General features: G+C 66.0%; 54 protein-coding genes, 1 tRNA gene, 1 pseudogene and 1 riboswitch (2 of these 57 only partly in view). Of the genes and pseudogenes, 26 read left to right on the forward strand and 30 right to left on the reverse strand.

All coding sequences use genetic code 11. The annotated features are described in order from the left end of the window. The 10 genes from ACQY78_RS00995 to ACQY78_RS01040 all read right to left on the reverse strand — a co-directional run. Positions 1–41: the 5' end (the start) of a transglutaminase-like domain-containing protein gene (locus ACQY78_RS00995; RefSeq protein WP_428681908.1), read on the reverse strand. Its footprint begins 766 nt before the window's first position; only the first 41 of its 807 coding nucleotides appear in the window; it begins with the start codon at positions 39–41; its stop codon lies beyond the left edge, outside the window. 37 nt (positions 42–78) lie between these two features. Beyond that, positions 79–960 (reverse strand): transglutaminase family protein, encoded by an 882-nt coding sequence (locus ACQY78_RS01000; protein WP_428681910.1) that lies wholly within the window; start codon positions 958–960, stop codon positions 79–81. Between the two features lie 105 nt (positions 961–1,065). Further along, on the reverse strand, positions 1,066–2,565 hold the full coding sequence (locus ACQY78_RS01005) for an aldehyde dehydrogenase (protein ID WP_428681912.1): 1,500 nt from the start codon (positions 2,563–2,565) through the stop codon (positions 1,066–1,068). Positions 2,566–2,663: 98 nt separating this feature from the next. Continuing rightward, positions 2,664–2,831 (reverse strand): 50S ribosomal protein L33, encoded by a 168-nt coding sequence (rpmG, locus tag ACQY78_RS01010; protein WP_020696277.1) that lies wholly within the window; start codon positions 2,829–2,831, stop codon positions 2,664–2,666. A gap of 94 nt (positions 2,832–2,925) precedes the next feature. Continuing rightward, a complete protein-coding gene (locus ACQY78_RS01015) occupies positions 2,926–4,515 on the reverse strand; it encodes a S41 family peptidase (RefSeq protein ID WP_428681914.1) in 1,590 nt (529 codons plus the stop codon). A gap of 55 nt (positions 4,516–4,570) precedes the next feature. Then, the gene (locus ACQY78_RS01020) at positions 4,571–4,978 is read right to left on the reverse strand and encodes a DUF983 domain-containing protein (RefSeq protein ID WP_428681916.1); all 408 of its coding nucleotides are present in this window, start codon (positions 4,976–4,978) and stop codon (positions 4,571–4,573) included. A 22-nt stretch (positions 4,979–5,000) separates the two neighbouring features. Beyond that, complete coding sequence (gene rnr, locus ACQY78_RS01025; RefSeq protein WP_428681918.1) at positions 5,001–7,277, reverse strand: ribonuclease R; 2,277 nt, start codon at positions 7,275–7,277, stop codon at positions 5,001–5,003. Beyond that, positions 7,270–9,975: a type I DNA topoisomerase gene (topA, locus tag ACQY78_RS01030; RefSeq protein ID WP_428681920.1), complete on the reverse strand. Its 2,706-nt coding sequence runs from the start codon at positions 9,973–9,975 to the stop codon at positions 7,270–7,272. Before topA ends, rnr begins: the two co-directional genes overlap by 8 nt. A gap of 53 nt (positions 9,976–10,028) precedes the next feature. Then, complete coding sequence (gene dprA, locus ACQY78_RS01035) at positions 10,029–11,084, reverse strand: DNA-processing protein DprA (RefSeq protein WP_428681922.1); 1,056 nt, start codon at positions 11,082–11,084, stop codon at positions 10,029–10,031. A gap of 61 nt (positions 11,085–11,145) precedes the next feature. Then, on the reverse strand, positions 11,146–12,321 hold the full coding sequence (locus ACQY78_RS01040; protein WP_428681924.1) for an MFS transporter: 1,176 nt from the start codon (positions 12,319–12,321) through the stop codon (positions 11,146–11,148). A gap of 109 nt (positions 12,322–12,430) precedes the next feature. Between ACQY78_RS01040 and ACQY78_RS01045 the strand changes: the two genes are divergently transcribed. Then, on the forward strand, positions 12,431–13,444 hold the full coding sequence (locus ACQY78_RS01045; RefSeq protein ID WP_428681926.1) for a putative 2-aminoethylphosphonate ABC transporter substrate-binding protein: 1,014 nt from the start codon (positions 12,431–12,433) through the stop codon (positions 13,442–13,444). On the opposite strand, the gene plsY is transcribed toward ACQY78_RS01045, so the two are convergent. From plsY to ACQY78_RS01070, 5 genes are all read right to left on the reverse strand, one after another. Then, the gene (gene plsY / locus ACQY78_RS01050) at positions 13,445–14,053 is read right to left on the reverse strand and encodes a glycerol-3-phosphate 1-O-acyltransferase PlsY (protein ID WP_425065416.1); all 609 of its coding nucleotides are present in this window, start codon (positions 14,051–14,053) and stop codon (positions 13,445–13,447) included. 10 nt (positions 14,054–14,063) lie between these two features. Next, complete coding sequence (locus ACQY78_RS01055) at positions 14,064–14,867, reverse strand: hypothetical protein (RefSeq protein ID WP_428681929.1); 804 nt, start codon at positions 14,865–14,867, stop codon at positions 14,064–14,066. Positions 14,868–14,928: 61 nt separating this feature from the next. Then, complete coding sequence (pyrC, locus tag ACQY78_RS01060; RefSeq protein ID WP_428681931.1) at positions 14,929–16,278, reverse strand: dihydroorotase; 1,350 nt, start codon at positions 16,276–16,278, stop codon at positions 14,929–14,931. Next, positions 16,275–17,240, reverse strand: a complete 966-nt coding sequence (locus tag ACQY78_RS01065) for an aspartate carbamoyltransferase catalytic subunit (RefSeq protein ID WP_428681933.1) — start codon at positions 17,238–17,240, stop codon at positions 16,275–16,277. The genes pyrC and ACQY78_RS01065 overlap by 4 nt, the downstream gene beginning before the upstream one ends. Positions 17,241–17,314: 74 nt before the next feature. Continuing rightward, the gene (locus ACQY78_RS01070) at positions 17,315–18,520 is read right to left on the reverse strand and encodes a citrate/2-methylcitrate synthase (protein ID WP_428681935.1); all 1,206 of its coding nucleotides are present in this window, start codon (positions 18,518–18,520) and stop codon (positions 17,315–17,317) included. An 84-nt stretch (positions 18,521–18,604) separates the two neighbouring features. Between ACQY78_RS01070 and ACQY78_RS01075 the strand changes: the two genes are divergently transcribed. Continuing rightward, positions 18,605–19,690, forward strand: coding sequence for a citrate synthase/methylcitrate synthase (locus ACQY78_RS01075; RefSeq protein WP_428681937.1), 1,086 nt, complete (start codon positions 18,605–18,607; stop codon positions 19,688–19,690). A gap of 4 nt (positions 19,691–19,694) precedes the next feature. On the opposite strand, the gene ACQY78_RS01080 is transcribed toward ACQY78_RS01075, so the two are convergent. Together ACQY78_RS01080 and ACQY78_RS01085 are read right to left on the reverse strand one after the other, a co-directional pair. Beyond that, positions 19,695–20,249 carry a hypothetical protein gene (locus tag ACQY78_RS01080; RefSeq protein WP_428681939.1) on the reverse strand — a complete coding sequence of 185 codons (555 nt, stop codon included), beginning with the start codon at positions 20,247–20,249 and terminating at the stop codon, positions 19,695–19,697. A 12-nt stretch (positions 20,250–20,261) separates the two neighbouring features. After that, positions 20,262–21,152, reverse strand: a complete 891-nt coding sequence (locus tag ACQY78_RS01085) for a phytanoyl-CoA dioxygenase family protein (protein ID WP_428681941.1) — start codon at positions 21,150–21,152, stop codon at positions 20,262–20,264. A 45-nt stretch (positions 21,153–21,197) separates the two neighbouring features. Here ACQY78_RS01085 and ACQY78_RS01090 point away from each other — a divergent pair, with 45 nt between their 5' ends. The 4 genes from ACQY78_RS01090 to ACQY78_RS01105 are packed head-to-tail and all read left to right on the forward strand — an operon-like array spanning position 21,198 to position 24,229. Then, positions 21,198–21,830, forward strand: a complete 633-nt coding sequence (locus tag ACQY78_RS01090; protein WP_428681943.1) for a TIGR02466 family protein — start codon at positions 21,198–21,200, stop codon at positions 21,828–21,830. Between the two features lie 10 nt (positions 21,831–21,840). Then, positions 21,841–22,659: an amidohydrolase family protein gene (locus tag ACQY78_RS01095; RefSeq protein ID WP_428681945.1), complete on the forward strand. Its 819-nt coding sequence runs from the start codon at positions 21,841–21,843 to the stop codon at positions 22,657–22,659. Then, positions 22,656–23,057: a hypothetical protein gene (locus ACQY78_RS01100; protein ID WP_428681947.1), complete on the forward strand. Its 402-nt coding sequence runs from the start codon at positions 22,656–22,658 to the stop codon at positions 23,055–23,057. The genes ACQY78_RS01095 and ACQY78_RS01100 overlap by 4 nt, the downstream gene beginning before the upstream one ends. A 5-nt stretch (positions 23,058–23,062) precedes the next feature. Continuing rightward, complete coding sequence (locus ACQY78_RS01105; RefSeq protein WP_428681949.1) at positions 23,063–24,229, forward strand: cytochrome-c peroxidase; 1,167 nt, start codon at positions 23,063–23,065, stop codon at positions 24,227–24,229. Between the two features lie 9 nt (positions 24,230–24,238). Here the strand turns inward: ACQY78_RS01105 and ACQY78_RS01110 are convergent, their stop codons facing one another. From ACQY78_RS01110 to ACQY78_RS01120, 3 genes are all read right to left on the reverse strand, one after another. After that, positions 24,239–24,553, reverse strand: coding sequence for an H-NS family nucleoid-associated regulatory protein (locus ACQY78_RS01110; protein WP_428681951.1), 315 nt, complete (start codon positions 24,551–24,553; stop codon positions 24,239–24,241). A gap of 151 nt (positions 24,554–24,704) precedes the next feature. Beyond that, the gene (gene ruvX / locus ACQY78_RS01115; RefSeq protein ID WP_428681953.1) at positions 24,705–25,181 is read right to left on the reverse strand and encodes a Holliday junction resolvase RuvX; all 477 of its coding nucleotides are present in this window, start codon (positions 25,179–25,181) and stop codon (positions 24,705–24,707) included. Position 25,182: 1 nt separating this feature from the next. Beyond that, positions 25,183–25,950: an alpha/beta hydrolase gene (locus ACQY78_RS01120; protein WP_428686545.1), complete on the reverse strand. Its 768-nt coding sequence runs from the start codon at positions 25,948–25,950 to the stop codon at positions 25,183–25,185. Between the two features lie 65 nt (positions 25,951–26,015). Between ACQY78_RS01120 and ACQY78_RS01125 the strand changes: the two genes are divergently transcribed. The 5 genes from ACQY78_RS01125 (at position 26,016) to ACQY78_RS01145 (ending at position 33,352) form a co-directional block, all read left to right on the forward strand. Beyond that, on the forward strand, positions 26,016–28,532 hold the full coding sequence (locus tag ACQY78_RS01125; protein WP_428681955.1) for a cation:proton antiporter: 2,517 nt from the start codon (positions 26,016–26,018) through the stop codon (positions 28,530–28,532). Between the two features lie 76 nt (positions 28,533–28,608). Next, positions 28,609–28,926, forward strand: a complete 318-nt coding sequence (gene gatC / locus ACQY78_RS01130) for an Asp-tRNA(Asn)/Glu-tRNA(Gln) amidotransferase subunit GatC (RefSeq protein ID WP_428681957.1) — start codon at positions 28,609–28,611, stop codon at positions 28,924–28,926. A gap of 3 nt (positions 28,927–28,929) precedes the next feature. Then, positions 28,930–30,402, forward strand: coding sequence for an Asp-tRNA(Asn)/Glu-tRNA(Gln) amidotransferase subunit GatA (gatA, locus tag ACQY78_RS01135; RefSeq protein ID WP_428681959.1), 1,473 nt, complete (start codon positions 28,930–28,932; stop codon positions 30,400–30,402). A 96-nt stretch (positions 30,403–30,498) separates the two neighbouring features. Then, a complete protein-coding gene (locus ACQY78_RS01140) occupies positions 30,499–31,482 on the forward strand; it encodes a Bug family tripartite tricarboxylate transporter substrate binding protein (protein ID WP_428681961.1) in 984 nt (327 codons plus the stop codon). 151 nt (positions 31,483–31,633) lie between these two features. Then, positions 31,634–33,352 carry an N-acyl-D-amino-acid deacylase family protein gene (locus ACQY78_RS01145; RefSeq protein WP_428681963.1) on the forward strand — a complete coding sequence of 573 codons (1,719 nt, stop codon included), beginning with the start codon at positions 31,634–31,636 and terminating at the stop codon, positions 33,350–33,352. A 31-nt stretch (positions 33,353–33,383) separates the two neighbouring features. Here the strand turns inward: ACQY78_RS01145 and ACQY78_RS01150 are convergent, their stop codons facing one another. Then, positions 33,384–34,367, reverse strand: a complete 984-nt coding sequence (locus tag ACQY78_RS01150; protein WP_428681965.1) for a Bug family tripartite tricarboxylate transporter substrate binding protein — start codon at positions 34,365–34,367, stop codon at positions 33,384–33,386. Positions 34,368–34,565: 198 nt separating this feature from the next. Between ACQY78_RS01150 and gatB the strand changes: the two genes are divergently transcribed. Together gatB and ACQY78_RS01160 are read left to right on the forward strand one after the other, a co-directional pair. Continuing rightward, positions 34,566–36,014, forward strand: a complete 1,449-nt coding sequence (gene gatB / locus ACQY78_RS01155; protein WP_428681967.1) for an Asp-tRNA(Asn)/Glu-tRNA(Gln) amidotransferase subunit GatB — start codon at positions 34,566–34,568, stop codon at positions 36,012–36,014. A 59-nt stretch (positions 36,015–36,073) separates the two neighbouring features. Beyond that, positions 36,074–36,784 (forward strand): annotated as a pseudogene (locus ACQY78_RS01160) (N-acyl homoserine lactonase family protein). An 11-nt stretch (positions 36,785–36,795) separates the two neighbouring features. On the opposite strand, the gene ACQY78_RS01165 reads toward ACQY78_RS01160, so the two are convergent. Continuing rightward, positions 36,796–37,548, reverse strand: coding sequence for a VOC family protein (locus tag ACQY78_RS01165; RefSeq protein ID WP_428681969.1), 753 nt, complete (start codon positions 37,546–37,548; stop codon positions 36,796–36,798). 73 nt (positions 37,549–37,621) lie between these two features. On the opposite strand from ACQY78_RS01165, the gene ACQY78_RS01170 reads away from it, so the two are divergent. Continuing rightward, complete coding sequence (locus ACQY78_RS01170) at positions 37,622–38,248, forward strand: glutathione S-transferase family protein (RefSeq protein WP_428681971.1); 627 nt, start codon at positions 37,622–37,624, stop codon at positions 38,246–38,248. Between the two features lie 12 nt (positions 38,249–38,260). Here ACQY78_RS01170 and ACQY78_RS01175 read toward each other — a convergent pair whose 3' ends face one another. Then, positions 38,261–38,653, reverse strand: a complete 393-nt coding sequence (locus tag ACQY78_RS01175) for an SRPBCC family protein (protein ID WP_428681973.1) — start codon at positions 38,651–38,653, stop codon at positions 38,261–38,263. A 79-nt stretch (positions 38,654–38,732) separates the two neighbouring features. Continuing rightward, positions 38,733–39,773, reverse strand: a complete 1,041-nt coding sequence (locus ACQY78_RS01180) for a CobW family GTP-binding protein (RefSeq protein WP_428681975.1) — start codon at positions 39,771–39,773, stop codon at positions 38,733–38,735. A gap of 114 nt (positions 39,774–39,887) precedes the next feature. Between ACQY78_RS01180 and ACQY78_RS01185 the strand changes: the two genes are divergently transcribed. Continuing rightward, positions 39,888–40,970 carry a cyclase family protein gene (locus ACQY78_RS01185; protein ID WP_428681977.1) on the forward strand — a complete coding sequence of 361 codons (1,083 nt, stop codon included), beginning with the start codon at positions 39,888–39,890 and terminating at the stop codon, positions 40,968–40,970. A gap of 22 nt (positions 40,971–40,992) precedes the next feature. Here the strand turns inward: ACQY78_RS01185 and ACQY78_RS01190 are convergent, their stop codons facing one another. After that, a complete protein-coding gene (locus ACQY78_RS01190; RefSeq protein WP_428681979.1) occupies positions 40,993–42,783 on the reverse strand; it encodes a fatty acyl-AMP ligase in 1,791 nt (596 codons plus the stop codon). A gap of 79 nt (positions 42,784–42,862) precedes the next feature. After that, positions 42,863–43,066: riboswitch (cobalamin riboswitch) on the reverse strand. Positions 43,067–43,127: 61 nt separating this feature from the next. On the opposite strand from ACQY78_RS01190, the gene ACQY78_RS01195 reads away from it, so the two are divergent. The 5 genes from ACQY78_RS01195 (at position 43,128) to ACQY78_RS01215 (ending at position 46,825) form a co-directional block, all read left to right on the forward strand. Further along, positions 43,128–44,417: a serine hydrolase domain-containing protein gene (locus tag ACQY78_RS01195; protein ID WP_428681981.1), complete on the forward strand. Its 1,290-nt coding sequence runs from the start codon at positions 43,128–43,130 to the stop codon at positions 44,415–44,417. A 67-nt stretch (positions 44,418–44,484) separates the two neighbouring features. Then, positions 44,485–45,159, forward strand: a complete 675-nt coding sequence (locus ACQY78_RS01200) for a DUF2076 domain-containing protein (protein ID WP_428681983.1) — start codon at positions 44,485–44,487, stop codon at positions 45,157–45,159. 40 nt (positions 45,160–45,199) lie between these two features. Next, positions 45,200–45,826: a glutathione S-transferase family protein gene (locus tag ACQY78_RS01205; protein WP_428681985.1), complete on the forward strand. Its 627-nt coding sequence runs from the start codon at positions 45,200–45,202 to the stop codon at positions 45,824–45,826. A 40-nt stretch (positions 45,827–45,866) separates the two neighbouring features. Then, positions 45,867–46,250, forward strand: coding sequence for a DUF3574 domain-containing protein (locus tag ACQY78_RS01210; protein ID WP_428681987.1), 384 nt, complete (start codon positions 45,867–45,869; stop codon positions 46,248–46,250). Positions 46,251–46,306: 56 nt separating this feature from the next. After that, positions 46,307–46,825, forward strand: coding sequence for a Dps family protein (locus tag ACQY78_RS01215; protein WP_428681989.1), 519 nt, complete (start codon positions 46,307–46,309; stop codon positions 46,823–46,825). A 76-nt stretch (positions 46,826–46,901) separates the two neighbouring features. Here ACQY78_RS01215 and argE read toward each other — a convergent pair whose 3' ends face one another. Further along, positions 46,902–48,062: an acetylornithine deacetylase gene (gene argE / locus ACQY78_RS01220; protein ID WP_428681991.1), complete on the reverse strand. Its 1,161-nt coding sequence runs from the start codon at positions 48,060–48,062 to the stop codon at positions 46,902–46,904. A 148-nt stretch (positions 48,063–48,210) separates the two neighbouring features. On the opposite strand from argE, the gene ACQY78_RS01225 reads away from it, so the two are divergent. The 3 genes from ACQY78_RS01225 (at position 48,211) to ACQY78_RS01235 (ending at position 49,560) form a co-directional block, all read left to right on the forward strand. Next, positions 48,211–48,303, forward strand: a tRNA-Ser gene (locus ACQY78_RS01225). Positions 48,304–48,535: 232 nt separating this feature from the next. Beyond that, on the forward strand, positions 48,536–49,114 hold the full coding sequence (locus tag ACQY78_RS01230) for a hypothetical protein (RefSeq protein ID WP_428681993.1): 579 nt from the start codon (positions 48,536–48,538) through the stop codon (positions 49,112–49,114). A gap of 35 nt (positions 49,115–49,149) precedes the next feature. After that, the gene (locus tag ACQY78_RS01235; protein WP_428686307.1) at positions 49,150–49,560 is read left to right on the forward strand and encodes an FKBP-type peptidyl-prolyl cis-trans isomerase; all 411 of its coding nucleotides are present in this window, start codon (positions 49,150–49,152) and stop codon (positions 49,558–49,560) included. Positions 49,561–49,779: 219 nt separating this feature from the next. Here ACQY78_RS01235 and ACQY78_RS01240 read toward each other — a convergent pair whose 3' ends face one another. Next, entirely contained in the window at positions 49,780–49,983 is a 204-nt protein-coding gene (locus ACQY78_RS01240; RefSeq protein ID WP_422035755.1) for a hypothetical protein, read from the reverse strand. A gap of 118 nt (positions 49,984–50,101) precedes the next feature. Continuing rightward, positions 50,102–50,905, reverse strand: a complete 804-nt coding sequence (locus tag ACQY78_RS01245) for a cobalamin-binding protein (protein ID WP_428681995.1) — start codon at positions 50,903–50,905, stop codon at positions 50,102–50,104. A 171-nt stretch (positions 50,906–51,076) separates the two neighbouring features. Here ACQY78_RS01245 and ACQY78_RS01250 point away from each other — a divergent pair, with 171 nt between their 5' ends. Both ACQY78_RS01250 and ACQY78_RS01255 read left to right on the forward strand, forming a co-directional pair. After that, positions 51,077–52,354 (forward strand): acyl-CoA dehydrogenase family protein, encoded by a 1,278-nt coding sequence (locus ACQY78_RS01250; RefSeq protein ID WP_425065455.1) that lies wholly within the window; start codon positions 51,077–51,079, stop codon positions 52,352–52,354. Between the two features lie 81 nt (positions 52,355–52,435). Continuing rightward, the gene (locus ACQY78_RS01255; RefSeq protein ID WP_428681996.1) at positions 52,436–52,798 is read left to right on the forward strand and encodes a hypothetical protein; all 363 of its coding nucleotides are present in this window, start codon (positions 52,436–52,438) and stop codon (positions 52,796–52,798) included. 7 nt (positions 52,799–52,805) lie between these two features. On the opposite strand, the gene ACQY78_RS01260 is transcribed toward ACQY78_RS01255, so the two are convergent. Next, a complete protein-coding gene (locus ACQY78_RS01260) occupies positions 52,806–53,249 on the reverse strand; it encodes a hypothetical protein (protein ID WP_428681997.1) in 444 nt (147 codons plus the stop codon). A gap of 10 nt (positions 53,250–53,259) precedes the next feature. Continuing rightward, entirely contained in the window at positions 53,260–54,864 is a 1,605-nt protein-coding gene (locus tag ACQY78_RS01265; RefSeq protein ID WP_428681998.1) for a GMC family oxidoreductase, read from the reverse strand. Between the two features lie 288 nt (positions 54,865–55,152). Between ACQY78_RS01265 and ACQY78_RS01270 the strand changes: the two genes are divergently transcribed. Continuing rightward, positions 55,153–55,573, forward strand: partial view of a flavin-containing monooxygenase gene (locus ACQY78_RS01270; RefSeq protein WP_428681999.1) — the 5' portion only. It continues 1,079 nt past the right edge of the window; 421 of the gene's 1,500 nt are visible here — the first part of the coding sequence; the start codon lies at positions 55,153–55,155; the stop codon falls past the right edge of the window.

A 55,573-nucleotide genomic window follows, 5' to 3' on the forward strand; every position in this document is an offset into this window, starting at 1 on the left:
GGCAGGTCGTAGACGATCTCGTAACCAATGCGGATCTTCATCCGGACGCCCCTCGAATCGCAGTGCGGCGGAGATCGCTCAGGCCGTCTCGGCCGGATGGGGCGTGACGCTGACGTGAACCTCCATGCCAAGAGTGTCGGCCCGGGAGCCGACGAAGGTACCGTGCAGAGGTAACGCCTGCTCGGGATCGCGCACGACCGCAACCGTAACGAGACTGGCCTTGCCGACGTTGCCGCTGGTCGGATCGAAATCTACCCAGCCGGTGCCGGGCAGGTAAATCTGGGCCCACGCATGCGTCGCGCCGTGCGCCTCGGTCGGCGCGACGTTGGGCATCGTGGCGAGATAGCCGGAAGCGAAGCGGGCAGCCAGGCCCAGCGAGCGCGCGGCATCGATCATCAGGAGGGCGAAGTCGCGGCAGCTCCCGTGGCCGAGCTGGAGCGTTTCGGTCGGCGCCTGCACACCTTTGGCCTCGCGACGGCGATAGAGAAAGCCGTCGTGGATGCCCCGGGAAAGACTCTTGAGGAGTTCGAGGGCAGGGATCTGACCGTCCGCGGGCAGGAACCGCCGCGCCCATTGGGCGACCGCGTCGTCGGGCCCGATATCGCGGCGATGGATGCAATGGGCGAGATCGGCCATCTCGTCGGCGTAGTCGACCGGAAAGATGGCTGCGGCATCGTCCAGATCGGGTTGAGCGGCGTGGGCGGGCGAGTGTTCGAGGCTTACGACGCTCGCGAAGGTAAGCTCGGTGGCGACATCGGCGAACTCGGCAATGGCGACGTGGTTGCCGAAATCGTCCTTTTCGTAGCGCAGGCTGGAGGGGGCCGGATTGATATCGAGGCTGACCTCGATCACGCGCTGATCGTGCGAGTCGCGGGGCAGCAGCATCATGCGGTGTTCGCCGAAGGCGACCGGTTGCCGGTATCGGTAGGTCGTGACGTGCCGGATGGTCAGTGACGTCATGACGTCTCCCTCGGCCACATCAAGCACGTTTCGAGCCAAGCCGATACCGCAAACGAAACAAGGCGGCCCGCGGGCCGCCTTGTCGTGTGGTCAATTGGAGACAGTTCAGCCGAGCTGGATCCAGGTCGTCTTCATCTGCGTGAACTTGTCGAAAGCATGCAGGGACTTGTCCCGGCCGTTGCCCGACTGCTTGTAGCCGCCGAACGGCGTGGTGATGTCGCCGCCGTCGTAGGTGTTCACCCACACCGAGCCGGCACGCAGCGCCTTGGAGAACTTGAAGGCCTTGTTGATGTCGGAGGTGAAGATCGCCGACGCCAGACCGTACATCGTATCGTTGGCGACCGTGAGGGCCTGTTCGGCGTCCTTGACCGGGATGACCGAGAGGACCGGCCCGAAGATCTCCTCCTGGGCGATCTTCATCCGGTTGTCGACATTGTCGAACACGGTCGGCTCGATGAAGGAGCCGGCATTGTCGATGTGCACCTGCTTGCCGCCCATGGCGAGCTTGGCGCCTTCCTTCTGGCCGGCGTCGATGAAGCCCATGACCCGCTTGGTCTGGGTCTCGTCGACCATGGCGCCCATCTGCGTCTTGGGGTCGAGCGGGTCGCCCGGCATCATCTTCTGGCCGATCGCCATGACCTTGGCGAGGAACTCGTCCTTGATCTTGTCCTCGACGATCAGGCGCGAACCGGCGGTGCAGACCTCGCCCTGGTTGAACCAGATGCCGAAGGCGGTGCGGCGGGCGGCGATGTCGAGGTTGGGCGCGTCGGCCAGCACGATGTTCGGCGACTTGCCGCCGCACTCGAGCCAGACCTGCTTCATGTTGGATTCGCCGGAGTAGCGCAGGAAGTACTTGCCGACCTCGGTCGAGCCGGTGAAGGCCAGCACGTCGACGTCCATGTGACGGCCGAGCGCCTGGCCGGCGGTTTCGCCGAAGCCCGGCAGCACGTTGAACACGCCTTCGGGAATGCCGGCCTCGGCCGCGAGTTCGGCGAGACGCAGCGCGGTGAGGGGAGACTGCTCGGCCGGCTTCAGGATGACCGAGTTGCCGGCGGCCAGCGCGGGCGAGATCTTCCAGCAGGCCATCAGGAGCGGGAAGTTCCAGGGCACGACGCAGGCCACCACGCCGGCGGCTTCGCGGGTAATCATGGCGATGACGTTGCCCGGGGTCGGGGCGACCTCGTCATAGATCTTGTCGATCGCCTCGCCGAACCACTGCACCGTATTGGCCGAGCCCGGTACGTCGACCGTGGTCGAGAAGGCGATCGGCTTGCCCATGTCGAGCGTCTCGAGCAGGGCCAGTTCCTCGCGGTTCTTCATCATGAGGTCGGCAAGCTTCAGCATGATGCGCTTGCGCTGGGCCGGCGCCATGTTGGCCCATGTGCCCTTCTCGAAGGCGGCGCGCGCGGCCTTAACGGCGGCGTCGACATCGGCCTGCTCGCAGGCGGCGACCTTGGTCAGGACCTGGCCCGTGGCCGGGTTCACGCAATCGAAGGTCTTGCCGGTCAAAGACGGGACGAACTTGCCGCCGATGAAGGCCTGGTTCCGGTAGGTGAGACCGCCGATACGGCCTTTCCAGTCGTCGCGCGAAAGCTGGGCGCTCATGTTCTCTTTCCTCCTCTTTGGATTGCGCGGGAGACTATCCCACGAAAAAGCCGCCCGGAAGGGCGGCTTGGTCGTCGAGCCTGCAGAGCGACAGGCTGCTACTTGATCTTCGATTCCTTGAACACGACGTGCTTGCGCGCGACCGGATCGTACTTCTTGAGTTCGAGCTTCTCGGTCTTGGTGCGCGGGTTCTTCTTGGTCACGTAGAAGAAGCCGGTGTCGGCGCTGGAGATCATCTTGATCAGGATGGAAGTCGGCTTGGCCATGTCGATTGTCCTTAAGCCCTGGAGGGCGAATTCGCAGAGGCGGGCAAAGTAGTCAGCAGGGCTGGCGTGTCAAGCTCTGAGCCCAGGAAAAGGGCTAGGGGCGGGCGGCCGCCTGGAAGGTCGCAGATTGCACGGCATGGGCATAAAGAGGCCGGTCGCGCAGCAGGCGGACGGCGAGGTCGATATCTGCTTCCGGCGCGGATTCGCCCGGCGGGCAGATCTTGCGCAGATCGGACACTTCCTGCGGCGTCGGATTGCGCAGCGCGTGCCAGCGCATCAGCGAGGTGTGGTTCGAATCAACCGAAGCCACGCCCAGCTTACTCGCATCACCGACCTTGGAGGTGCAGATGTTGGGCAGCACGCCCAGCTCGTTCCAAGTGTAGCCGGACGGAGCCTGCAGGCGTGACCAGGTGAGGATCAATTCGCCCTCGTTGGCCAGCCGGACGACGGTCTGGACGGTGCCCTTGCCGTAGCTGGTGGTGCCGATCACCACGGCGCGACCGCGATCCTGCAGCGCCGCGGCCACGATTTCGGCGGCCGAGGCGGAGCCGCCGTTCATCAGCACGACGATGGGAAGCTGAGTGCCGTTGGCGCGGCCGTTGGAGCTGCGGTAGGTGCGTTTGCTGTCGGGATGGCGGCCGCTGGTCGAGAAGATCGTGCCATCGGCGATGAACACTTCCGAGACAGACTGCGCCTGGTCGAGCAGGCCACCGCGGTTGGAGCGCATGTCGATGATGAGGCCGGCCAGGTCCTTGCCGATCTCGGCCTTGGCCTTGTCGAGGGCGGTGCGGAGATTGTCCGTCGTCGCGGTGTTGAATCCCGTCAGGTGAATCAGCGCCACGTCGCCGCGGCGCTCATAGACGACCGTGGTCGGAACGATCCGGCTGCGCTTCATCGCCAGGGTGAGCTCGGCGCCCTGGGACGGGCGAAGAACGGTCATGTTCACCGGCGCGCCGACCGCGCCGCGCAGCTTCGCCACGACGTCGGACAAGGGCCGGTCTATCATCGAGTCGGAATCGATGGCCAGGATCTGGTCGCCGATCTGCACGCCCGCCTTCGCCGCCGGCGAACCCTCCTGGACGGCGCGGATCAGGATCTTCTTGTCGTCGGTCCGCTCGACGGTGATGCCGATGCCGCCGCCACCGTCGCGCTGGAAGCGGTTGTCCTTGGCTTCATCGGGGTCCGCATAGCGGCTGTTGCGGTCAAGTTGCTTCGTGGTGGCCGCCATCGCCTGGCGGATCAGAACCTGGCGGTCGACCTGTTGCAGAGCGGGGGAAGCCTCGATCGACCCGGCCATCAACTCTGTGAGCGTAGTGCCCCAGGAGCGGCCGTCGGTGATGTCGGCAGGAGCGGGGCGGCTCACGACCTCCTTGCCATTGCGCTTCACGGTTAGGCTGCTGTCGCTGGCCTCGAGGGCCAGAGTCGAATCGCTGCTGGCGAAGCCCCGATAGGCCTCGACCGACAGATTTCGGAAGTTGGGCTCGTAGAGATGGCGGTCGCCGATGGCCCGGTACGCCTGGAGAACGACCCGTTCGATGCCGGCATCGGCGGCGGCGGGCGCGCGACCGTCAGCCTGGGGGCTCGGCGTGTCGGGCGAGGTCGCGCAGGACACGACCAGACAGGCCGCCAGCAGCGATAGGATCGCGCGCGGCAGCATCAAGCGCAGAAAAGGGAATTGAGGCACATCCATATCCGACGGCAGGACAATAGCACAGGCCGTCGGCGGGCGGCCACGTCGATCAGGCTGAGCGATCGAGGCTTCCGGTCGCCGCAGCCTTGTGAGAACCCATCTTCTGGGCCCAAAGCAGCGCAATTACGGCGCCCTTGATGCGCGGCAGCAAAAAAAGCGCCAGGACGACGGAGAGGGGAAGCCACAGAAGGGCATGGACCCACAGGGGCGGCTCGGTCCCCCAGCGCTCGACCAGGAGGACCAGCGGAACGACGATGTGGCCCACGACGAAAATGGTGAAATAGGCCGGCGCGTCGTCGGCGCGATAGGGTTCGAGCGCCAGGTCGCAGACCTCGCAATGGCCCTTCATCTTAAGGTAGCTGCTGAACAGCCGGCCCCGGTTGCAGCGCGGGCAACGGCCGTGCCAGCCCCGCATCAGGGCGGTCCAGAAATCAACCGGAGCGTGCTCGTCATCCATCCGAACAAGATGGGCCTCGCATCTACTTGCGTCGGCGTGACCCTTTGTCCCGTGACGGTCCGCGATGCGCGACCGGACGCCGCGGCGGCCCGTTACCGTCTCGGCCCGGTGGCGAACGGAAGCTGCGGGGCGCGGCTTGTCGCTCCACGCGTTCGATCACGTCGACGATCTCGAACAGAAGGCCGCCAGTGGCGGTATCGGCCTCGACCAGCTTGATCTGCAAGCGGTCGCCCAGGCCGAAGGTCTCGCCGGTGCGTTCGCCGATCAGGACCTGCCGTCCTTCGTCGTGGCGGAAGAACTCCTGGCCCAGCGAGCGGATGGGGATCAGCCCGTCGGCACCGGTGCCCTCGAGCGTGGCGAACAGGCCGAAGCGGGTCACGCCATTCACGCGGCCGGGGAAGACGGCCCCGACATGGCCGGCCATGAACGCCGCGACGTAGCGGTCCATGGCGCCGCGTTCGGCGGCGACGGCGCGACGCTCGCACATCGACAGATGCTCGCCGAACTCGGTGAAGCGGCCCCTGTCCTCGGTCGAGAGGCCGCCATCGCCCAGCCCGTAGGCGGCGATGAGCGCACGATGCACGATCAGGTCGGGGAAGCGGCGGATCGGCGAGGTGAAGTGGGCGTAGCGCGCGAGGGCGAGGCCGAAATGGCCGAGATTGTCGGGGCTGTAGACGGCCTGGCTCTGGCTGCGCAGGACGGTCTGGCTGACGAGCTGGGACACCGGCTTGTCGGCGACCTCGTGCAGCACGCGGTTGAGGTCGGCCGGGCGGAGCCGCTGGCCGGTCGGGACCTTGATGCCGAGCGTGCCGAGGAATTCGCGCAGGGCTTCGAGCTTGGCGAGATCGGGCTGGTCGTGGACGCGATAGAGGCAGGGCGCCTGGCGCTGCTCCAGCGCCTGCGCCGCCGCCACGTTGGCCAGCACCATGAACTCCTCGATCAGCTTGTGGCTGTCGAGACGCTCGCGCACGCCGATCGTGGCGATATGGCCATCCTTGCCCAGCGTCACCTGGCGCTCCGGCAGGTCGAGGTCGAGTGCGCCGCGGGCTTCGCGCGCCGCCAGCAGGACGCGGTAGGCGCCGTAGAGTGGTCGCACGACGGCGTCCATCAGCGGCTCGATCTCGGCGTCCGGCGTGCCGTTCATGGCACGTTGCACGCGGTTGTAGGTGAGGCGGGCGGCCGAGCGCATCATGGCGCGGTGGAACTTGTGGCGCTTGAGATGGCCCTCGGCGTCGATCCACATCTCGGCCACCAGCACGGGGCGATCCTCGTGCGGCACCAACGAGCACCAGTGGTTGGAAAGCTGCTCCGGCAGCATCGGCACGACGCGATCCGGGAAGTAGACCGACGTGCCGCGGCGATAGGCGGCTCGGTCGAGTGGCCGGTCGTGGCGCACGTACCAGGCGACGTCGGCGATGGCGACGAAGAGGTGCCAGCCGCCAGGATGGTCGGGATCGGGCTCGGCGAAGACGGCGTCGTCGAAGTCGCGGGCGTCCTCGCCGTCGATCGTAACCAGTGGCACGGCGCGAAGGTCGAGGCGGTGGCCCATCGGCGCGGCCTTGGCCTTGTCGGCTTCCTCGATCGCGGCTTCGGGGAAATCGACGGGAATGTCGTTGGTGGCGATCGAGATCAGGCTGACGGTTCGCGGATCGCTCATCGGGCCGATGCGCTCGACGATGCGCGCGCGCCGCGCCAGCGCGCCGCCGGTCTCCTCGATCCAGACGATGTCGCCGGGCAGCGCACCGTTCCTGTCGGTGGGGCGCACGTCGAATTCGCGGCGCAGCTTGCGGTCGGTCGGCGTGACGAGGCCGAGCCCGTTGCGGCCGGGCGGTTCTTCGTAGAGGCCGAGGATCTTCTTCGGTCCGCTGCCCAGCCGGCGGACCACTTTCGCCTCGTAGGTATTCTTGCCGCGACGCTTCATGCTCGCCAGCACGCGGTCACCGACCGCCGGGGCAGGCACGGTGCGCGACGCCGGCGCGGAGACCTCGATGCGCGGCGGCGGACCGTCCTTGTCGTCGTCGTGACGGCGCGGCACGGCGAGAAGATGGCCGTCGCCGTCGACCGAGACGATCTCGAGCACGACCATGTCGCTCAGCGACTCGGGGTGACGGAAGGTCTTGGCGCGATCCGGCGTGATTTCGCCGGCATCGCGAAGGTCGCGCAGCAGTTCCTTGAGTTCGATGCGCTGGTCGCCCTTCAGCCCGTAGGCGCGGGCGATCTCGCGCTTTCCGACCGGCGTTTCGCTGTCGCGGATGAAGGCCAGCAGTTCGTCGCGGGTCGGAACCTTGCCCTTAGCCATCGGTACCGGTGCGGGGCGGGGCGTCGTCCTTTTCCTTCGCCTTGGCCGCCTTCTTTTTCTTTGCAGCAGGCTTCTTCTTGGCCGCCGCCTTCTTCGCCTTCGGCTTGTCGCCGGCGTCGTTGGCCGCCGCGGCTGGCGCCTTCTTGGGCCGAGCCGCCTTCGGCTTCTTGCCCCCGCCCTTGGCGGCGCGTTCGGCCAGAAGCGCGACCGCCTGGTCGAGCGTCAGCTCTTCCGGCTTGATGTCGCGTGGCACCGTGGCGTTGACGCTGCCGTGCTTCACATAGGGCCCGTAGCGGCCGTCGTAGAGTTCGACCGGCGCCTCGTCGGACGGATGGTTGCCGATGCTGCGGATCGGCTTGACTGCGGCTCGGCCGCGGGGAGTTTTCGCCTCCGCCAGCAGGGCCACGGCGCGGTTCATGCCGATGTCGAGCACGCTCTCGTCGGACGGGACGGATTTGTATTTCGGCCCGTGCTTCACGTAGGGGCCGAAGCGGCCGACGCCCGCCAGGATGACTTCGCCGTCCTCGGGATGCGGCCCCAGTTCGCGCGGCAGGGACAACAGCGCCAGCGCCTTCTCCAGGGACAGGTCGGCTGGCGTCATGTCGCGCAGCAGCGACTGGCGCTTGGGCTTCTCCTTGCCCTCCGGTTCGCCGAGCTGGACGTAGAGGCCGTAGGGGCCCTTGCGCAGAGTGACCTGCTTGCCGGTGACAGGATCGATTCCCAGGATCTTGGGGCCGTCAAGACTTTCGCCGCTTGCCGCGTCGGCGTCGGCATCGACGATGCCGAGCTTCCGCGTGAAACGGCATTCCGGATAGTTGGAGCAGCCGATGAAGGCGCCGAACTTGCCGAGCTTGAGGCCGAGGCGGCCATTAGCGCAGGACGGGCAATCGCGCGGGTTCTTGCCGCCATTGTCGTTGGCCGGGAAGAAGTGGGGCCCGAGTTCCTCGTCCAGCTTGTCGAGCACTTCCTTGACCCGAAGGTCCTTGGTCTCGCCGACGGCAGCGGAGAATGCCTTCCAGAATTCGCGCAGGACCTCGTGCCAGTCGATCTTGCCGCTGGAAATATCGTCGAGCTCTTCCTCGAGATGGGCGGTGAAGCCGTATTCGACGTAGCGCGGGAAATAGGTCTGGAGGAACGCCGTGACGATGCGGCCGCGATCCTCGGGAATGAAGCGCTTGCGGTCGATGCGCACGTAATTGCGGCGCTGCAGCACCTCGATGATGCTGGCGTAGGTCGAGGGGCGGCCGATGCCCAGTTCCTCGAGCTTCTTGACCAGGCTGGCTTCCGAATAGCGCGGCGGCGGCTCGGTGAAATGCTGCTCCGGCACGACCTCGCGCCGGTCCATCGCCTCGTTCTCGATTACGTCGGGCAGGATGGCGCCGGTCTCTTCGTCGTCGCTCTTGTCGTCCTGGCCTTCGTCGTAGAGCGTGAGGAAGCCGTTGAACTTCACGACCGAGCCGGTGGCGCGAAGCTGGACGGTCTTGTCGCCGCTGGCGATGTCGACCGTCACCTGGTCCAGCACGGCGCTTTCCATCTGGCTGGCGACGGTGCGCTTCCAGATCAGCTCGTAGAGGCCGAGCTGGTCCTTGTCCAAATAGGCGGCGACGTCCTGCGGTGTCCGGAACAGGTCGGTCGGGCGGACCGCTTCGTGCGCTTCCTGGGCGTTCTTGGCCTTGGACGTATAGACACGCGGGCTCGCCGGCACGTAGTCGGCGCCGTACTTGGTCTCGATCAGGCGGCGGGTCTGGCCGATCGCCTCGGGCGCGAGCTGCACGCCATCGGTACGCATGTAGGTGATGAGGCCGACCGTTTCGCCGCCGATGTCGACGCCTTCATACAGACGCTGGGCGATGCGCATCGCGGTGGCGGCGCCGAGGCCCAGCTTGCGCGATGCTTCCTGCTGCAGGGTCGAGGTGATGAACGGCGGCGGCGGGTTGCGCCGGACCTGACGGCGGTCGACCGAGGCGACGGCGAAGGCGCGGCGCTCGATCTCGAGCTTGGCCTGCTCGGCGCGCTCCTGGGTGTTGAGGTCGAACTTCTCGAGCTTGCGGCCGTCTAGATGGGTGAGGCGGGCCTTCAGCACCTGCTTCTTGGCCGTGCCGAAATAGGTATCGACCGTCCAGTACTCGCGGGTCTTGAAGACCTCGATCTCCGATTCGCGCTCGCAGATCAGGCGGAGCGCCACTGACTGTACGCGGCCGGCCGAACGGCTTCCCGGCAGCTTGCGCCACAGCACGGGAGAGAGCGTGAAGCCGACGAGGTAGTCGAGCGCGCGGCGCGCAAGATAGGCGTCGATCAGCGGCTGGTCGAGGTCGCGCGGATTGGCTACCGCGTCGAGCACCGACTTCTTGGTGATGGCGTTGAAGGTGACGCGCTTCACGTCGACGCCGGCCAGCGCCTTCTTGTGCTGCAGGATGTCGAGCACATGCCAGGAAATGGCTTCGCCTTCGCGATCCGGGTCGGTGGCGAGGTAAAGCTTGCCACCCTTGCTGACCGCCTGGGCGATCGCGTCGATGCGCTTCTGCGACTGGGCGTCGACTTCCCAGTCCATGGCGAAGTCCTCGTCGGGCCGCACCGAGCCATCCTTTGGGGGAAGGTCGCGGACATGACCGTAGGAGGCCAGCACGGTGAAACCGGGGCCAAGGTATTTCCCAATGGTCTTAGCCTTGGCCGGGGACTCGACGACCAGTACGTCCATCGCCGGAAAATGCTCCAGGTTCGACAACAAAGACCGGGAGCTAAACCTCTGATTTATATCAGAGATACACGGTTTCCCCGGTGCCTCTCCAAGCGGCCCTCCAGCTCGAGAGCCATGAGAACCTCCGCTACGAAGGCGGCGGACACTTGGCACCGGCGTACCAGTTCGTCAACCGCAGTCGGGACGGCGCCCAGCGCCTGCACGACTCGTGCAGTGTCTGTGTCATTCGAGATTCGGGTTGTTTTTTCAACGGGTTGCCGGTCCGTCGCCGGTCGACCCAGGACGCTCAGAATATCGTTGGCGTCGCGGACCAGAATGGCCCCATCTCTTATGAGGCTGTTCGATCCGGCGTAGCGGGGATCCATGGGCGAGCCCGGGACCACGAACACTTCACGGCCCTGTTCGGCGGCGCGCTGGGCGGTGATCAGCGAGCCCGAACGCGCCGCCGCCTCGATGACCACGATACCGGCCGAGAGGCCGCTCACGATCCGGTTGCGCCGAGGGAAGGCGCGGGCGACAGGCGGTGCGCCCAGCGCCACCTCGCTCAGGATCAGGCCGCGCGCACCGATGGCTTCCTGGAGGCCGGCGTTTTGCGGCGGGTAGACCTGATCCACGCCGCAGGCCAGGACGGCTACCGTGCCGGTGTCGAGCGCCGCCTCGTGGGCGGCCGCATCTATGCCCCGGGCGAGACCGGACGCGATGACGAAGCCGGCCGCGCCCAAAGTGGAAGAGAGGTCGGCGGCGAAGTGGCGTCCTGCGAGTGACGCTTCGCGGGCGCCCACGATGGCCAGTGTCGGGCGACCGAGCAGGCCCGGATCACCGAGCATCGACAGGACCGGCGGGGCGTCGGGCAGGGCGGCCAGTGCGGCCGGATAGGGGGCGTCGCCAATCACCAGGAAGCGCCCTCCCAGCGCCGCGAGCCCCTGTTCTTCCCGTTCGATCGCGGCATCCGAGACCGTCGCCAGGGTGGCGCAGGCCGCGCGCGCCGATCCGAAATGCGCCAGCGCCTCGTGGAAAGTGATGGGGCCCACCCGCGCGCTGCGCGCCAGCCTGAGCCGGGCCCGGCGCTCCGCCGGAGCGATGTCGATAGGGGCAGAACCGTCGAACATGCGGTCGATCTTATGCGAGTGATACCCTAGAGTAAAACAACCGATAGTAGAAATCGACCTGTCAGGACCGGCTGCGGCGGCTGAGCAGGGCGCCCGCCGCGCCAAGCAGCGCCAGCAGGGCAATGAGCGGGCCGAAGCCCTCGAAGCCACCCCAGCCGATCATGACGGCACCGAGGGCGGCGGCGCCGATCCAGCCTACGCTGGCCGAGGTGCCGTTGAGGCCGAGCACGGTGCCCCTCACATCCTCCGGGACCGATGCGAGCGCCGCCATGTACGAGGGACGTCCCAAGGCGTTCAGCAGCACATAGACGAAGCCCACCGTCACGGAGACGAACGGGCCGGGATGCCAGGTGAAGAGAAGCAGCGCCGCGACACCGGACAGCGCCATGGCGACCGCGAAGGTGAGCAGCCGGTCGCGCAGCCGGTCGGCGAGCTGGCCGCCCAACACGGTGCCCGCGACATTGCCCAGCGCGAACACGACGAGAGGCAGGGCGAGCTCGAGCAGGGTCATGTGATAGGTGACCTGCATGAAGGTGGCGAAGTAGACGACGGCGAGCCCGTAGCAGATGCGCTCGGCGACTCCGGTGCCAAGGAGCCCCAGGACGCGCGGCGACAGGGCCGAGCGCATCGAGGGGCGTTGCGCCGCGCCGCGCGTGGGGCCGGCGCTGCCGCGCCCCAGGGTTAGGAAAAGGCTCAGCACGGCGACCACCGAGAGGCCGGCGACGCAGAGAAGCCAGCCGCGCCAGCCGATGATGGCGCCGACGGCTGCCGCCAGGGGGATACCGACGACGAGGGTCAGCGACTGGCCGCTCATGACCCATCCCAGCGCGCGGCCGCGCTGACTGTCGGGCACTCGCGAGGAGACTTCGGCGAAGACGACCCCGGTGAAGGCGCCGGCGCAGCCGCCCCCGGCGGCGGCCCATACGGCGACCCAGAAGAAAGAACCGGCGGCGGCCTGCGCGACCAGGGTGAGGGCAAGCGCAAAGGGCGCGGCGATCAGAATCGAGCGCCGGCCGATCACGTCGGACATCCAGCCGCCCAGCGCCGAGGTGAGCCCCCAGGCCGTCGCCGTCAGGGAAACGAGGTTGGCGACGAGCGGCATCGCGACATCGAGGTCGTGAGACATTTCCAGAAGGAACGGCGCCCGCGTGGTGCCGCTCGAGGTCGCGGCGAACGACCCCAGGCAGGCGGCGCCGATCAGTGCCCACGGCAGGCTGCGGGACGGGGAAACGCTCATGCGCCGCTGCTATGACAGGAATGGCCGCGACCTGCACCGGCAGGATGCATATATGAGGCATGTGACGGCGCGACCCTGCGCTCGGCGGAATGTTTTAGGGGAACGTGCAATGACGAGATGGTGGGCGGCGATCGTGGGCATGCTGGCGGCATCCGCGGCAATGGCGCAGGACCGTACGCGCCTCGAGGTCTACTCGACCCTCGAGATCGAGAACCTCAACGACTTCAAGAAGACATTCGAGGCGGAGAATCCCGACATCGAGATCCAGTGGAATCGCGATTCGACGGGCGTCGTCACGGCGAGGATCCTGGCCGAGCAGGGACAGCAGCGCGCCGATGCGATCTGGGGGCTGGCGGTCACGTCGATGCTGCAGCTGGACCAGCGCGGCCTGCTCGAACCCTACGCGCCGAAGAACCTGGCGGCGATCAAGTCCGCCTTTCGCGATCCCTCGAATCCGCCCGCCTGGGTCGGCATGGAAGCCTGGGTCGCAGCCGTCTGCTTCAACACCATCGAGGCGGGGAAGCTCTCGCTGCCGAAGCCGCAATCCTGGTTCGATCTGCTGGATCCGCGCTTCAAGGGCAAGCTAACGATGCCCCATCCGGCCTCCTCGGGGACGGGGTACTTCCACGTCTCCGCCTGGATCCAGACGTTCGGCGAGGCCAGGGCCTGGGAATTCATGGACAGGCTCCATGACAACATCGCGGTCTACGAACATTCCGGAACGAGGCCCTGTCGCCAAGCGGCGGCGGGCGAGTTCCCGGTTGGGATCTCCTACGAGCTGGCGGCCGCTAGCGCCCGTCAGAAGGGCGCACCGATCGAGGGGCTGATGATGAAGGAGGGCGGTGGCTGGGACATGGACGCCGCTGCCATTCTGCGCGGCACGAACAAGCCGGAGGCCGCGCGCCGCCTCATGGACTTCGCGGCCAGTCGCCGCGCCAACGAACTCTATGCCTCGTTCGTCAGCCAGGTCGCGATGTCCGGCATCGCCAGCAACATCCCCGACTATCCGGCGGGCGTCGCCCAGTCGATGATCAGGAACGACTTCGCCTGGGCTTCGGAGAACCGCACGCGCATTCTCGCGGAGTGGGCCAAGCGCTACGACGGCAAGGCCGCGAAAAAGTAATCACGCGGCTTGTTTCTTGCCGCCGCCGATCTTGGACTCCGTGCCGTTGAGCAGGCGCGCGATGTTCTCGTGGTGGCGCACCCAGACGAGCGGCACGAGCAGCGTGAGCAGCATCGCGGCGCGCGGATCGGTGAGGAACCAGGCGGCGATTGCGGCGATCACGACGCTGAGCAGGGCGGCCAGGGACGAGTAGCGGAAGGCCGCGGCAAACAGCAGCCAGGCCGCGCAGGCGATGGCGCCGACCGGCCAGGACAGGCCCCACATGACTCCGAGCGTCGTGGCGACGCCCTTGCCGCCCTTGAAGCCCAGCCACACCGGAAACATGTGCCCCAGCACGGCGCCCGCGGCGGCACCGACGGCGGGCAGCTGGCCCACCTGGTCGGCGATCAGCACGGCCGCGACCCCCTTCAGGGCGTCGAGCAGAAGCGTCGCCGCGGCCAGCCCCTTTCGACCCGTACGCAGCACGTTGGTGGCGCCGATATTGCCGGAACCGACGTTGCGGATGTCGCCGAGGCCGGCCGCGCGCGTCAGCAGCAGGCCGAACGGGATCGAGCCCATCAGGTAGCCCATCAGGAATGGGCCGGCCATCAGGATCAGGGTCGAGACCATGGCCGCGTCCTTACGGGCTCAGCAGCCTGCAGTTCGTCGAATCGACATAGGCCGTGGTCGGCGGTCCGATCAGTTCCGTCGTGATCTGCTCGCCGGGCTGGATCGACACCGGCCCGTAATAGGCGTCCTCCAGGGCGCGGCTGCCGTTCATGAAGGTGCAGACCGCCTGGGTTTCGACCGCGCGCTGGATGTTGGATTTCAGCACGATCGTGACCTGCCAGTAGCGTGACGGGCCGTAGGTCAGGTTGTTGGCGCCGATGGTGACCAGCGGCTGCGGCGTCGCGAAGTTCGGCACCGGGCGCGGCCCGCTGCGGCGGGCCTGCGGCTGCGGCTTCGGACCCATGGCCTCCGGCGGCCGGTAGGTGGACTGGCTGGGATCGAACGCCGCGTTGGGATCGTAGGGCGCGGGTCCGGACGACGCGGGCGCGCCGAGCGGCTGCGGGCTGCCCAGGGTCGCCGTGCCGCCGCCGGGCACACCGAGCGGTTGGGGTGTCAGTGGGGCGGCATTGATCGAGGAGCCGGTGCTTGGCATCGGCGAAAGCGGAGTCGGCGTCGCCTGTAGCGGCGTCGGGGTCGGAGCGGGGATCGCTGTGGCGGGCGCCGCTGCCGGCGCCTGCACGCCGCCGACCTGGGTCTGAAGACGATCGTAGCAGGTGAGCCGCGCCTGGGTTTCCGTCATCTCGCCGCAGATCTGGATATGACGCGTCAGCGCGTCCAGAAGGTCGTCGCGCGACCCGCCGCGCTGCTGGGCCTGGGCGGTGCCGGCGAGCGCGACGGACGCGACGCCGAGAAGAAGTGAGTGCCGGAGCATCATCGGTTCCCCGTTGAAAGACGATACGACCATATCAGACCAAATGGCCGATTGAAGGCGGCCGTTAGGCGAGAGCGGCCGCTGTCGCGAAACTGTCGTCGCGATAGATCGTCCGGCCGCCGACGATCGTGGCCAGAACGCGGCCCTGCACCGGCCGCTCGTCGAACGGCGAGTTCTTGGTCTTGCTCCAGAGATCGTCGCGATCGATCTTCCAGGCATAGTCGGCGTCGAACAGCACCAGATCCGCCGGGGCGCCCTTGGCGAGCTTGCCGGCCGGCAGGCCGAACAGGGCCGCCGGTGTCGACGAGAGCAGCTGGAACAGCCGCGGCAGGGTGAGATGGCCGCCATGCACCAGTTCCAGCGAGATCGCCAGCAGGGTCTCCAGCCCGATGCCGCCCGGTTCCGCCTGGGCGAAGGGCACGCGCTTGCTGTCCTGGTCCTGCGGCCGGTGATCGGAGACGATGGCGTCGATCGTGCCGTCCTTCAGGCCCGCGACGACGGCCAGGCGGTCCTTCTCGGCGCGCAGCGGCGGTACCAGCTTGCCGAAGGTGCGATAGTCTCCGACAGCGAGATCGTTCAGCGCAAAGTAGGGTGCCGCTGTATCGCAGGTGATCCTGAGGCCACGCGCCTTGGCGGCGGCGATCACCTCGACCGATTCCGCCGTCGAGATCTTGGTGAGATGCATGCGCCCGCCCGTCATCTCGGCGAGCCTGATGTCGCGTTCGACCATCATCACTTCGGCGAGCGGCGGGCAGCCCGACAGGCCAAGCCGCGTCGCCGTCGCGCCGCTCGTCATGGTGCCGCCGGACAGCGCCGGTTCCTGCGGCAGGTGGACGATCAGGGCATCGAAGGTCTTGGCGTAATAGAGAGCGCGGCGCATGACTTGGGCATTGGCGACGGCATGGTCTGCATCGGTGAAGGCCACGGCGCCGGCCTCGGCGAGCAGCCCGATCTCGGCCAGTTCCTTGCCTTCGAGGCCCACGGTCAGTGCGCCATAGGCATACATGTTAGCCAGCTTCACCTGGCGGGCGCGACGGGCCACGAACTCGATCAGCGACGCGTCGTCGAACGGCGGCTCGGTGTCGGGCAGCAGCACCAGCGAGGTGATGCCGCCCACTGCTGCTGCCGTGCCGGCGCTTTCCAGCGTCTCCTTGTGCTCCTCGCCGGGCTCACCCGTATGGACGCGCGTGTCGACCAGGCCGGGCGCGAGATAGTAGCCGCGGCAGTCGACCGACTGGATGCCGTAGGGCGCGCCCGAGGCGAACAGGTTGGGACCGAAGTCTGCGATCTTGCCGTCACTGATCAGGACGGCACCGAGATACTCGGCATTGCCGGTCGGGTCGACGATACGGGCGTTGATATAGGCGGTCGAGCCGGCATGCGGCGGCGCTGTCTTGTCGATCTTTCCGCTCACGCCACGGCTCCGAACTGGTTGCGCTGTCCGCCAATCAGGGCATCGAGGCAGGCCATGCGAACGGTAACACCCATCTCCACCTGCTCGTGGATGACGCTCCGGTCGAGATCGTCGGCGACTTCCGAGTCGATTTCGACGCCGCGGTTCATCGGGCCAGGGTGCATGATCAGCGCATCGGGCTTGGCGTATTGCAGCTTGGCCCGGTCGAGGCCGAAGAAATGGAAGTATTCGCTGATCGAGGGGACGAACGAGCCCTGCATCCGTTCGGTCTGCAGCCGCAGCATCATGACGATGTCGACGTCCTTCAGGCCGGTCTTCATGCTGTAGTGGACCTCGACGCCCATTTTCTCGATGTCGGTCGGCATCAGGGTCGGCGGACCGACCACGCGGACGCGGGCGCCCATGATCTGCAGAAGGTGGATGTTCGAGCGCGCCACGCGGCTATGCATAATGTCGCCGCAGATGGCCACGAGAAGACCTTCGAGGCTGCCGCGTCGTCGTCGGATGGTGAGCGCGTCGAGCAGCGCCTGGGTCGGATGCTCGTGCTGCCCGTCACCGGCGTTGATGACGGCACAGTTGACCTTCTGCGACAGCAGATTGACGGCGCCGGACTCGTGGTGGCGCACGACGATGGCGTCAGGTCGCATGGCGTTGAGCGTCATCGCCGTGTCGAGCAGTGTCTCGCCCTTGCGCACGGAGGAGGTGGCGACATCCATGTTGATGACGTCGGCACCGAGTCGCTTGGCGGCGACCTCGAAACTCGTCCGCGTGCGTGTCGAATTCTCGAAGAACAGGTTCATGATCGTACGGCCGGCGAGCCTGTCGCGCCGTTTGTCCACGGACCTGTTCTGGTCGATGTAGGTTTCAGATAGGTCGAGCAAGCCCGAAATCGTTTCAGGCGAAAGACCTTCGATGCCGAGAAGGTGGGGCAACCTCGGCACGCCCGCGCGATTGTTTGTCACTAAAGCGCGACGTTAAGCACGCACGCACGGCGCTCGCAAGGAAGCGTTTTGGTGGATAACCGACGAGACGGAATTCAGGCTGCCGGCCGTGGTCCGGTATAGCGCGCGCGAGGCCTGATCAGCGCACCGTGTGCGGCTTGTTCGATCGCGTGGGCGATCCAACCGACGGTACGTCCAAGAAGGAACAGGGCCAACGCCGAATCCTTCGGCAGGCCGAGAACCCGCTCCAGCGTGACCGTCGCAAAATCGACGTTCGACTTGCGGTCGATCTGCTGCTCGACGGCGGCTGCCACGCGTTCGGCGAAGGCCAGCTCTGCAGAGCCGGGGACGAGTTCGTGCATCATGGCGAAGAGGGATGCGGCCCGGATGTCACCGTCCGGATAGAGCTGGTGACCGAAGCCCGGGATGTAGACCCGCTCGCTCACCCGGCGTGCGATCTCGGCGTCGATGTCGGGCTCTTCCGCAAGATCGGCGAGGAGAGCCGCCACGCGGCGCGTCAGGCCACCGTGACGCGGGCCGTTGATCGCCACCAGACCCGCCATTGTCGAGGCATAGAGATTGGCGCCTGTCGAGGCGACGACGCGCGCGGCGAAGGCGGACGCGTTGAACTCGTGGTCGGCCGACAGGACGAGCGCGGCCCGGATCAGCGGCGCGTGCTCGGGCGGGACCTTCCAGGCCGCGGCGACCTGGTCGTGGACCGGGCGGTCGGACAGAGGCTGGCCGGTCACCGCCGCCGCCAGCAGCCGCAGGATGCGCACGCCGGTCTCGAGCATGGCGGTCCGATCCTCGACCCAGCTCGGATGATCCCAACGCGACGCCGCGGGGAGGAGGACGAGGCAGGCATCGACCGGCGGCAGGGCGGAGGCGGCCTGCCAGGCGCTGCGCAGGGCGGCCGACATCGGCGGCAGGTTGCGGGGGGCGAAGGGCCGGTCGTCGCAATCCCAGAGAAGTTGCGCGCTCTGCTCCAGGGAGCTGTTGCGGGCCAGCCGCGCCGCATCCTGGCCGCGATAGTAGAGCCGTCCGTTCTCGATCAGCGTGAGCGAGGATTCCAGCACGGGGGTGCCGAAGTCGAGTGCATGGGCGGCGATCGACTCCGCCTTGCGGCCGACGTCGCGGCGCCGCTTGAGCTGCGCGACATCATCGGCCCTGTAGCGCCGCTCGCGCTGGCCGTTCGTGCCTTCCGAGCGAAGCAGGCCGCGACTCACATAGGCGTAGAGAGTTGCGGCCGACACGCCGAGGCGCCGCGCCGCTTCCTTCGAACTCAGCCATTCGGTTGCCATTTCTTATTATGGATTGATTCAGTCAATATTGACAATACATAGGCTGGCTCGAATGTTGGCCCCGACTCAACAAGGGGATTTGCGATGCTGCAGACACGGGTGGACAGCGGGCTCGACGGCGTGATCGTGGCCGACACGGTGATGAGCGAGGTGGATGGGGAGGCCGGCCGGCTGATTGTCCGCGGGCAGGCGATCGAGGACCTCGTCCGCACACGTGGCTTCGAGGGTGTTGCCGCGCTCCTCTGGGAAGGGTTTGCCGAGGGCGGAGGCGACGAGGCTGCGGTCCGTGCGGGACTTGCGGCGGCACGCGTTCGCGCCTTCGTGGACGTACCTAAGCTGCTCACGGCCACCACGGGCCTCAACCCGGTGGAGGGGCTGCGCGCGGGCCTCGGCATGCTCCCCGACTCGGACCCCGTGCCGCACCACTATCTGGTCTGCGGCGCGCTGCCGGTCTTCCTGGCCGCGCTGCTGCGGGCTGCTGATGCCAAGCCCGCGCTGGCGCCCGATCCGACACTGACGACCGCACAGGATCTTCTGCGCATGATCCGCGGCAGCCGTGCCGACGAGGTCTTCGAAAAGGGTCTCGATACCTATCTCGCGACGGTGACCGATCACGGATTCAACGCCTCGACCTTCACGGCCAGGGTCGTCGCCTCGACGCGGGCCGGGCTGATCTCCTCGGTGCTGGCGGCGCTGTGTGCGCTGAAGGGTCCGTTGCATGGCGGCGCGCCCGGCCCGGTGCTCGACATGTTCGACGAGATCGGGTCGCCCGAGCGCGCCGAGGCGTGGCTGGACGACGCCTTTGCCAAGGGCACGCGCCTGATGGGCTTCGGCCATCGCGTCTACAAGAAGCGCGATCCGCGGGCCGACGTGCTGAAGCACGCCGTGGCGACGCTGCCGCAGACTTCCGGGCGGCTGGCCTTCGCAGTCGAGGTCGAGCGCAGCGCCATCGCGTCGTTGCGCAAATACAAGCCGAAGCAGCGGCTCGACACCAACGTCGAATATTACACGGCACTCCTTCTGGAAGCGCTCGATATGCCGCGCAGCGCGTTCACCGCCTTGTTCGCCGTCGGGCGCGCGGCAGGCTGGTGCGCGCACATCTTCGAGCAGGAGAAGGGCGGGCGCCTGATCCGGCCGCAGTCGACCTATGTCGGACCGAGGCCGGAATGAGCCTTTAAGCGCGGCGCACGGTGGCGCCGCGCCAGGTACGGGCGCGCGTCCCCGTGGCGTCGAAGACCCAGAGGATCACGTCGGCGCCGGTCGGCGTGAAGGTGGCGGTGAAATAGCGCCGCCAGAAGCTGCCGTCTGCGTGGGTGAACAAAGCCTCGGTGCCGAGTTGATTCGGCCGAACCGTCAGACTGGCGGAACGCGGCATCGCGCGCGCATCGGCCGAGCGCAGCAAAGCGACACCGCCCGTGACCTGGCCGAAAAACATCGTTTCTCCCACCTCATCCGTCTGCATCGGCCCGCCATCGATCCGCAGCCAGACGGCCGGCCTGTCATCGACGCTGCGCACCGCGAACTGAACCGCGAAGGGCGTACCGCCGCCGAATTCCTCCCGCGGTGACGGAGGCGGCGGGACGATGTCCTCCAGCGGGATCGAGCGATAGAAGCGGGCGGTGCCGGCATAGGTGCCGAGCCAATCCGCCCAATGAGCACGTTGTGCCTGCGCGGGCGTCGCGGCGAGCAGCAGGCCGGTGACAGCAAGTGCGCGCCGCCGCGTGATCATGAGCGTGCGGCCCTAGCCGGCAAGGGCAGGCTGCTCCTCGTAGGTGGCGAAGAAACGGCGACCCGATCCCCGCTGGTTCTCGTAGATCGAGCCCTGGTGATCGGCCGGTGGCAGCGGCATGCGAACCGGGGCCGGTCGCACGCGCGGCTCGATCGTCGGCTCGCCCAGCACCATGCGGCTGTTGAACTCGTCGAAGTCGGCGACGCCCATCAGCGGCCAGGCATCGGCGGCGGCATATTCGTGCAGCAGGAGGCGGCGCTGGCGATTGGACCGGTTGAGCGCCGAGCCATGGACCAGCCGCGCATGATGGATGGTCATCGACCCGGCCGGACCCATGAGCGGCACGGCCTTGCCCACATCGACGCCGCTCGCCTGCGGATCGAACGCGCCGCAGAAGCGGCCATTGGCATGGTGATCGTGGACCGGGCCGTGGTGCGTGCCCGGCACCACCATGAGCGGGCCGTTGGCTTCGTCGCAATCGTCGAGATAGAGGCCGATCGCCAGCACATCGTCGTTGCTGTGCGGATAGAAGGCCCAGTCCTGGTGCCATTCGACCGGCGAGCCGTAGCCGGCCGACTTCATGTTGAGCTTGCCGCCGTGCAGGCGGATGGCCGGGCCGATGAGCTGCGACAGGAGAGAGGTGATCTTGGGATCGCGCGCCAAGTCGCGGAAGAAGGCGTGGCGCTTGAACATCGCGGGTTTCAGCCGGCGGACGCGCGGCATCGTCGCGCTGTGGCTGGGCTCGAGGTCGTAAAGATCGTCGTTGGCGGACACGCCGCGCGCCTCCGAAACGAGCTGGTCGGTCAGCCGTCTCAGTTCGGCCAGCTGTGCACCCTCGATCAGGCGCGGGATCACGAGAGAGCCGTCGCGGCGGTAAGTCTCGATTTGATGATCGGTCAGCATGCGGAAATCATAGCACGTGAAGCCCGCATCATCGATAATCGCGCCATGACGAGCCGTGCCCTTTTTCCGACCCTTGTCTACCGCGAGTCGCTCGTCGACCCGCGCTGGAGGCGCTTCAACCAGGATCTCGCCGACGAGTGCCAGTCGCTGGCGGCCTCGGATGCGGCGGGGCAGCGCTGGTCGGCGAAGAACTATCTCGGCGGCTATACGTCCTATGGTTCACTCGACCGTCTGCACCTCGTCTCCTCGCTGTTCGACAGGCTGCGCCGGCGCATCGATCCGCACGTGAAGAGCTTCGCGCGTGACCTGCACTACGATCTTGCCGGCCGGACTCTCGAGATGAGCGATTGCTGGGCCAACCTCATGCCGGCCGGCACCGTCCATTCGATGCATATACATCCGACCTCCTTCGTCAGCGGCACCTACTACGTGTCGGTGCCGAAGGGAGCGGGGGCGATCAAGTTCGAGGACCCGCGGCTCGGCTTTCAGATGGCGGCGCCGCCGCGTCGCGCCGATGCACCCGAGGCCTGTCGCGCCTTCGTCAGCCTGGCGGCGCACGATGGCGATCTTGTGCTGTTCGAAAGCTGGCTGCGCCACGAGGTGCCGCCCGCGCACTTCTCCGGCGAACGCATCTCGATTAGCTTCAACTATGCCTGCCCGCCAAAGGCCGGGCGCTGAAGGAATGCCGATGCGCCTCATTGCCCTGGTCCTTCTTCTGGTCGCCACTGCCGGCGTGTCTGCCGTTAGAGCGGCCGACGAGCTGCCGATCTTCGACGCGCACATGCACTACAGCCACGATGCCTGGTCGGTGGTGCCGCCACAGGAGGTGGTCGAAATCCTGAAGAAGGCGGGCATCAAGCGCGCCATGGTGTCGAGCTCGAACAACGAGGGCACCAAGATGCTGCAGGACGTGGCGCCGGGCATGATCGTGCCCGAGCTGCGGCCCTATCGTTCGCGCGGCGAGATCTCGACCTGGGCCAGGGATCCGACGCTGATCCCGTACCTCGAGGACCTGTTGTCGAAGCGCAAGTACAGGGCGATCGGCGAGTTCCATATCTATGGCGCCGATGCCGACCTTCCCAACGTGCGCCGCGTCGTCGAACTCGCGAAGCAGTACGGACTCTTCCTGCATTCGCATTCCGACGCCGACGCCGTGACTCGCCATTTCCAGCAGGACTCCGCTGCCAAAGTCCTGTGGGCGCATTCGGGTTTCGAACGCCCGGAGAAAGTGCGCGAGATGTTGCGCAAGTATCCGACGCTGTGGTGCGATCTCGCCTTCCTGACGTCGCATGTCTCCAACGGCAAGGTGGCGCCGGGCTGGCGCGAGCTCTTCATCGAGTTTCCCGACCGCTTCGTGCTGGGCAGCGACACGTTCACGCCGGAGCGCTGGCACTACGTGATCGAGAACGCGCGCTGGTCGCGGCAATGGCTCTCGGACCTGCCGCCCGACGTCGCGCGCAAGATCGCCTACGAGAACGGAGACCGGCTGTTCGGGGGCGCCCCGTGAAGTTCGCTGCCGCGTTGCTGGGAGTTTTTCTGGCGACGCCGGCGTGGGCCGACTGTCCGCTCGATCTCGGCCGCGGCACGGGGTGGGTCGTCTTTTCCGATCACTACCTGATGGCGTTCCGTCCCGATCCGTTGCGCATCGAGGTGGGCGAGCCCTTCGCGTTGGTCCTGAATGTCTGCACCAAGAGCGGCGATCCCGCCGAGCTGCTGGCCGTGGATGCCAACATGCCCGAGCATCGCCATCTGATGAATTACCGTCCCAGCATCGTCGCCAAGGGCGACGGCCGCTTCAGGGCCGAGGGCTTCGTATTCCACATGCCCGGACGCTGGGAGATCACCTTCGACGTGCGCGCGGGCGAGGAAAGCGAACGCCTGACGCACGACATCATCCTCAAGTGATCCGGTTGCTGCCGCTGGTGGCGTCGTTGCTGGTGGCAGGGGCCGGCGGCGTGCACGCGCAACAGCTCCTGGACTGGTCGCCGGAGGAGGTCAGGGCAGTCGGGCAGCACGGCCCCTGGCCTCCACCACGGGTGCGCGATCCCTCGAACAGGGTGTCCGGCACGCCGGCGGGGATCGCACTGGGCGAGCACCTCTTCAACGACCCGCGCCTGTCGGGCGACGGACGCATGAGCTGCGCCACTTGTCACCAGGCCGGTCGCGAGTGGAGCGACGGACTCGCCAGGGCGCGCGGAGCGGTCGAACTCGACCGTCGCACGCCGTCGCTCTGGAACATCGGCTATCTCCACTGGTTCGGGTGGGATGGGGCAGGTGACTCTCTTTGGGCTCAGAGCATCCGTCCTTTGCTAGACCCGCGAGAGATGAGCGGGGGAGCGACGCGGGCTGCCGGGTTGTTGCGCGGCGATGTCACGCTTGCGTGCGGCTACGAGAAGGCCTTCGGGAGCAAACCCGGAACCGACGATGAGCATCTTCTGGTGGACACGGCCAAGGCGCTGGCGGCCTTCCAGGCGACCCTGGTCAGCCCGCGCACCTCGTTCGATGATTTCCGCGATGCCCTGTTGGCCGGCGATCGCGAGCGCGCGTCAGGCTATCCTCTCGCGGCGCAACGCGGCCTCAAATTGTTCATCGGTGAGGGCAACTGCAACCTCTGCCATCTCGGACCGCGCTTCACGAACGGAGAGTTCGGCGACATCGGCATTCCGTTCTTCGTGCGTCCAGGAGAGGTCGACCAGGGGCGGCTGGGCGGGTTGGGGCGGCTGGCAGCCAGTCCGTTCAACCTGCTCGGCAAGTACAATGACGATGCCACCGCGAACAGCACGCGGCGAACTCGGCACGTCCAGCGACTGCATTCCAACTTTGGGGAATTCCGCGTGCCCGGCCTGCGTCAGGTGGGGCGCGGCGGCCCCTACATGCACAATGGCAGCCTTGATACACTCGAAGACGTCGTGAGGCACTATTCGGAGGTAAGTCCCGATCGTCTGCACAGCGACGGCATTGCACTGGTGCGGCCGCTCGGCCTGACGACGGAGCAGAGCGCCGATCTCGTGGCCTTTCTGCGTTCGCTCGGCGCTGAGCCGCCGGCTCGCCCAACACCACCGCCGCTTTGCCCTTAGGCTCGACAGTTACTTGATCGCAAAAGCTTCGAGCCTTTTTCCACTCTTGAGCGCAGCCGTCAGCCATCTCGGTCGATTACCGCGACCGGCCCAGGTCTCTTCTGCGTTCTTAGGGTTGCGGTAAAGGGGCGGCAGCTCTCTTCCCTTGAGTGGATGCGATTTGCCGCGACGCTCCGAACCAGCCCTACCAGGAACCGCTCCACGAAGGTCGGCAATAGCTTCGATCAACATCATGCGCTGCTTTGAAATGCGTATCTCGATTTCGGCGTCGAGCTGCGCGCGCATCGCGACCAAGTCATCAAAGGCCATCGACTTAATCTTCATGCTTCCCGATCCTCGTCCTTTCGTAAGGTATGATGAAGTACGCGCGAAGATCGAAGAGTGCAATATGATTGCAAGAATGAAGCGTGCGTTGCTCGTGCAGAGATTTTCGCTGCGGCGCCGTTCAGATTGTGACTATCTTGTCCGATAGAGTTCAGCGCAAGCGCGCAATAACGCTTTCAAGAATCCAGGCAGCGGCGGCCGCATCGACGCGTTCGGCGCGCTTTGCGCGTGTCATGTCATAGTCGTCGATCATGCCGCGCGTCACCGCCGCAGTGCTGAGTCGTTCATCCTGGAAGATGATGGGCAGGGCGGCGAGTGCAGGCGCGCCATGGTTCTGGATGTTCGTCACGAACTGCCGCACCGATTGGCAGCGCGGACCTTCGGTGCCGTCCATGTTGAGGGGCAGGCCGACCGCAACCGCCTTGACGTCGTGCTTGCGGGCGAGGTCGGCCAGGGTGGCGAGATCCGCAGCAAGCTTCGTGCGCTTCAAGGTGGTGAGGGGCGTCGCCAGCATCCGAAGGACGTCGGACGTCGCGATACCGATGGTCTTGCTGCCGAGATCGAGTGCCATTAATCGGCCGTCACGCACCAGCAGCGCCTTGAGTTCGGGAAAGTCGATGACCGGCATTTCAGAGAGCCTTACCTTTGAGCCAGGTTTCCGTATGGTCTGCAACGCGCTCCCAGCCCGGCTGACCAAGCACCCAGTGTCCCTGGTTCTCATACTCGACACAGTCGGAGACATGGCCGAAATGTTTCGCGATACGGCGGACGACGCCCGGAGGCACGAGCCTGTCCTTTTCCGCGGCAACGAAGAGCAGCGGTGACGTCACGCTTCGCGGATCGACAGTCGCAGCCTTCGACCGGTCGAGCCAGGGCAAGCCGATCTCGAACAGCGCACGTCCCGACTCGTGAACGAATGCCGAATGCTCCTTCACGCCCAGGGTGCGATCCGCCGTATTGAAAGTGTAGGAAAGTGCCTCGCCGAGAGTCGCCCTGTGAGACTTTCGCCACCAGCCCCAACGAGCCTGGATCCGGGCGAAGGCCATGAGGTTGGACGGCCTGATGGCGATAGTGCTCGACGGCGGGGCGGGGGTGAGCAGAACACCGGCGCGTCCGAGGCCCTTCGCGCACAAAAGCAGCGCCAGCAACCCGCCCATCGAATGGCCGATGATCACCGGCTTTTCCGGAAGGGCCAGGATCATCGTCTCGAGATCGGCGACATAGTCGAGCAGGCTGGTCTCACCCAGCGGTGCAGGAGGCGCATCCGGCGACACGTCGTGGTGCCGCAGAGAGTGTGCAATCGTTTGCCACCCGCGGTCGTGCAAGAACGGGCGCCAATGATGCCATACGTCGGCCGTTCCCCACATGCCGTGAATCAGGACTGCCAAGCGGGCCATCGCCAAGGTTATAAGGCGTGCAGCGGACCGGGTCGACACGGTCCAATGAAAGGTGCTCGGACACGGTGACAGATACTCTCTATGCCCTGCTCGCGATTGCGATCGTTCTCACCGTCGTGAGTGTGCTGGTGCCGCTCGCCGAACGATTCCGGCTTCCGCACACCGTGCTGCTGGCCATCGCCGGCATGGGCATGGGCTTCCTGGGATCTTGGATCATCAGCCGCGGCGTCGACCTCGGCGTTCTCACCGACGCTTTCGTCGGTCTCGACAAGCTCGAGGTCGGTACCGAAGTGTTCCTGCCGCTGTTCCTGCCGCCACTGCTGTTCACGGCCGGCCTCACGATCGACGTGCGGCGCCTGATGGACGAAATTCACGCCGTTCTCCTGCTGGCGGTCGTTGCGGTGCTCGTCTGCATCGCCTGCGTGGCCGGGGTCGTCCATTTTGCGACCGGCATCGATATCGTTGTCTGTCTCCTGCTCGGTGCGGTCGTGTCGACGACCGATCCGGCCGCGGTCATCGGCATTTTCCGCGACGTTGGGGCGCCCAAGCGGCTGTCGATCCTGGCCGAGGGCGAATCGCTGCTGAACGACGCAGTGGCCATTGCAGCCTTCGGTCTGTTCATGGGCATCCTGGTGGCGCGTGCGTCCTCGGATCCATCGGCCGCCATGCCGGCCGACCCGACCGCAGCCATTGGCGTGTTCCTGCGCGAGTTCGTCGGCGGCCTCGTTCTGGGCTTCGCCATGGCGAGAGTCGCCATGATGATCCTGCCGCGACTGGGTGATTCGGATGCCGCCATCGCTTCGGTCACCGTGAGCCTGACCTATCTCTGTTTCATCGTGGCCGACCGCTACATCCACGTTTCCGGCGTGGTCTCCGTCGTCATGGCCGCGCTCACCGTGGCGGCCTACGGGCCGACCCACCTCCATCCAAGGCAATGGACGGCGTTGCGCCAGCTCTGGGCCCAGCTTGAATTCTGGGCCAACTGCCTCATTTTCGTATTGGCATCGATGATCGCCGCCGATGTGCTGCTCAAGATCAGCTGGCTTTATATCTGGGGTGTCGCGGCGGTTGCTGTCGGCGCGTTCTCGGCCAGGGCTCTGGTCGTCTTCGGCATGCTGCCGGTGCTCGAGACCCTCAAGCTCGTCCAGCCCGTGAACCGCCGCTACAAGGCGATCCTGGTCTGGGGAGGCTTGCGCGGCGCGGTGACGATCGTCCTGGCCATGGTCGCTGCCGGCCACCAACAGCTTCCCGAGGAGACCCGCGACTTCATTGCCATCTCGGCGGTCCTGTTCGTGCTGTTCACGCTGTTCGTGAATGCAACGACGCTGGGGCTGGTGATGCATCTGTTCGGGCTCGACAAGCTCAGCCGCCTCGAGCTGGCGCTGCGCGACCGCGTCCTTGCGCTCTCGCGGATCAACGTCGAGCGGCATCTGCAGCAGATCATCCGCCAGCACAACGAGCGTACGGATGGTTTTGCGGTCGATCCGGCCTCCGCCGGCGACCCCGCCGCGGAGCCCGTTCCACCGGACCTCGCTCTCGATCTGGAGGAGCGGGTCAAGATCGGCCTGGTGACGCTCTGTACGCGCGAGAAGGAGCTCTATCTGGAGCTGTTCCAGCAACAGATCCTGTCGCGTCGCATGGTTGCGATCCTGGCCGCAAACGCCGACCGCCTGATCGACACGGTGCGCGACAAGGGCGTGCAGGGCTACGAGGAGTGGCTGGAGGAGATATCGAAGCCCGACTATGGGTTTCGCGTCGCGCTCTGGCTGCATCGACGCTTCGGCTTCGAGCGCCTGCTGACCGATCGGCTGGCCGACCGCTTCGAGATCCTGATGGTGTCGCTCAGCGTCCTGGGGGAACTCGCGGTTTTCAACGCCAACTCCATTGCCGACCTCCTGGAGCACGACGCCGAGGAACGCCTCGCCGCCTTGATCGCCAGCCGCCAAGCGGGTGTGGAGGGCGCGCTCAAGGCGCTCTCGTTGCAATATCCCGGCTACTCGGAGTCGGTGCAGCAGCGCCAGCTCGAACGGGCCGCCATTCGCTTCGAAGCTGCGGAATATGTCCGCCGCCTGCACGAGGGCATCATCAGCCGCGAGGTCTATAACGACCTCCGGGACAAGCTCGCCGAACGGCGCGGCGCCGTGAGCCAGCGTCCGCCGCTCGACCTAGGCCTCGAACTGCAGGCCATGATCGGCCGTGTGTCGCTGTTCGCGGCGCTGGACCGGGAGACCATCGTCCAGGTGGGCAAGCGGCTGCGCGCCCTCGTCGCCTTCCCGGGAGAGAAGATCGTCGCGGTTGGCGCGCCTTCCGACTCCATGTATTTCGTTGCGGCGGGTGAGGTCACCGTCCATGTGCGGGGGCTGCAGATCACGCTGAAGGAAGGCGACTTCTTCGGCGAAATGGGCTTGCTCACCTCGCAGCCACGCAGCGCTGACGTAACCGCAGACGGCTATTGCCACCTCCTGGTGCTCTACAAGAAGGATTTCGACAAGGTGTTGGCCGGACGGCCGGAAGTGCGCGAGGCCGTCGAGGCCGTGGCGGCGCGGCGTGTGGCGGAGAACCAGGCGAAAGCCGTCTCCTAGTCGAGTTGCTCCTCTAGGGCAAAACGGCTACCAACCGCGATTACTGCTTTGTTTCTGGGCGTTTTGGAGTGCTGTGATGTCGCTCGACAAGGAGACCGTGGCGCGGATCGCGCGACTGGCCCGTCTCAAGGTTCCTGAAGAGGAGCTGGCGCCGCTGGCCGGCGAGCTTTCGGGCATTTTTGCCTGGATCGAGCAGTTGAACGAAGTCGACACCAACAATGTCGAGCCCATGTCGTCTGTCTCCGACGTCACGCTGCCCATGCGCGCGGACAAGGTCACGGACGGCGGCATCGCGGAGAAGGTGCTGGCCAACGCGCCGGGCGGCGCGGTCTATATCGATCCTTCGGACAGGAATGCCGGCGGCTTCTTCACCGTTCCCAAGGTGGTGGAGTAGGCGATGACGGCTCTTACCGATCTCACCATCGCCCAGCTCACTTCGGCGCTGACCAAAAAGGACGCGAGCGCCGTCGAGGTGGCCGAGGCGCACCTCGCCAAGCTCGACGAGCACCGCGCACTCAACGCCTTCATCACCGAGACGCCGGACAAGGCTCGCGAGATGGCCGAGGCCTCCGACGCGCGCCGCGCCAAGGGCGAGGCGGGCCTGCTCGAGGGCGTGCCGCTGGCGATCAAGGACCTGTTCTGCACCGAGGGCGTGCAGACGACCGCGGCGTCCAACATCCTCAAGGGGTTCGTGCCCCAGTACGAGAGCACGGTGACGGCGAACCTGTGGAAGTCGGGCGCGGTGATGGTCGGCAAGACCAACCTCGACGAATTCGCCATGGGCTCCTCGAACATGACCAGCCATTTCGGCGGCGTCGAGAATCCGTGGAAGCGCAAGGGCGACAACCGCAAGCTGGTGCCGGGCGGTTCGTCCGGCGGTTCGGCGGCCGCGGTCGCTGCCTACATGGTGCCGGGCAGCACGGGCACCGATACCGGCGGCTCGATCCGCCAGCCGGCGGCCTTCTGCGGCATCGTCGGCCTGAAGCCGACCTACGGCCGCTGCTCGCGCTGGGGCGTCGTGGCCTTCGCCAGTTCGCTCGACCAGCCGGGCCCGTTCGCCCGCACCGTCGAGGACACGGCGCTGATGCTGCAGGCCATGTCGGGCCATGACCCGAAGGATTCGACCTCGGCCCCGTTGCCGGTGCCGGACTTCGCAGCCGCGGCGCGCAATCCCGACATCAGGGGCATGAAGGTCGGCATTCCGAACGAGTACCGCGTCGACGGCACCTCCGAGGAGATCGTGGCCCTTTGGTCGAAGGGCATAGACATGCTGAAGGCGGCCGGCGCGGAGCCGGTCGAGGTTTCGCTGCCCCATACCAAATACGCCCTGCCGGCCTATTACATCGTGGCGCCGGCGGAGTGCTCGTCCAACCTGGCGCGCTACGACGGCGTCCGTTTCGGCCTGCGTGTTCCGGGCAAGGACCTGACCGAGCTCTACGAGAACACGCGCGGCGCCGGCTTCGGCAAGGAAACGCGCCGGCGCATCCTGATCGGCACCTACGTTCTGTCGGCCGGCTACTACGACGCCTATTACAAGAAGGCGCAGCAGATCCGGGCGCTGATCGCGCGCGACTTCAAGCAGGCCTTCGAGAAGTGCGACGTGCTGTTGACGCCGACGGCGCCGACGGCGGCCTTTGCGGCCGGTGAGCAGATGGATGATCCGGTGACCATGTACCTCAACGACATGTTCACGATCCCCGCGTCCATGGCCGGCCTGCCGGGCATCTCGGTGCCGGTAAGCCTCGACAAGGACGGGCTGCCGCTCGGATTGCAGCTCATCGGCCGCGCCTTCGACGAGGAGACGTTGCTGCGTGCTGCGGCCGCGCTGGAGAAGGCGGCCGCCTTCGGCGCGAGGCCTGCGGGATACTGAGCGCGCGGCGGCGACAGGGCCGCTGCCACATGGCAATCTTCCTTCATGAAACGTCGCGCGTTCAAACAGGCGACGAGCGAACGAGGGGGGATGGCAATGAACATGAAGACGGGTCCGGCGCGTCGCGCCTTTCTGGCGGGGGCCATTGCGGCCCCCTTCCTGGCGGGATCGGTCCGCGCGCAGGCTTGGCCCGCCCGGTCGATCACGCTGGTCGTTCCGTTCGCACCTGGAGGCGGGACCGACACCTTCGCCCGGCCCTTCGCGGCCAAGCTGTCCCAGGAGCTTGGACAGCAGGTGGTGATCGACAATCGCGCCGGCGCGGGCGGGACCGTGGGCGCTGCCATGGTCGCCAAGGCGAAGCCTGACGGTTACACATTCCTGCTGGGCTCCGTGCACCACGCCGTCGCGGTCACGGCCTACAAGCAGTTGTCGTACGACCTGGAGAAGGACCTGGCTCCGGTCACCAGCGTCGCCTCCGTTCCCGATGTTCTGGTCGTCTATCCCGGGATACCCGCCAAGACGCTCCAGGAGTTCATTGCCTACTGCAAGGCGAACCCGGGAAAGGTGAACTACGGCTCGGCCGGCCTCGGCACGACCCGCCATCTCGCGGGCGAGATCTTCAACGCAAAGACCGGGGCCGGCATGACGCATGTTCCCTACAAGGGATCGGGGCCGGCCACGGCGGCCCTGATCAGTGGCGAGGTCACGGCGGTCTTCGAGGGACTGGGCAGCGCGGCCCCCTACATCCGCAGCGGCAAGGCGCGGGCGCTGGCGGTGTTCACGGCCGAGCGATCACCCGCGTTTCCCGGGATCCCGACGGCCGCGGAGGCCGGACTACCCGGTTTCGAATCGCTTTCGTGGTACGGGCTGTGGGCGCCGGCGGGCACCGATGCTGCGGTCATCGCCCGCATGCAGGAGGCGGTCGCTACCGCGTTCGCCTCGGCCGACCTGAAGAAGATCTGGGACGAGCAGGGAGCTGCACCGGGCGGCGCGCCGACGGCGCGCTTCGCCGCCTTCGTCAAAGAAGAGATCGGCAAATGGGGCAAGGTCGTTCGCGACGGGAACATCACCATCGAGTGAGGCGCCAGCCCGTTGAACGGCTCGGCGGCTCGTTCGGATCGCAGGGCGAGAAGCCGGCCCTGTTTCGGGTCGAATGGCGGCTTTTCAGCCGGACGTTCCTCTCTTCGCCCGACCACTTGCGTTAGACTTCCGGAAACTCCGGAGGAACGACATGGCGGACTTCGATCTCGTAGTGCGTGGCGGCAACCTGGCGGACGGCACGGGCGCCGCGATCAGGGAAGCGGACATCGCGGTGAAGGACGGCAGGATTGCCGCCGTCGGCAAGGTGGGTGGCCAAGGCAAGGAAGAGATCGACGCCAAGGGCATGCTGGTCACGCCCGGCTTCGTCGACATCCATACCCACTATGACGGCCAGGCGACCTGGGATTCCTACCTGCAGCCCTCGAGCTGGCACGGCGTTACCACGGCCGTGATGGGCAATTGCGGCGTGGGCTTCGCGCCGGTGAAGATCGAGGATCGCCAGCGCCTGATCGAGCTGATGGAAGGCGTCGAGGACATTCCCGGCGCGGCGCTCGACGAGGGTCTCAACTGGTCGTGGGAATCGTTCGGCCAGTATCTCGATGCGCTCGATGCCAAGCCTCGCGACATGGATCTCGGCGCGCAACTGCCGCACGGGGCGTTGCGCGTCTTCGTAATGGGAGAGCGGGCGGCCCGCCTCGAGGAAGCGACGACCGAAGAAGTGGCGCAGATGCGCGCGCTGACGGCGCAGGCGATGCGCGATGGCGCGATCGGCTTCTCGACGTCGCGCACGCTGAACCATCGCACGGTGAAGGGCGATCCGACGCCGTCGCTGCGCGCTTCCGAAGAGGAGCTGCTCGGCATCGCGCTCGGCATGAAGGATGCCGGCCGCGGCGTCATCGAGTTCATCTCGGACTTCAACACGCCCAATCCCGAGAGCGAGTTCGAAATGCTCGACCGGCTCCTCACGGCGTCGGGCCGTCCGTTCTCGGTGTCGCTGGCGCAGCGCCATTCTCGGCCCGACGGTTGGCGTCGGCTGCTTGGCCTGGTCGAGGGCCTGGTCGCCAAGGGCCACAGCGCCAAGGCGCAGGTCGCGCCGCGGCCGATCGGCGTGCTGCAGGGCCTGCAGGCGAGCCGCATCCCGTTCTCGATGTGCGCCGCCTACAAGGAGATCCAGCACAAGTCGGTCGAGGAGCGGCTGGCGATCATGCGCGATCCGGCCTTCCGCGCCCGCATCCTCAAGGAGAGCAACGAGCCGCTGCGCTCGGAGATGGCGGCGCGTCTCACCGACTTCGACCGGATGTTCCCGCTGGGCGATCCGCCGAACTACGAGCCGCCGCAGGAAACCTCGTTCGGCGCCCGCGCCGCGCGCGAGGGCCGCGATCCGCGCGAGCTGATCTACGACTATCTGATCGAGGGCGAGGGCAAGAACTTCATCTTCGCGCCGTTCGCGAACTATGCGGCTTACAATCTCGACTGCTGCAGCGAGATGATGCAGAGCCCGCACACGCTGATCGGCCTCGGCGACGGCGGCGCGCATGTCGGCCTGATCTCCGACGGCTCGTTCCCCACCTATCTCCTGTCCCACTGGGGACGCGATCGCGCCTCCGGCCGGCTCGACGTGAGCTGGCTGGTGAAGCGTCAGACGCTCGATAGCGCCAAGGCCGTTGGTCTCAACGACCGCGGCATCGTGGCGGTCGGCAAGAAGGCCGACCTCAACGTCATCGACTTCGACAAGCTCCGCGTCGAGGCTCCGATCATGAAGTGGGACTTGCCGGCCGGCGGCAAGCGCCTGCTGCAGCGCGCGACGGGCTACCGGGCGACGATCGTATCGGGTCAGGTCACGTATCGTGACGGCGAGGCAACCGGCGCACTGCCAGGTCGCCTGGTGCGTGGCGCGCAGGCCGGCTGACCGGCCCGCGCGAGTTCGGCATCGAGGGCGATCAGTCGCCCTTGATGTCGTTGTCCTTGATGACCTTGAACCAGCGGTCCTGTTCGCTCTTCTGGTAGGCGGCGAACTCCTCGGGCGAGGTTGTCAGGATTTCCATGTTGAACTGGTCGATGAACTTCTGCGTCACGTCGGGCGCCAGCACGGCCTTCTTGATCTCGGCATGCATGCGGTCGACGATCGGGCGCGGGGTGCCGGTCGGCGCGTAGACACCCCACCACGAATAGGAAGGGAAGCTCTTGACGCCCTGCTCGATGAGGGTGGGCGTGTCGGGCAGCGCGGGTGTGCGTTTCTCGCCGGTTACGGCCAGTGCCCGCACCTTGTTGGCGCGGACATGCGGGCTGAAGGAGGTCAGGCTGCCGATGGCGACGTCGGTGACGCCGGCCAAGATATCCTGGTTGAGCGGTCCGCCGCCCTTGTAGGGGATCAGATTGAGGTCGACGTCGTTCTCTTTCCTGATGAGGGCCATCAGCACCAGCGCCTGGCTGGCGCCCAGCACGCCGACATTGACCTTGCCCGGTCGTGCCTTGGCGTCGGTTATCACCTCGGCGAAGGTCTTGTAGGGCCGGTCGGGATGCGCGCAGATTGCCTGCGGCGTGCGCCCGATCAGCATGACATTGAACAGCTCCGAATCCTTGTAGGGCAGGCCGGACGCGAAGGCGGGGTTGAGGATGTGGCTGTCGAAGGTCAGCATCCAGGTCTGGCCGTCGGGCGGTGACTTGGCCGCAATTGCCGAGCCGACCGCGCCGGTGCCGCCCGGCTTGTTGTCGATCAGGATGTTCCAGCCAGTGTTCTCGATCATCTTGGCCTGGATGATGCGCGCCACCGGATCGGTGGACCCGCCGGGCGGGAAGGGCACGATGATCTTGACGGCACCCTTGGGCCAGTCAGCCGCGCCTTGGGCGCGAACGAGGGCGGGTGCGCCCAGTGCGGCGGCGGCAGTGCCGACGAGCAGCGTACGGCGGTTGAACGTCGTCATGGATTCCTCCCTGCGGATACGTCTTGTTTTGGATGGTCCCCGGCGGCGACCGCTCCTTGAGCACGCTTTTACTTCAGCCGCTTCGACGACGGAAAGGACGATGTTGTGCCCAAAATGGGGCAGATACGGGGGCTGCGAGCAGGCCACCCCACCTCCGATCTTTTTGCCAAGCGGCGCGTCATTGGCTATCTAAAATCCATGTCGCTTATCAAAGGTGAAACCGGCGAGTGGGAGATCGTCCTGGGGCTGGAAGTCCATGCCCAGGTGATTTCCGACGCCAAGCTCTTCTCCGGCGCCCCGACCGTGTTCGGCGCCGATCCCAACACTCAGGTGTCGCTGGTCGACGCCGCCATGCCTGGCATGCTGCCCGTGATCAACGAGCGCTGCGTGGAGCAGGCGGTCCGGACCGGTCTCGGTCTCAACGCCAAGATCAACCTGCGCTCCATCTTCGACCGCAAGAATTACTTCTACCAGGACCTGCCGCAGGGCTACCAGATCTCGCAGTACAAGGACCCGATCGTGGGCGAGGGCGTGGTCGAGATCGATCTCGACGGCGGCGTCACCAAGAAGATCGGTATCGAGCGGCTGCATCTCGAGCAGGATGCGGGCAAGAGCATGCACGATCAGCATCCAAGCCAGACCTATGTCGACCTGAACCGGTCGGGCGTGGCGCTGATGGAGATTGTCAGCAAGCCCGACATGCGCACCGCCGACGAAGCGGCGGCCTATCTCACCAAGCTGCGCTCGATCGTGCGCTATCTTGGCACCTGCGACGGCAACATGGACGAGGGCTCCATGCGCTGCGACGTCAACGTGTCGGTGCGCAGGCCGGGCGGCGAGCTGGGCACGCGCTGTGAGATCAAGAACGTGAACTCGATCCGCTTCGTGAAGCAGGCGATCGAATACGAGGCGCGCCGCCAGGTCGAGGTGATCGAAGGGGGCGGCACGATCAAGCAGGAAACCCGGAACTTCGATCCGGGACGCGGCGAGACGCGTTCGTCGCGTTCGAAGGAAGACGCGCAGGACTACCGCTACTTCCCCGATCCCGACCTCCTGCCGCTGATCTTCACGCAGGACTATGTCGACCAGATCCGCGCGACCCTGCCGGAGCTGCCCGACGCGCGGAAGAACCGCTACATCAAGGATTTCGGCCTCTCGCCCTATGACGCGGGCGTGCTGACGGCCGAGAAGGCCACGGCCGAGTTCTTCGAAGCCGTTGCCAAGGGCCGCGACGCCAAGCAGGCCGCCAACCTGGTGACGGGCGATTTCTTCGCCATGCTGAACCGCCGCGGCGCCACCTTCGAGACCTCGCCGATCAGCGCCGCCAACCTCGGCAAGCTTCTCGACCTGCAGGCCGACGGCACGATTTCGGGTCGCATCGCCAAGGACCTGTTCATCGCCATGGAAGAGACGGGCAAGGACCCGGCCGTCCTGGTCGAGGAGCGCGGCCTGAAGCAGGTGACGGACACCGGTGCGATCGAGGCCGCCATCAAGGCCGTCATCGACGCCAACCCCGGCCAGCTCGCGGCCTACAAGGCGAAGCCCACGCTGTTCGGCTGGTTCGTCGGCCAGGTCATGAAGTCGACCGGCGGCAAGGCCAATCCGAAGGTCGTGAACGAGCTGCTCAAGAAAGCGCTCGACGCCTGACGATGGTCGCCAGGCTCTACGCCATGACCTGCGGGCGGCTGATTGGCCGCCTCAAGGACATGATCGAGGGCGAAGACGGGCAGGTGGCGCTGCCCATTCCATCCTATCTGATCGAACACCCCAAGGGCCGGGCGGTGTTCGATACCGGCATGCATCCGCAATGCCGGACCGATGCCGCCGGGCGTCTGGGACCGCAGATCGCGCGGATCTTCGGGTTCGAGCAGTACGGTCCCGAGGACGACGTGAAGTCGCGCCTCGAGTCGATCGATCGCGATCCCGGCAAAGTCGATTTCATCGTGAATTCGCATCTGCATTTCGACCATGCCGGCGGTAACGAGCTGGTGCCCAATGCCACCATGGTCGTGCAGAAGCGCGAATGGCAGGCCGCTCAGGATCCCGAGCTGGCCGCCAAGATCGGCTTCTTCCGCGCCGACTTCGATCATGGCCATCCGGTGAAGTAGGTCGAAGGCGAACACGACCTGTTCGGAGACGGCTCCGTGGTCTGCATCCCGACCTACGGCCATACGCCCGGCCATCAGTCGCTGAAGGTGCGGACCGAGGCTGGCGAGATCGTGATCACGGGCGACGCCTGCTACTTCTGCCGAACCCTGCGCGAGCGCCGACTGCCGCGCTTCGTCTACGACCGCGAGCAGATGCTCGCGTCGCTCGACCGGCTCGAAGCTCTGGAAAGAGGCGGTGCGCGCCTCTTCTTCGGCCACGATCCGGAGTTCTGGAAGGACGTGCCTCAGGCGCCGGTGTGGGCGTTCTAGGAACGTCGGTCTCAGTTCTGCGGGATGAACTCGATCATGAGGCCGCCGGTCTGCTCCGGCGCGACAAGGACGCGATCACCTTCCGCCAGGGCAAAGGGCACGTTGTTGGCGCTGAGCAGGCCCTGCAGCGGGCGCGCCCGTTCGACGGCGATGGCGGCGCCGACGACGGCGGGGAGCTCGGTCGGCGGCATCATCTCGAGCGCCTTGTATTCGAGCTGGAAGGCGAGCGGCGACCAGATCAGCAGCTCGACGGAGCCGGCCTTCACCATGGTGCAGCCGTCGAAAATCTCCTCGACGCTGGCACCCCAGGCGGCCTTCAGCGCCTTGGCCGTTTCCTTGGGCTTCTCGGCGATGGCATGGATGGCCATCATGCCCAGCGCGCCGTTGGGATGGACGATCCATTCCGGTTCCATGAAGGCGTCCGGGGTTTCGTGTTTCACGGGGAACCAGGGAAGAGGGCCCGCGCTCTCGCCGACCACGACGCCGGCATCGACCTCGAAACCGTCCTCGGTTTCCCAGGCGTGCGTGCGCTCCTCGCCCTCGAGTTCCGCGACGTTCACGGCCAGTGCAATCTGCGGCGGATGGCCTTGCAGCAGCTCGATGTAATTTGGCACGTCGTCGCGGTCGGGCTGGAAGCAGATGCACCGTGGCTCTACCCCGTCGGGCGTCAGATTGAAGCCGATCTGGCCCAGACGGGCGGCGGTATCCGCAGGGTCCGAGGCGGTCAAGGAAAGGTGATCGATATCGCGTGCTGAAATCTTCATGCCCGCTCATACAGTCTTACCCCGGCATCCCTCAAGTGCGATGCTGGAAGTCCTGAATCCAAGGGAGATATCGATGTCCAAGATGACGCTGTACGGCATTTGGCTGAGCGGCCCGACCTACAAGGCGGGGCTGGCCATGTCCCTGATGGGCCAGCCGTTCGCCTACAAGCATGTCGACCTGCGGGCCGGCGCGCACAAGCAGCCTGAGTATCTCGCCATCAACCGTTTCGGCCAGGTGCCGGCGCTGGTCGACGGCGATCTCAAGCTCTGCCAGTCGGGCTCGATCCTGCTCTATCTCGCCGACAAGTTCGGCAGGATGGGCGGCAAGACGGCCGAGGAGAAGGCGCGGGTGCGCGAGTGGCTGTTCTGGGAGTTCGACCGGCTGGCCTCGAACATCTACCGCCCGCGGGCGATCAAGCGCGGCTTCATGAAGGCCGACGACAACGTGCATCAGATGTATGTCAACCAGGCGGGTGATGCGCTGAAGGTGCTCGACGCCGCGCTCGCCAAGTCGGACTTCCTGGTCGGCAGCGAAGCGACCATCGCCGATGTCGCGGTCTATGGCGATGTCGCCTACGCCGAAGAGGGCGCGATCGATCTTGGCCCCTATGCCAATGTGAAGGCCTGGATGGCGCGGGTCGAGAAACTGCCCGGCTTCATGAAGTATGCCGACCTTCTGCCGCAGCAGGACGCGGCCTGAGCGACCCTTGGGTCAGGCGGCCAGCGTCTTCTGCACGGCGCCGGCCGCCTGATCCATCATCGCACCGACGATCGGCGCGAGTTCGTCCGGCAGCAGGTCGATCGTCCAGACCAGCCTGCTGCCTTCGGGACCGTCGGGAAAGACTTCCAGCGCGGCGTTGTAGTGATGGGCTCGCCCGTCGACGACGGCATAGACCAGACGCCGGCCCTCGTCGTCGCGGGTTACCAGGCGTTCCCGCGCCACCATGCCGTTGAAGAAGGTGACAAGGCGGTCGCCATCCTGCATCTCCAGAGCCGTCAGGAAGCCCGGCGCCACGCGCGTGTGAACCTGGCTGAAGTCGCGAACGGCCGACCACACAAGATCTGCTGAAGAAGTCAGGGAAATCTCTCGGCGCTGGGTTGCCATCGTTGATGCTCCTTGATCGGAAGCGTCATCTAGGCGAGCGGCCAGCGTTGCGTCTGGCGATTTTCGGACGTGATCGCCTTCAGGTCATTGCCGTCATCTCGTCCCAGCTTCCCTCGACGGTCTTGCGGTCGAGGTCTCGGGTGATGAATACCAGCCGCGACCGGCGGTCCTCGCCGGGCCAGCGGGCGAGCAGGGTGGGCGGATGGAAAGTGCGGTGCACGCCGTGGACCACCAGCGGCTGGTCCTCTCCAACGATGTTGAGCACGCCCTTCACGCGCAGCAGCCGATCGCCCCACGCCGCGCGCACGGCCATCAGCCAGCGATTGAAGAGGTCCCAGTCCAGCGGCTCGGAGAAGGTGAGGCAAAACGAGGCGATGTGATCATCGTGCCGTGATCGGTCATGGTCGTGGGCATGGTGCGCATGATCGTGGGCTTCGGCGTTCAGCCAAGCCTGCACCTTGTCGCTCTTGCCCGTGGGATCGAATGGCCCTGAGTCGAACAGAAGAGCCGGATCGACGTCGCCCTGCACGATCTCGAACAGCGAGGCACCGGGATTGAGACCGGTCAGCCTTGCGCGCAGGCCGGCGCTGGCAGCGATCTCGGCGAGGTCCGTCTTGCTGATCAGCAGCCGGTCGGCGACGGCCGCCTGCTTCACGGCCTCCGGATGTTCGTCGAGTTGGCGCGCGCCATTCACGGCATCGACCGTCGTCACGACACCGTCGAGCCGGTAGTCATGGCTGATCATCGGATGATTGAGCAGAAGCTGCAGGATCGGCGCGGGATCGGCGAGGCCCGTCGTCTCCAGGAGCACGCGGTCGAAGGGCGGGATTTCGTCCTTCGCGCGGCGGCGCGCGATGTCGCGCAGCGTCTTGTCGAGGTCACCCTGGATGGTGCAGCACACGCAACCCGATTCCAGCAGCACCATGCCGCCGCCGACCTGCTCCATGAAAAGATGATCGAGCCCGACCTCGCCGAACTCGTTCACCAGCACCAGGCTGCGGGCCATGCGCGGGTCGCCGAGGACGCGGTTGAGCAGAGTGGTCTTGCCACTGCCGAGGAAGCCGGTGATCAGCGTCACCGGCATTCGCACGGCCGACTTGTCGCGATCGAACAGGCTCATCGAATGACACCCTCACATACGCATATGTAACAAAGTAACGATGCCGCTTCCGCTTGACGATGCAACCTGAGGGTATGACGCTTTCGGGATCAACAAAGAAAAGGAGGGGCGTCCATGGACTCGAGATATCTTCAGAACAACGAAGAGCTCAAGCGGCCGCAGCAGGAGATCGACGAGGATCGCCGCTCGTTCCTGACGGCAGGCCTGATCGGCGGCGCCGTCGCCGCCGGGACGCTGGCGGCCGGCGTCGCGCATGCGCAGCAGGTGGCCCAGGCCCCCGCGCTGACCGACAAGGCCTGGTGGCCGCATCCCAAGTGGGGCAAGGACGATCAGGCTGGCGCCTCGAACTACATGACGCCGGCGAAGGTCCTCGACACGGTGAAGCTGATCAAGGACGGCAAGGTCTACCGGATCGGCCGCATCTACGAATCGTCCATGCCCAAGTTCGGCGAGCGCGCCTTCACCTTGCGCATTCCCGGCAGCCCGACGGGTGGTCCCTTCGGCACCAACAGGCTGATCTACAACGACGAGTATCTGTCGACGGAGATCGGCCAGACGGGAACGCAGTTCGATGGCCTCGCCCACATCGGCATCCAGATGGGTAAGGACGGCGACAAGAACGAGATGCGCTACTACAACGGCGTCACCGACCAGGAGATGAACAGCGCTACCGGCATGAAGAAACTCGGCATCGAGAACGTGAAGCCGTTTTTCACACGCGGCCACCTGTTCGACGTCGAGGCGGTCAAGGGCGCCATGATGGAAGCCGGCCAGGAGATCACCATCGCCGACCTCAAGGCGGCCTTGCAGAAGCAGAACATGCAGGAAGCCGACATCAAGGAAGGCGATGCCGTGTTCTTCAACACCGGCTGGGGCAAGCTCTGGATGAAGAACAACGACAAGTTCAACGGCGGCGAACCGGGGATAGGGCTGGAAGCCGCCAAGTGGTTCATCGACAAGGGCATCGCGCTGACCGGCGCCGATACCTGGGGAACCGAGGTCGTGCCCAATCCCAACAAGGATCTGGCCTTCCCGGTCCATGCCGAACTGATCGCCAAGAACGTCATCTTCAACCACGAAAACCTGGATTTCTCGGGCTTGATCGCCGACGGCAAGTACCAGTTCGCCTACATCTTCTCGCCGGCACCCATCAGGGGCGCGACAGGGTCGAACGGCGGCCCCATCGCGGTGACCTGATCGGGGGCCGAAGGAGCGCGCGCTAGGTCGGATAGTCGCCGGCGGCGAACTTCGACTTGGCGTGCGTGCGGCTGAGTTTTCCGGAAGAGGTGCGGGGCAGGCCGGGTTGGCGCTTGATCAGGACGACCCGGCCATCGACCCCGGCGGCTTCCTTGACCGCCTGCTTGATGTCGCCCACCAGCGCCTCGCGTTCCGCAGGCTCGCTCGGATAGGCCTGGACGATGACCACGACGGCTTCAACGTCGCCGTCCTCGACCGAGAAGGCGCAGGCGTCGCCGCGGCCGACCTGCGGCAGCGCCTCGATGGCCCACTCGATGTCCTGCGGCCAGATGTTGCGGCCGTTCACGATGATCAGGTCTTTGGCGCGGCCGGTGATCACCAGCTCGCCCTTGTGCCAGTAACCGAGATCGCCGGTGTCGAGCCAGCCGTCGCGAAGCACGCGCTCGGTTTCCTCGCACTTCTGGAAGTAGCCCGGCATGACGCTGGGGCCGCGGACGAACAGCCGGCCGATATGGCGTTTGCCGAGAGGCGCGCCGGTCTCGTCGCGGATCTCGACGCTGTGTCCGGCCATCACCTTGCCGCAGACGACGAATTCCCGTGATCGGCCAGACTGCGGATCGGTGAAGCTGTCGGTTTTGACGCCGCCGAACGACGCGCCGAAGCTCAGGCCGACACAGACCTCGGCCATGCCGTAGCTCGGCATGAAAGCACGCTCGTCGAATCCCGACGCCTTGAAGGCCTCGGTGAAGCGCCGCAGGACCGGCAGCTGGATCATGTCGGCACCGACGCCGGCGAGACGCACGCTCGACAGGTCGAGTTCGCCTATCGGCGCAGTCAGCGCGCGCCGGGTCAGGAGGTCGTAGCCGAAGCTCGGACTGTAGGTGATTGTGGCGCCGCGGCGCGAGATCAGGGAGAGCCACTGCATCGGCCGCCGGGCAAAGTCGCGGGGCGCCAGCAGGTCGACGCTGCGCTGCGCGCACATCGGCGCCAGGATGAACCCGATCAGGCCCATGTCGTGATAGAGCGGCAGCCAGCTCACGCCGGAATCGTTCTCGTCAAGTCCCTGGGCGGCGATCGAGCCGTCGATGTTCGCCATGAGCTGGTCCTGGCGGATGTCGACGCCGAGCGGCGCACGGGTGCTGCCGGAAGAGAACTGCACGTAGCAGGCCATGCCGGCGCCGAGCGGCCGCAGGTCGACCTTGGCCTCGGGGAGAGCGGTGAAGATTTCCATCCCTCCGGCGAAGCGCGCGGTCGTGCCTTCGGCGGCGCTCCGGGCGAATTCGACCAGCTCGTCGGGGGCCAGGACGCCCACGGCCTGTGCCGCCGTGATCTGCTTCCTGAGCTGGAAGATGTAATGTGCCTTGGCGCCAAGCCCGACCGGCACAGGCACGGGAACCGGCACGATGCCGGCATATTGGCAGCCGAAGAAGGCGATACAGAAGCCCGGCCAGGTGTCTGCGATGAGGATGAGTCGCTCGCCCGGCTCGATTCCGGCGCCGATCAGGCGGCGGGCGAACGACAGCGCCTCGGTGCGGAGATGGCTGTACGGCAGGCGGGTCAGGAGCTTGCCGCGGGCATCGAAGAAGTTGAAGCCGGTCTCGCCGCGGGCGGCGTAGTCGAGCGCCTCGGTCAGGCTGGTGAAGCCACCGCGGCGGAAGGGCAGGGAAACGTTGTGGGTCGGGGTCGGTACCGTTACCCAGCGTTCCGGGCTTGAGTGGAGGGTGGACGCATAGCGTTGCATACGCCCGGCGGGCCCATCGGCCGGCGTGGCATTTGAAAGGAGCGCAGGCAGGATTCCTCGGATCGACGTCATCTGACGATCTCCCAAACGGTTCGCACTAAGCGCGTCACCGCTCGGTTGACCGTCCCGTTGGATCATCCCGTCCATCGGAAGAGCGACGCTATCGCCGGCAGGTCTTCTGGCTCGCGGGTCGCAGCTCCTGCCCGTCTTCCCAGACCGAAGTCCAGTGACATATGGGCTCTCGCTCGCCGCTTACAGCTGCGGGTACAGCTGCCGATTGGCTCCCCGTGGAGGGAGCGGCACGGCATTCCCTTTTCGCCTCCGGTTAAGGAGGACCGTCGATAGGCACTGGTTAAGCTTGCGCTTGGCCTCGGTCAATTGCTTTGATGCTTCAAATATCGGGAGGAGACTGCAAAATGTCGATGATTCGTATGGCCGTCGCGGCGGCGCTTGGCCTCGCCCTCGCCTGGCCGGCAGGGGCCCAGGGCATTCCCAAGGTGCAGTCCCCGGAAGAAGTAGGGTTTCTCTCGACCCGCCTGAAGCGGCTCAGCGACCGGCTGAACGAGGGCGTGAAGAACAACGAGCTGCCCGGCGCCGTCGTCCTGATCGCCCGCAACGGCAAGATCGTGATGTTCGAGTCCTACGGATTCCGTGACAAGGATGCCAAGGTCGCGATGACCAACGACACGATCTTCCGCATCGCCTCGATGACCAAGCCGATCGTCACCCTGGCCGCGATGATGCTGATGGAGGAGGGCAAGCTCACGCTCGCCGATCGCGTGTCGACCTACATTCCGGCGTTCGCCGATACCAAGGTCGCGGTCCCGAAGAAGAAGGAGGACGGCACGACGGAAATGGTGCTGGAGCCGCAGTTCCGGCCGATGACGGTGCACGACCTGATGCGGCACACGTCGGGCCTGACCTATGGCGCGGTGGGCGCCAATCCGGTGAAGCAGTCCTATCTCGACATGAAGGTCGCCGATCGCAATCAGAGCAATGCCGAAATGGCCGACAAGCTCGGCAAGCTCGCGCTGCTCTACCAGCCGGGCACGACCTGGGAATATTCGATGTCGACCGACGTGCTCGGGCGCGTCGTCGAGGTCGCCTCCGGCATGCCGCTCGACAAGTTCATCGAGGAGCGCATCACCAAGCCGCTCAAGATGGGCGATACGGCCTTCGAGGCCAGCGCCGACAAGAAGGCGCGCGGCGCGAGGCCAATGAAGGAGGGGCCGAAGAACGAGCTGCCGGCGATCCCCGATGTCACCGAGAAGTTCACCTGGCGCTCGGGCGGCGGCGGCATGGTGTCGACGGCGGCCGACTATGCCCGCTTCCTGCAGATGTTCGCCAATGGCGGCCAGCTCGATGGCGTGCGTCTGGTCTCGCGCAAGACGATCGACCTGATGACGGCAGACGCACTACCGCCCGAGATCAAGATGGGCGCCGACATGTTCCGCTTCGAGGCGCTGGAGCCCAGCGCCGCCATGGGGCAGGGCTTTGGGCTGGGCTTCGCCGTTCGCAACGTGCAGGGCGTCAACCCACTGCCTGGATCGCCCAACGACTATTTCTGGGGCGGCGCCTACGGCACCTATTTCTGGCACGATCCGCGGGAGCGCCTGTATGTCGTTTTCATGATGCAGTCGCCGCAGGCCCGTCTGCGCTACCGCTACCTCATGCGCGACCTCGTCTACCAGGCGATGGTGAACTAGCCACCCTTGACGCTCTGCCGACGGACAACCACGTTGGCGGAGCCCAACGTCGGGCGGGAGACTAGTCATGCAGCAGCAGGAACGCGATCTCATCTCGGGTCTGTTCGATCGGCTGAAGCCGTTCGAATCTCAACCGCGCGACAATGAGGTTGAACAGTTCATCTGGGACCGAGCATCAAAGCAGCCTGCTTCAGCCTATCTGCTTGTGCAAACCGTGTTGGTGCAGGAGCAGGCGCTGAAGGCCGCGCAGGACCGTATCGCCGAACTGGAGGCGAAGATCGCAGCCGCGCCGCAGCCCGAGGCCGGTTTCCTCGGCAGTGCGCCGAAGATCGGCCCGTGGGCGCCGCCGCGCACATCGGTACCCCAGACGTCCGCGGCGGCGCCGGCGGCCTCGATGGCTCCCTCCACGCGCTCGCCCTTGCAAGCGGCCGTCTCGCCGCAGCAACAGCCGGCAGCAGGCGGGAGCTTCCTGCGCACGGCCATGATGACGGCCGCGGGCGTTGCCGGCGGCGCTCTGCTGTTCGAAGGTATCCGCAATCTGATGGGCAGCAATCCCGGACCGTTCGGTGGCCAGCAGCAGGCGTTTGGCGGAACCCCGGACTCGACGCCGCCGGAATTGTTGCCGCCGGATTCGTCGGTGCAGCAACAAGCCCATGCCGACGATCGGCAGGGACAGGACGACTACGACACCGCATCGCTCGATGACGGCGGTGGCGCAGGGGACGACGATAGCTGGGCCTGAACGGCCTTCCGACTTCAATGATAATGGGGGAATTGAAGAGATGATCGAGCTTCACACGTGGGGCACGCCGAACGGCCGCAAGGTGTCCATCATGCTCGAAGAGTGCGAACTGCCCTACAGCGTGCACAAGATCGACATCTCCAAGGGCGAGCAGCACAAGCCCGAATTCCTGCGCATCAGCCCGAACAACCGCATTCCCGCGATCGTCGATCCCGACGGTCCGGGCGGCAAGCCGTACAGCCTGTTCGAGTCGGGCGCGATCCTGATCTACCTCGCCGACAAGACGAAAAAGTACCTGCCAGCCGACGGCGCGAAGCGCTACGACTCGATCCAGTGGCTGATGTGGCAGATGGGCGGATTCGGCCCGATGCTCGGCCAGGCTCATCACTTCCTGCGGGCGGCGCCGTCGAAGATCGAATACGGCATCAAGCGCTATGTCGACGAGGCCAAGCGGCTCTATGGCGTCCTCGACAAGCAGCTCGCCGGCAACGCCTTCGTGGCGGGCGAGGACTATACGATCGCCGACATGTCGATCTTCCCGTGGGCGGCGCGTCACGAGTGGCACACCGTGAACCTCGCAGACTTTCCCAACGTGAAGCGCTGGTACGACATCGTGAATGCCAGGCCTGCCGTCGCCAAGGGCATGGCCGTTCCTTATCTCAACTAGGATGCTGCCCGGATCCTGGCGTGGAGTGTTGGGAGCAGCCTTGCTCTGCCCCACGCTCTTCGCCTGTGCGCAGCCGGGGGCGCCTGCGGCGTGCGCAGCTCCGCTCAAGCCCGCCGTCGAGGTAAATCTCTACTTCGGTCGCGACCGACCGTCGGGCGGTGAGGTGAGCGACGCGGAGTGGGCGTCTTTCCTGGCCGAGATCGTGACGCCGCAGTTTCCGGCCGGCCTCACGGTGATCGACGCGCGCGGCCAGCATCGTGATCCGGCCGGAGTCATCGGAGCTGAGCGCACGAAACTGGTTGTGGTCGTCGTCTTCGATGCGCCGGCCCATCGCTCGAAGGTTGCGTCGATCGTCGATACCTACAGGAAGCGTTTCGGTCAGCACGAGGTTTTCCGGGTCGAGCAGCCGGTCTGCGCCGGCTGACCGGTTCGGCGAAGCACGCTAGATTTTTCAGCGATGATCCATAGGAGAGTCAACCCATGAGCAACGACGTCAATGCACGTAAGAAGGCCGCGCTCGCCACCCCGACCGACCTCGGCGAGAATGCCACCAAGGATCTGAGCGGCGGGCTCAACATCCTGCTGGCCGATGTGGCCGCGCTCTACTGGAAGACCAAGAACTTCCACTGGCACATGTCGGGGCCGCACTTCCGCGACTATCACCTGCTGCTCGACGAGCAGGCGACCGAGATCGACGCTATGACGGACGTGATCGCCGAACGCGTGCGCAAGCTCGGCGGCACGACGCTGCGGTCGATCGGCCATATCTCCCGCCTGCAGCGCGTGCTCGACAACGATGCCGACTATGTGACGCCGCTCGACATGCTTGCGGAGCTGCGCGACGACAACAAGCAGCTCTGCGTCCACATGCGCACGCTCCACGAGCTCTGCGACGAGCATGGCGACATCGCGACGGCCAGCCTCATCGAGAACTGGATCGACGAGACCGAGAAGCGCGTCTGGTTCCTGTTCGAGACGACCCGCCGCACCGAAGGCTAAATCGGATTCTTCCCCTTTGCGGGTGCCGCAAAGGGGAAGTGCCCTCGTCTGACGAGGGCGATGGGGTCACGCCACCCTACTGGCGCTCGGCCCAGCCGATCATCCTGGCGATGAACGCGTCGCAGGCATCCATCTGCGACTTCGCAACGAACTCGTTGGGCTGGTGGGCCTGCGAGATGTCGCCCGGTCCGCAGATCACGGTCGGGATGCCATGGCTGCGGAAGATGCCCGCCTCGGTGCCGTAGGGCACGGCATAGGTGCGATTGCCGCCGGTCCACTGCAACGCGAGCTTGGCGGCTTCCTCGTTCTCCTGCGGCATCAGGCCGGGCACGAAGGAGCGGCGCTTGAGCTGGATGTAGGCGTCGGGGTGCTTGGCCTTCATCTTCGGCAGCAGCAGTTCGGCGACATAGGCTTCGGCGCGGCGCTGCACTTCCCAGGGATCGTCGCCGGGCAGGGTGCGGTAGCCCCAGTTGAGGGTGCACTCGCGCGCAAGGATGTTGCCCGCCGTGCCGCCTGTCACGATGCCGACGTTGATCGTCGTGTGGCCGGGCACGGTGTCGATGTCGGTGCGCGTGCGGCCGGCCAGCTCGACCTGCAGCTCGTTCAGCCAGTGGATGAAGTCGCCGGCGAAATGGATGGCGCTGACGCCAAGATGCGTCATGGAGGAGTGGGCCTCGACGCCGGTGAAGGTGGCGATGATGCCGCCGCCGGCGTTCTGCGCGTTGACGACGCCCATCATGGTGGGCTCGCCCACGATCACGGCCTGCGGGCGTGGCACGTTGCCGACCAGCTTCTCGACCAGCGAATGCGCGCCGAGACAGCCGATCTCCTCGTCGTAGCTGAAGGCGAAATGCATCGGCACCTTGAGCTTCGCCTTCTTGAGCGCGGGCACGTGGGCGAGGCAGGCGGCGATGAAGCCCTTCATGTCGCAGGTGCCGCGGCCGTAGAGGTTGCCGTCGGCTTTCTCCGTCAGCGTCCACGGATCGGTTTCCCAGGCCTGTCCGTCGACCGGCACCACGTCGGTGTGACCCGACAGGACGATGCCGCCCTCGGCCTCGGGACCGACCGAGGCGAACAGGTTGGCCTTGGTGCCTTCCGCGTTGGGGACCAGAGTGCTCCGGATGCCGTGCTCGTCCAGATAGCCCTGGATGTACTTGATCAGGTCGAGGTTGGAGTTGCGCGAGGTGGTGTCGAACGCCACCAGGCGCTGGAGCATGTCGATGGAGCTGGAATTCATGACCGCAGCGTCGCACGCTTCAGACCGCGACGCCAAGAGGCTGTAAAACCTCGCGAAATTACCGGCTTGTTTGACACTCCCGAGCCCGCCCGCTAGAACCGCCCGGCATCCGTCGTGGTTATGGTCGCCGGGGTCTTAACGGGTCTGCGGAGGGGTGGCCGAGTGGCCGAAGGCGGCGGTTTGCTAAACCGTTATAGGGAGATAATCCCTATCGTGGGTTCGAATCCCATCCCCTCCGCCATTACCTGCCCGATCGACCGGCCTCCCGGCTTTGCCGAGGACGCTGAAGCGTCCGGTGTCTACTTGCCGTCGCAGCGCAAGCTCCCATCCTGGCTTGCTTTTCAAACCGCCGGTTTTGCATCTCGCCAATCGCGTCGCGGCATGGACTTCGTCGCAATGAACGGCTGACTGCGCTGACGAGCCGGGGAATCCCGGATAAAACCAGACCGAATTGCAAGGCAGCGGAGTCTTCTATGTCCAGTGGCGCAACTCTACCGATCCTCGACCACGAGCTGGCGGATGACGAGATTGAATGGATGAAGTCCGTTTATGCGGATTTCAACAAGGCCCGCGCCGCGGCCGGTCCCGAATTCAATCCCAAGGACGCCTTACGCGCCATCTTGGCCCGCGAGGAGTATCACTTCTCCGCCGTGCCGGATTTGACCGGACCCGGCCCGTGGCGTCTGGGCCAGAACCTGCACGGACGTGGCGTCGCGGCGGTGTTCCTGCGGAAAGTCGAGCTGCATACACACATTGCCAGCCGTACCGATCAGTTCCCGATGTTTGTCGTGGGCGAGGCGGACGGTTTTTCCATCGACGAGAATGGCAAGCCGGTGCTGACGCCGGTGATTGACGGCGGCCATTTCCACAACGCGCCCGGCGCGCCGCACGCCTTCCTGCCGAAAGTCGGCGTGCCCAAGCCGGACAACTGGGAAATCGCCTTCATCGCGATCACGCCGCGCAACCTGAAGGAAGACACTCACCGCGTCTCGGACGAGGTGCGCGCGCAGTATAAACAGGTTGTCGGTCAGGAGGCCCCTTTGGGCGTTTGAGGAGGAGAAGGCACTTGCAAGTGACCCGCCGCGTCATTATCGCGACCACAGCTCTCGCCGCTGCCTATCCGGCTCGCGCGCAAACCCGAGGAAAAGCCATGACGACCGAAAGCGGCCTGAAGATCATCGATACCACCGTCGGCACGGGCGCCAGCCCCAAGACCGGCCAGACCTGTGTCATGCACTACACGGGATGGCTCTTCGAAGGCGACGTGAAAGGCAAGAAGTTCGATTCTTCCGTCGATCGCGGCTCGCCTTTCGAATTTCCCATCGGTATGCAGCGCGTCATCGGCGGCTGGGACGAGGGCGTCGCAACCATGAAGGTCGGCGGCAAGCGCACGCTGATCATTCCGCCGCACCTTGGATATGGAGCTCGCGGCGCTGGCGGTGTCATTCCGCCCAACGCCACGCTGATTTTTGACGTCGAGCTGCTGGCGATCAAATAAGCATCGTCTTCGCGCCAGGTTGGCTTCGCCGTTTCGAAGGACCGTCATGCCGTCGTCGACGAACAGCTGGGCGCCGTAACGCAGGAGGCGTCGTCGGAGGCCAGGAACAGGATCGCAGCGGCGACCTCCTCGGGCCTGGGCCGACGGCGCTCACCTGAATGCCGGGAACAACCCGTTTCGTGGATTCGAATCCCGTCCCCTCCGCCACTGTCGCGATCACTAGTTGAGGCTCGGTGACTTGCCCTCGCAGGCATCGGCGATCGCCGCCGACAGGGAGGGGACCCAGTCCGCGCTGGGTGCATTCACGAAGTGGCCGAGATGGTCACTTCCCCAGCAGATTGGCACGCCCGCAGCCAGCGAAAGGCTGCTGCACCAGTCGCCAATCTCACCACTGAGCATCTTTGGAACGTAGACTTTGAGCATCTTCGATCTCCTGTTCACAAGGATCGATGGGCTGCCTCTGGCACTTTCCACGCAATTTGCGCGCCAACCGAGGCGAGCTTCTTTTTGATCGAGAAGCATCACAGTATTGTGGCGGCGGTCACGGTCTGATCGGATCGCGTTCTGCCGCGCCGTTGATGATCGCCTCCAGCGCGGCGAGGCCGTCGGTGAGGGCGGCGGGACCGGGCTGGAGGATCAGCGGCGATTTGATCTCGTGCAGCCTGCCGTTGCGCACCGCTGGCAGGTATTCGAAGCCCGGCCGTGCGACGAACTTCTCGCTCTTGAATTTCTTGCCGCACCACGAGCCGATGACGATGTCGGGAGCCCGGCGGATGACCTCTTCCGCGGTGACGATGCGGTCGCGGGCGGACTTGCAGGGAGCCCGCTCGGGAAAGATGTCCGCACCGCCGGCGGCCTCGACCAGCTCCGAGACCCAGGCGATGCCGGAGATCATGGGCTCGTCCCATTCCTCGAAATAGACCTTGGGACGATGGCCGGCACCACTCGTGCGTCGACGCGTGTCCTCGACGTTGGCCGCAAGCCGGTCGGCCAGCGCCATCGCACGATCCTGCGCGCCGACGAGCGCGCCCAGCATGCGGATCATGTCGAGGATCTCCGCCACCGTGCGCTGATTGAAGGCATGCACGGTGACGCCCGCCCGGACGAGCGCCGCCACCAGATCGGCCTGCAGGTCGGAGAAGGTGAGAACCAGATCGGGCTCCAGGGCCAGGATCTTCGGCATGTCGGCCGAGATGAAGGCCGAGACGCGCGGCTTCTCCTTGCGCGCCTGGGGCGGCCGGACCGTATAGCCGGAAATCCCGACGATCCGGTCCTGCTCACCCAGCAGGTACAGCGTCTCGGTGGTCTCTTCGGTCAGGCAGACGATGCGCTCGGGCGGATACATGATCTCCCGACAATAGCAGGCCGGGCAGGGGGAGGACGACCGGCCCGCGCGGTCGTGGGTGCAAACCCGTTGGTCTGCACGGCAAAACCACTGTGGCATTGACCGGAAACCACAGGTCTGTAGGGATTGGCCGCACGTGAAAATCCGATCGACAGAAACGAGGAAACCTCAATGACCCAGAAGGCAGCGGCAGCAACCCGGAAGCCGGTCCGTCCCGATCTCGAAGCCGAGCTGAACAACCTCGCCATGTCGAAGGAGGCCCAGCCTCTGTTCGATGCGGTGAAGGCGCATATCGCCGAGAACGTCGCGCCGATCCTCGAGGAGTTCCAGCGCCTGGGCGAGGGTCGCAAGGATCGCTGGAGCTGGGCGCCGGGCCAGCTCGAACTGCTCGAGGCTGCCAAGAACAAGGCCAAGGCCTCGGGCCTGTGGAACTTCTTCCTGCCCCATTCCGAGATCGGCCGCGGCCTCACCAATCTCGACTACGCTTACATCGCCGCCGAACTGGGCAAGTATCCGCTGGCCTCGGAGTCGCTGAACTGCTCCGCGCCCGACACCGGCAACATGGAAGTGCTCGAGAAGGTCGGCACGCCCGAGCAGAAGGAAAAGTGGCTGAAGCCGCTGCTGAACGGCGAGATCCGCTCGGCCTATGCGATGACGGAGCCGGGCGTGGCCTCTTCGGACGCCAAGAACATCACCACGCGCGCCGAACTGGTCGGCAACGAGTGGGTGATCAACGGCGAGAAGTACTACATCTCCGGCGCGGGCGATCCGCGCTGCAAGATCATGATCGTCATGGTCAAGACCAGCCCGGATGCCTCGCCGCAGTTCCAGCAGTCGCAGATCCTGGTGCCGATGGGCACGCCCGGCCTCGAGATCGTGGGTCCGATGACCGTGTTCGGCCACGATCACGCGCCGCGCGGACACATGCACCTCAAGTTCAACAACTGCCGGGTGCCGGCCGAGAACATCCTGCTGGGCGAGGGCCGCGGCTTCGAGATCAGCCAGGTGCGCCTCGGACCGGGCCGCATCCATCACTGCATGCGCTCGATCGGCGCCGCCGAGAAGGCCATCGAGCTGATGGTCAAGCGCGGCTCGACCCGCACCGCCTTCGGCAAGCCGCTGATCCAGCTGGGCAAGAACCTCGAGCTGGTGAGCCGGGCGCGCATCGAGATCGAGGCCATGCGCCTCATGGTGCTGAAGGCCGCGAAGGCGATGGACGTGCTGGGCCATCGCGAGGCCCGCGTCTGGATCAGCATGGTCAAGGCGATGGTGCCGGAGAAGGTCTGCCTGATCATCGATCAGGCGATGCAGATCCACGGCGCCACCGGCCTGTCCCAGTGGTCGCCGCTCAGCGAGATGTACGTCAACCAGCGGCACCTCAGGTTCGCCGATGGCCCGGACGAGGTCCATCACATGGTGGTGGGACGCGCCGAGATGAGCCGGCACTAGGACCGTGACGGGGCCCGGTCTTGACAGGCCGGGTCCCGCCGTCTTTCTGTTGCGCGCGGATCAGTGAGACTGGAAGAGCGAATGAAGGCGACCCGGACTTCCCTGCACGCGGCCCTGGTGCTGCTGCCGTTCCTGTTGGGCGGGTGCGAGGCTGCGACCTCCCTGCGGGGGGCGGGCCTGTCCGATCCCAAGCTGATGAAGAGCATCGACGACGCCTTCGAAGCGCGTGACAACTGCCTGGTCGCCAACATCCATCTGGCCGATGTCTACTCTGGCAGCGCCCAGTCGCTCGCCGCCACGGCGGCGGCCTCCTGCCAGACCCAGACCGACGTCCTTATCTCGCTCAGCAATCCCTATAGCGACCCGCGGATCACCGCGGCGATCCAGAAGGATTCCAGCTTCCGGGCGATGGGCTACGTGCTGAAGGCACGGGGCCAGGGCTGACGCGCCGTTAGACCTGCCGCCACATCGGCGGGCGCTTGCGCACCGGGTCGAGCAGCGACCAGTCACCCTGCTCGACGACATGGCCCTTGGGGAAGGGCGAGCGCGGCTCCTGGCCGAGTGCGCGCATCACGCGGTCGTCGCGGTAATAGCAGAGCAGCACCACGCGATTGAGGGAGAAGAGGGGGGACCCGCCTTCCTGCTTGAACCGCATCGCCACCTCGCTGCGGCGCTCCGGCGCGAGCGCGGCGAACGGGCCGCCGGACAGTTCGTGCAGTTGCTTCAGCGCGGTCTGCGCGTCCGCGGTGTCCCGTTCCAGGCTCTTCAGGATATCGGCGAAGATCAGCTCATCGTCGGCGCCGGGCACGCCATGGGCGGTGCTCGCGGGGATCATGATGCCGGCCAGAAGGCGCAGGTCGCGGGCTTCGGCTTCCGTCAGGGTTCCATACGTCATGTCGATGGCCTCAATCGAAGAGCGTGGCGTCGGCGAGCCGCCGCTTGATGTTGTCGGCGATGTAGAGCGCCAGCGCCTGGATCGTGGAGGTCGGGTTCACGCCGCCGGAGGTCACCCAGATGCTGCCGTCGACGATGAACAGGTTCTTCACGTCGTGGCTGCGGCCCCATTCGTTGACCACGGACCGCTCGGGATCGGTGCCCATGCGGGCCGTGCCCATGAGATGCCAGCCGGCATTGAGCATCGGCGCGTCACTGCCGACATTCTTCGCGCCGGCTGCCGCGAGGATCTCCTTCGAGCGCGCGACGCCGTGGGCGATCATCTTCTTTGTGTTTTCGCCCAGCGTATAGTCGATCTTCGGCGCGGGAATGCCGTTGCTGTCCTTCAGCACCGGATCGAGCGTCACCCGGTTGTGCTCTTCCGGCAGGTCCTCGCAGATCGCCGAGAGGCCGAGCTTGCGGTTGAAGAGGGTACGATACACGTCGTGATGCGCCTCGCCCCACGGCAGGAAGCCGCGCGCGGTGTTGGCGATGGCGTCGACGATCGTGCCGGCGCCGCGGTGAAGCTGCAGCGTGTAGCCGCGCACGAAGCCGCGCGATGGATCGGTCTCGTAGAACTCTTTGCTCCACAGCGGGAGCTGCGCGCCGGTATTGCCGTCGATCGGCTCGTCGACATAGCCGTAGGTGTGGGCGAACGGGTGGAACATCAGGTTCCGGCCCACCAGCCCGCTCGAATTGGCGATGCCGTTGGGGAAGCGGCCGGACACCGAGTTCAGCAGCAGGCGCGGCGTGCCGATGCCGTTGCAGGCCACGATGACCATTTCGGCCGGCTGGAAATGCTCCTTGCCCTCGGCGTCGTAGTAGATGGCGCCGTTCGCGAGACCGTCTGGGCCGACCGTGACCTCCCGGACCCGCGCACGGGTGCGCAACTCGACGCCGGCGCGGATCGCGTGCGGCCAGTAGGTGACGTCGACGCTGGCCTTGGCACCCTGGGCGCAGCCGGGCGTGCAGTGGCCGAGATTGATGCAGGGCGCGCGGCCGTCATATTCGGTGGTGGCGATGGCGGAGTCCGAGGGCCACCAATGCCAGCCGAGCTTGTTCATCGCCTCGCCGAAGCATTTGCCGGTCTTGCCGAGGGGGAGCGGCGGCATCGGCGGCACGTGATGCGGATAGGCCGGGTCGCCTTCGAGGCCGGCCACGCCCGTCATGCGGTCGTTCTCGGTGAAGTACGGCTCCAGGGTCGCGTAGTCGACGGGCCAGTCGTCGGCGATGCCGTCCAGGGTCTTCACCCGGAAGTCCGAGGGATGCAGGCGCGGATAGTGCGCCGTGTACATGATGGTGCTGCCGCCGACGCCGTTGAAATTCACGACCTGGATGGGCGAGGTCCCGTTGTTGATCGGATAGTCGGTCTCTCGCGCCCGGCGGTTCGGGTTGATGGCGAAGTCGCCGAACAGGCGGGCCTCCCAGTCCCGGCCGTTGGTCGGATAGTCCGTGGGCTTCACCCAGTCGCCCTGTTCGAGACAGAGGATCCGCATCTTCGTGTCGGCGAGGCTCCACGCCACCGCCGCCCCCGAAGCGCCGGAACCGATGATCAGGACGTCGACCTTTTCGTGCATGGCGTTCTTCCGTTAGCGGGCAGGATACTGGCTGATGGCCTAGGCGACCGGGGCGTGACCGCGGGAAGTCCAGTGTCCATCGTCGGCAAGAGAGGGGACAGGGCAGAACCTTGTGCCTCCAGGACGGGCTTCAGGTCCAGTACGTCGATGCCGCGCCGCAACCACACGGACTGCAATGGCGCCGCGGCGCCGGCGGCCGGTTTCGGATCGTGGATTCTGGGGGCTGGCTTCGAGGCTCATGTTCGAGCAAGACTGACGCCAGTTCATCAGCGAGGAAAGAGCCTTCCCATGCCGGACACCACGCTTGCGCGGCCTGCGGCCACCACGACCGAGCATTTCGAAGTCGTCATCGTCGGCGCCGGCATTTCCGGCATCGGTGGTGCCTATCATCTCACCCAGCAGATGCCCGACCGCAGCTTCGTCATCCTGGAGTCCCAGGAGAGCTTCGGCGGCACCTGGCTGACCCACAAGTATCCCGGCATCCGGTCAGACAGCGACCTCCACACCTTCGGCTATCGCTTCAAGCCGTGGAAGGGCAAGCCGATCGCCACCGCCCAGGAGATCAAGACCTACATGGGCGAGGTGATCGAAGACAACGACCTGGCCCGACACATCCGCTACCGCCACCGCATCGAGTCCGCCTCCTGGTCGAGCAAGGACAACCTCTGGACCATCGAGGGCGTCCGGACCGACACGGGCGAGGCGGTCC

Source organism: Reyranella sp. (assembly GCF_965279625.1).
In the GTDB taxonomy this organism is placed as follows: Bacteria; Pseudomonadota; Alphaproteobacteria; order Reyranellales; family Reyranellaceae; genus Reyranella.

Bases quoted from the DNA above. Each gene is read 5' to 3' on its own strand.
- ACQY78_RS01000 (WP_428681910.1), bottom strand. From the start codon at position 960: ATGACGTCACTGACCATCCGGCACGTCACGACCTACCGATACCGGCAA.
- ACQY78_RS01005 (WP_428681912.1), bottom strand. From the start codon at position 2,565: ATGAGCGCCCAGCTTTCGCGCGACGACTGGAAAGGCCGTATCGGCGGT.
- rpmG (WP_020696277.1), bottom strand. From the start codon at position 2,831: ATGGCCAAGCCGACTTCCATCCTGATCAAGATGATCTCCAGCGCCGAC.
- ACQY78_RS01020 (WP_428681916.1), bottom strand. From the start codon at position 4,978: ATGGATGACGAGCACGCTCCGGTTGATTTCTGGACCGCCCTGATGCGG.
- rnr (WP_428681918.1), bottom strand. From the start codon at position 7,277: ATGGCTAAGGGCAAGGTTCCGACCCGCGACGAACTGCTGGCCTTCATC.
- topA (WP_428681920.1), bottom strand. From the start codon at position 9,975: ATGGACGTACTGGTCGTCGAGTCCCCGGCCAAGGCTAAGACCATTGGG.
- dprA (WP_428681922.1), bottom strand. From the start codon at position 11,084: ATGTTCGACGGTTCTGCCCCTATCGACATCGCTCCGGCGGAGCGCCGG.
- ACQY78_RS01040 (WP_428681924.1), bottom strand. From the start codon at position 12,321: ATGAGCGTTTCCCCGTCCCGCAGCCTGCCGTGGGCACTGATCGGCGCC.
- ACQY78_RS01045 (WP_428681926.1), top strand. From the start codon at position 12,431: ATGACGAGATGGTGGGCGGCGATCGTGGGCATGCTGGCGGCATCCGCG.
- plsY (WP_425065416.1), bottom strand. From the start codon at position 14,053: ATGGTCTCGACCCTGATCCTGATGGCCGGCCCATTCCTGATGGGCTAC.
- ACQY78_RS01055 (WP_428681929.1), bottom strand. From the start codon at position 14,867: ATGATGCTCCGGCACTCACTTCTTCTCGGCGTCGCGTCCGTCGCGCTC.
- ACQY78_RS01070 (WP_428681935.1), bottom strand. From the start codon at position 18,520: ATGGCAACCGAATGGCTGAGTTCGAAGGAAGCGGCGCGGCGCCTCGGC.
- ACQY78_RS01075 (WP_428681937.1), top strand. From the start codon at position 18,605: ATGCTGCAGACACGGGTGGACAGCGGGCTCGACGGCGTGATCGTGGCC.
- ACQY78_RS01080 (WP_428681939.1), bottom strand. From the start codon at position 20,249: ATGATCACGCGGCGGCGCGCACTTGCTGTCACCGGCCTGCTGCTCGCC.
- ACQY78_RS01085 (WP_428681941.1), bottom strand. From the start codon at position 21,152: ATGCTGACCGATCATCAAATCGAGACTTACCGCCGCGACGGCTCTCTC.
- ACQY78_RS01090 (WP_428681943.1), top strand. From the start codon at position 21,198: ATGACGAGCCGTGCCCTTTTTCCGACCCTTGTCTACCGCGAGTCGCTC.
- ACQY78_RS01095 (WP_428681945.1), top strand. From the start codon at position 21,841: ATGCGCCTCATTGCCCTGGTCCTTCTTCTGGTCGCCACTGCCGGCGTG.
- ACQY78_RS01110 (WP_428681951.1), bottom strand. From the start codon at position 24,553: ATGAAGATTAAGTCGATGGCCTTTGATGACTTGGTCGCGATGCGCGCG.
- ruvX (WP_428681953.1), bottom strand. From the start codon at position 25,181: ATGCCGGTCATCGACTTTCCCGAACTCAAGGCGCTGCTGGTGCGTGAC.
- ACQY78_RS01120 (WP_428686545.1), bottom strand. From the start codon at position 25,950: ATGGCCCGCTTGGCAGTCCTGATTCACGGCATGTGGGGAACGGCCGAC.
- gatC (WP_428681957.1), top strand. From the start codon at position 28,609: ATGTCGCTCGACAAGGAGACCGTGGCGCGGATCGCGCGACTGGCCCGT.
- gatA (WP_428681959.1), top strand. From the start codon at position 28,930: ATGACGGCTCTTACCGATCTCACCATCGCCCAGCTCACTTCGGCGCTG.
- ACQY78_RS01140 (WP_428681961.1), top strand. From the start codon at position 30,499: ATGAACATGAAGACGGGTCCGGCGCGTCGCGCCTTTCTGGCGGGGGCC.
- ACQY78_RS01145 (WP_428681963.1), top strand. From the start codon at position 31,634: ATGGCGGACTTCGATCTCGTAGTGCGTGGCGGCAACCTGGCGGACGGC.
- ACQY78_RS01150 (WP_428681965.1), bottom strand. From the start codon at position 34,367: ATGACGACGTTCAACCGCCGTACGCTGCTCGTCGGCACTGCCGCCGCC.
- gatB (WP_428681967.1), top strand. From the start codon at position 34,566: ATGTCGCTTATCAAAGGTGAAACCGGCGAGTGGGAGATCGTCCTGGGG.
- ACQY78_RS01165 (WP_428681969.1), bottom strand. From the start codon at position 37,548: ATGAAGATTTCAGCACGCGATATCGATCACCTTTCCTTGACCGCCTCG.
- ACQY78_RS01170 (WP_428681971.1), top strand. From the start codon at position 37,622: ATGTCCAAGATGACGCTGTACGGCATTTGGCTGAGCGGCCCGACCTAC.
- ACQY78_RS01175 (WP_428681973.1), bottom strand. From the start codon at position 38,653: ATGGCAACCCAGCGCCGAGAGATTTCCCTGACTTCTTCAGCAGATCTT.
- ACQY78_RS01180 (WP_428681975.1), bottom strand. From the start codon at position 39,773: ATGAGCCTGTTCGATCGCGACAAGTCGGCCGTGCGAATGCCGGTGACG.
- ACQY78_RS01185 (WP_428681977.1), top strand. From the start codon at position 39,888: ATGGACTCGAGATATCTTCAGAACAACGAAGAGCTCAAGCGGCCGCAG.
- ACQY78_RS01190 (WP_428681979.1), bottom strand. From the start codon at position 42,783: ATGACGTCGATCCGAGGAATCCTGCCTGCGCTCCTTTCAAATGCCACG.
- ACQY78_RS01195 (WP_428681981.1), top strand. From the start codon at position 43,128: ATGTCGATGATTCGTATGGCCGTCGCGGCGGCGCTTGGCCTCGCCCTC.
- ACQY78_RS01200 (WP_428681983.1), top strand. From the start codon at position 44,485: ATGCAGCAGCAGGAACGCGATCTCATCTCGGGTCTGTTCGATCGGCTG.
- ACQY78_RS01205 (WP_428681985.1), top strand. From the start codon at position 45,200: ATGATCGAGCTTCACACGTGGGGCACGCCGAACGGCCGCAAGGTGTCC.
- ACQY78_RS01215 (WP_428681989.1), top strand. From the start codon at position 46,307: ATGAGCAACGACGTCAATGCACGTAAGAAGGCCGCGCTCGCCACCCCG.
- argE (WP_428681991.1), bottom strand. From the start codon at position 48,062: ATGAATTCCAGCTCCATCGACATGCTCCAGCGCCTGGTGGCGTTCGAC.
- ACQY78_RS01230 (WP_428681993.1), top strand. From the start codon at position 48,536: ATGTCCAGTGGCGCAACTCTACCGATCCTCGACCACGAGCTGGCGGAT.
- ACQY78_RS01240 (WP_422035755.1), bottom strand. From the start codon at position 49,983: ATGCTCAAAGTCTACGTTCCAAAGATGCTCAGTGGTGAGATTGGCGAC.
- ACQY78_RS01245 (WP_428681995.1), bottom strand. From the start codon at position 50,905: ATGTATCCGCCCGAGCGCATCGTCTGCCTGACCGAAGAGACCACCGAG.
- ACQY78_RS01250 (WP_425065455.1), top strand. From the start codon at position 51,077: ATGACCCAGAAGGCAGCGGCAGCAACCCGGAAGCCGGTCCGTCCCGAT.
- ACQY78_RS01255 (WP_428681996.1), top strand. From the start codon at position 52,436: ATGAAGGCGACCCGGACTTCCCTGCACGCGGCCCTGGTGCTGCTGCCG.
- ACQY78_RS01260 (WP_428681997.1), bottom strand. From the start codon at position 53,249: ATGACGTATGGAACCCTGACGGAAGCCGAAGCCCGCGACCTGCGCCTT.
- ACQY78_RS01265 (WP_428681998.1), bottom strand. From the start codon at position 54,864: ATGCACGAAAAGGTCGACGTCCTGATCATCGGTTCCGGCGCTTCGGGG.